The organism is Flavobacterium sp. (assembly GCF_031422135.1).
In the GTDB taxonomy this organism is placed as follows: Bacteria; Bacteroidota; Bacteroidia; order Flavobacteriales; family Flavobacteriaceae; genus Flavobacterium.
In genome coordinates this window covers 1-42,986 of the sequence record NZ_JANOQD010000111.1, presented here as the reverse complement: position 1 = coordinate 42,986, position 42,986 = coordinate 1, and the positions used below count along the sequence as shown (strand labels likewise).

At 31.2% G+C, this 42,986-nt stretch carries 38 protein-coding genes and 1 pseudogene; 29 read left to right on the top strand and 10 right to left on the bottom strand.

Going from position 1 to position 42,986, the window contains the following annotated elements:
• The coding region (locus RMO70_RS14240; protein WP_310557106.1) for a glycosyltransferase family 9 protein at positions 1-382 on the top strand (382 nt) is incomplete at its 5' end.
• On the opposite strand, the gene RMO70_RS14235 is transcribed toward RMO70_RS14240, so the two are convergent.
• The gene (locus RMO70_RS14235; RefSeq protein WP_310557105.1) at positions 383-1,138 is read right to left on the bottom strand and encodes a lipopolysaccharide kinase InaA family protein; all 756 of its coding nucleotides are present in this window, start codon (positions 1,136-1,138) and stop codon (positions 383-385) included.
• Between the two features lie 84 nt (positions 1,139-1,222).
• On the opposite strand from RMO70_RS14235, the gene RMO70_RS14230 reads away from it, so the two are divergent.
• The 14 genes from RMO70_RS14230 to RMO70_RS14165 all read left to right on the top strand — a co-directional run bounded on the left by RMO70_RS14230 (position 1,223) and on the right by RMO70_RS14165 (position 11,780).
• On the top strand, positions 1,223-2,017 hold the full coding sequence (locus tag RMO70_RS14230) for a glycosyltransferase family 2 protein (protein ID WP_310557104.1): 795 nt from the start codon (positions 1,223-1,225) through the stop codon (positions 2,015-2,017).
• Between the two features lie 4 nt (positions 2,018-2,021).
• Entirely contained in the window at positions 2,022-2,972 is a 951-nt protein-coding gene (locus tag RMO70_RS14225; RefSeq protein ID WP_310557103.1) for a hypothetical protein, read from the top strand.
• A 3-nt stretch (positions 2,973-2,975) separates the two neighbouring features.
• Entirely contained in the window at positions 2,976-3,944 is a 969-nt protein-coding gene (locus RMO70_RS14220) for a glycosyltransferase (RefSeq protein WP_310557102.1), read from the top strand.
• A 4-nt stretch (positions 3,945-3,948) separates the two neighbouring features.
• Positions 3,949-4,785 (top strand): glycosyltransferase, encoded by an 837-nt coding sequence (locus tag RMO70_RS14215; protein ID WP_310557101.1) that lies wholly within the window; start codon positions 3,949-3,951, stop codon positions 4,783-4,785.
• Positions 4,786-4,789: 4 nt separating this feature from the next.
• Positions 4,790-5,575: an FkbM family methyltransferase gene (locus RMO70_RS14210; RefSeq protein ID WP_310557107.1), complete on the top strand. Its 786-nt coding sequence runs from the start codon at positions 4,790-4,792 to the stop codon at positions 5,573-5,575.
• The gene (locus RMO70_RS14205) at positions 5,572-6,648 is read left to right on the top strand and encodes a DegT/DnrJ/EryC1/StrS family aminotransferase (protein ID WP_310557100.1); all 1,077 of its coding nucleotides are present in this window, start codon (positions 5,572-5,574) and stop codon (positions 6,646-6,648) included. The genes RMO70_RS14210 and RMO70_RS14205 overlap by 4 nt, the downstream gene beginning before the upstream one ends.
• Complete coding sequence (locus tag RMO70_RS14200) at positions 6,642-6,788, top strand: hypothetical protein (RefSeq protein WP_310557099.1); 147 nt, start codon at positions 6,642-6,644, stop codon at positions 6,786-6,788. Before RMO70_RS14205 ends, RMO70_RS14200 begins: the two co-directional genes overlap by 7 nt.
• A gap of 1 nt (position 6,789) precedes the next feature.
• Positions 6,790-7,362, top strand: coding sequence for an L-threonylcarbamoyladenylate synthase (locus tag RMO70_RS14195; RefSeq protein ID WP_310557098.1), 573 nt, complete (start codon positions 6,790-6,792; stop codon positions 7,360-7,362).
• A 56-nt stretch (positions 7,363-7,418) separates the two neighbouring features.
• Positions 7,419-7,715 carry a GxxExxY protein gene (locus tag RMO70_RS14190; RefSeq protein WP_310557097.1) on the top strand — a complete coding sequence of 99 codons (297 nt, stop codon included), beginning with the start codon at positions 7,419-7,421 and terminating at the stop codon, positions 7,713-7,715.
• A 147-nt stretch (positions 7,716-7,862) separates the two neighbouring features.
• A complete protein-coding gene (locus tag RMO70_RS14185) occupies positions 7,863-9,290 on the top strand; it encodes an HD domain-containing protein (protein WP_310557096.1) in 1,428 nt (475 codons plus the stop codon).
• Positions 9,291-9,346: 56 nt separating this feature from the next.
• Entirely contained in the window at positions 9,347-9,646 is a 300-nt protein-coding gene (locus RMO70_RS14180) for a hypothetical protein (RefSeq protein WP_310557095.1), read from the top strand.
• Positions 9,631-9,927, top strand: coding sequence for a type II toxin-antitoxin system RelE/ParE family toxin (locus RMO70_RS14175; RefSeq protein ID WP_310557094.1), 297 nt, complete (start codon positions 9,631-9,633; stop codon positions 9,925-9,927). Before RMO70_RS14180 ends, RMO70_RS14175 begins: the two co-directional genes overlap by 16 nt.
• Before the next feature lies 1 nt (position 9,928).
• Entirely contained in the window at positions 9,929-10,945 is a 1,017-nt protein-coding gene (locus RMO70_RS14170; RefSeq protein WP_310557093.1) for a COX15/CtaA family protein, read from the top strand.
• A 61-nt stretch (positions 10,946-11,006) separates the two neighbouring features.
• Positions 11,007-11,780 carry a CDP-alcohol phosphatidyltransferase family protein gene (locus tag RMO70_RS14165; protein WP_310557092.1) on the top strand — a complete coding sequence of 258 codons (774 nt, stop codon included), beginning with the start codon at positions 11,007-11,009 and terminating at the stop codon, positions 11,778-11,780.
• Between the two features lie 94 nt (positions 11,781-11,874).
• Here RMO70_RS14165 and RMO70_RS14160 read toward each other — a convergent pair whose 3' ends face one another.
• From RMO70_RS14160 to RMO70_RS14125, 8 genes are all read right to left on the bottom strand, one after another.
• Entirely contained in the window at positions 11,875-12,633 is a 759-nt protein-coding gene (locus RMO70_RS14160; RefSeq protein ID WP_310557091.1) for a LytTR family DNA-binding domain-containing protein, read from the bottom strand.
• Positions 12,634-12,719: 86 nt separating this feature from the next.
• Positions 12,720-13,034, bottom strand: a complete 315-nt coding sequence (locus RMO70_RS14155) for a 2TM domain-containing protein (protein ID WP_310557090.1) — start codon at positions 13,032-13,034, stop codon at positions 12,720-12,722.
• A 2-nt stretch (positions 13,035-13,036) separates the two neighbouring features.
• Positions 13,037-13,345, bottom strand: a complete 309-nt coding sequence (locus RMO70_RS14150; RefSeq protein WP_310557089.1) for a 2TM domain-containing protein — start codon at positions 13,343-13,345, stop codon at positions 13,037-13,039.
• A gap of 20 nt (positions 13,346-13,365) precedes the next feature.
• Positions 13,366-13,689, bottom strand: a complete 324-nt coding sequence (locus RMO70_RS14145; protein WP_310557088.1) for a 2TM domain-containing protein — start codon at positions 13,687-13,689, stop codon at positions 13,366-13,368.
• Positions 13,689-15,029: a 2TM domain-containing protein gene (locus tag RMO70_RS14140; RefSeq protein WP_310557087.1), complete on the bottom strand. Its 1,341-nt coding sequence runs from the start codon at positions 15,027-15,029 to the stop codon at positions 13,689-13,691. The genes RMO70_RS14145 and RMO70_RS14140 overlap by 1 nt, the downstream gene beginning before the upstream one ends.
• Before the next feature lie 78 nt (positions 15,030-15,107).
• Complete coding sequence (locus RMO70_RS14135) at positions 15,108-15,728, bottom strand: hypothetical protein (RefSeq protein ID WP_310557086.1); 621 nt, start codon at positions 15,726-15,728, stop codon at positions 15,108-15,110.
• A gap of 134 nt (positions 15,729-15,862) precedes the next feature.
• Positions 15,863-18,016, bottom strand: coding sequence for a TonB-dependent receptor (locus RMO70_RS14130; RefSeq protein ID WP_310557085.1), 2,154 nt, complete (start codon positions 18,014-18,016; stop codon positions 15,863-15,865).
• A 135-nt stretch (positions 18,017-18,151) separates the two neighbouring features.
• The gene (locus RMO70_RS14125) at positions 18,152-19,144 is read right to left on the bottom strand and encodes a hypothetical protein (protein WP_310557084.1); all 993 of its coding nucleotides are present in this window, start codon (positions 19,142-19,144) and stop codon (positions 18,152-18,154) included.
• Positions 19,145-19,384: 240 nt separating this feature from the next.
• On the opposite strand from RMO70_RS14125, the gene RMO70_RS14120 reads away from it, so the two are divergent.
• From RMO70_RS14120 to RMO70_RS14055, 14 genes and pseudogenes are all read left to right on the top strand, one after another.
• Positions 19,385-19,924: an IS1096 element passenger TnpR family protein gene (locus RMO70_RS14120; protein ID WP_310557083.1), complete on the top strand. Its 540-nt coding sequence runs from the start codon at positions 19,385-19,387 to the stop codon at positions 19,922-19,924.
• A gap of 58 nt (positions 19,925-19,982) precedes the next feature.
• Positions 19,983-20,342 (top strand): annotated as a pseudogene (locus tag RMO70_RS14115) (four helix bundle protein).
• Between the two features lie 53 nt (positions 20,343-20,395).
• Positions 20,396-21,454: a nucleoid-associated protein gene (locus RMO70_RS14110; RefSeq protein ID WP_310557082.1), complete on the top strand. Its 1,059-nt coding sequence runs from the start codon at positions 20,396-20,398 to the stop codon at positions 21,452-21,454.
• Between the two features lie 106 nt (positions 21,455-21,560).
• Entirely contained in the window at positions 21,561-23,249 is a 1,689-nt protein-coding gene (locus RMO70_RS14105) for a hypothetical protein (protein WP_310557081.1), read from the top strand.
• Between the two features lie 63 nt (positions 23,250-23,312).
• Complete coding sequence (locus tag RMO70_RS14100; protein ID WP_310557080.1) at positions 23,313-24,209, top strand: ABC transporter ATP-binding protein; 897 nt, start codon at positions 23,313-23,315, stop codon at positions 24,207-24,209.
• 58 nt (positions 24,210-24,267) lie between these two features.
• Positions 24,268-25,104 (top strand): ABC transporter permease, encoded by an 837-nt coding sequence (locus RMO70_RS14095; RefSeq protein WP_310557079.1) that lies wholly within the window; start codon positions 24,268-24,270, stop codon positions 25,102-25,104.
• Positions 25,105-25,118: 14 nt separating this feature from the next.
• A complete protein-coding gene (locus RMO70_RS14090; RefSeq protein WP_310557078.1) occupies positions 25,119-27,419 on the top strand; it encodes a choice-of-anchor L domain-containing protein in 2,301 nt (766 codons plus the stop codon).
• 34 nt (positions 27,420-27,453) lie between these two features.
• Positions 27,454-32,559: a T9SS type B sorting domain-containing protein gene (locus tag RMO70_RS14085; RefSeq protein ID WP_310557077.1), complete on the top strand. Its 5,106-nt coding sequence runs from the start codon at positions 27,454-27,456 to the stop codon at positions 32,557-32,559.
• 85 nt (positions 32,560-32,644) lie between these two features.
• Positions 32,645-33,556, top strand: a complete 912-nt coding sequence (locus RMO70_RS14080; RefSeq protein ID WP_310557076.1) for an alpha/beta hydrolase-fold protein — start codon at positions 32,645-32,647, stop codon at positions 33,554-33,556.
• A gap of 739 nt (positions 33,557-34,295) precedes the next feature.
• On the top strand, positions 34,296-35,072 hold the full coding sequence (locus tag RMO70_RS14075) for a hypothetical protein (RefSeq protein WP_310557075.1): 777 nt from the start codon (positions 34,296-34,298) through the stop codon (positions 35,070-35,072).
• A gap of 7 nt (positions 35,073-35,079) precedes the next feature.
• Entirely contained in the window at positions 35,080-35,694 is a 615-nt protein-coding gene (locus RMO70_RS14070; protein ID WP_310557074.1) for a hypothetical protein, read from the top strand.
• A 196-nt stretch (positions 35,695-35,890) separates the two neighbouring features.
• On the top strand, positions 35,891-37,963 hold the full coding sequence (locus tag RMO70_RS14065) for a sensor histidine kinase (RefSeq protein ID WP_310557073.1): 2,073 nt from the start codon (positions 35,891-35,893) through the stop codon (positions 37,961-37,963).
• Positions 37,956-38,699 (top strand): response regulator transcription factor, encoded by a 744-nt coding sequence (locus RMO70_RS14060; RefSeq protein WP_310557072.1) that lies wholly within the window; start codon positions 37,956-37,958, stop codon positions 38,697-38,699. The genes RMO70_RS14065 and RMO70_RS14060 overlap by 8 nt, the downstream gene beginning before the upstream one ends.
• A 1,155-nt stretch (positions 38,700-39,854) precedes the next feature.
• Positions 39,855-40,544 carry a Fe2+-dependent dioxygenase gene (locus RMO70_RS14055; RefSeq protein WP_310557071.1) on the top strand — a complete coding sequence of 230 codons (690 nt, stop codon included), beginning with the start codon at positions 39,855-39,857 and terminating at the stop codon, positions 40,542-40,544.
• A 224-nt stretch (positions 40,545-40,768) separates the two neighbouring features.
• Here RMO70_RS14055 and typA read toward each other — a convergent pair whose 3' ends face one another.
• Complete coding sequence (gene typA / locus RMO70_RS14050) at positions 40,769-42,565, bottom strand: translational GTPase TypA (protein WP_310557070.1); 1,797 nt, start codon at positions 42,563-42,565, stop codon at positions 40,769-40,771.
• Between the last annotated feature and the right edge of the window lie 421 nt (positions 42,566-42,986).

Genomic DNA, 42,986 nt, shown 5'->3' with positions numbered 1-42,986 from the left:
TGAAATTTTTAACCTTTGCAAAAAAGAAACCCAAACAAAAATTTATTTTGATGTTTTAGGGAAAAATCTTCGAGAATTTATTGCCATTATGAACCAATGTGATGCAATAATTGGCAACGATGGTGGCGCAATTAATATGGCTAAAGCCTTGAATAAACCTTCTTTCATTATTTTTTCTCCTTGGATTGACAAAAAAGGGTGGGCTACTTTTGAAGATGGGGAAAATCATATTTCGGTACATTTATCCGAATACAAACCTGAATTATTTGATGGAAAATCAGCAAAAGAAGCGTATAAAATGAATTCTAAATTGTATCAAGAATTCAATCCCGAGCTTTTTGAAGATTTATTTTTAGGGTTTTGTAAAAATCATTTGCAATAGTTATTCTCCTTTGTAAGCTACATCAGCGTGCTTTTTTTGAAATTTCATTTGAAATTTCTGAACATAAAGCCACATTTTATCAAAAACAACTTGGTAATCTTCTCGAAATAATTTGGCATATTCTTGGCTCATAATCTCCACCATATAGCGTTTTGGTGTTAATCTGCAAAGGTTTTTCATTCTCAAACCCAAATCCATCGATTGGTGAAACTTCATTCTATTTAAGTCAACCAAATAAAAATCGTAATTTCCATTCCCGTTTTTTTTAATCAACGTATTTCCTTGGGAATGATCTAGAAACTCAATGCCGTTTTCGTGCAATTGAAAAGAAAACTGTGCAAATTCTCTCAAAATTTGTTCGTGATTGGGGAAATCTGGAGTTGTATTGAGGTTTGTAAATGTTAAATCGGCTTCAATATGTTGGCAAACATAATAACTTTGTTGTAATCCCAAGAGATTATATTTTTCAAAATAAGCAATAGGTTCTGGTGTTCCGATATTTTTTTGTAATAAAATGGAAGCATAATCAAACGACCGTTTTGCTTTCGATTGGCGAAAAAAACGATATACAATTTGATTGAAAGCATTGGGTTTTCGAAACGATTTGATGTTGTAAACCATTTCATTGTGTTCAAAAAGTTTAATGCTATTGCGAGCACCTTTTATGAAATCGATTCCAGAAGTATCAAAATTGGCTATGCAATTTTGCAAAAAAGCGCTATTTTGCTTGTGAATTGGACTGATTGTAAACTTCATATATTGTAACACATTTGTACAAATATAATTATTGTATTTTAGACTTTAAATATAATTTGTATTTTTGGAGAAAAATAGTTTCCATTGTATCCAACATCCTCTCTTATTGTATCCACTTATAACAACCCAAAAGCATTAGAATTGGTCTTGATAGCTATTGCCAATCAACATATTTTGCCCAACGAAGTGATTGTTGCTGATGATGGCTCAAAAGACGAAACCAAAAAATTGATTGAAAAATTTCAGGAGAAATTCCCAGTTCCTTTGGTTCACGTTTGGCAAGAAGACAAGGGTTTTCAAAAATCAAAAATTCTAAATAAAGCATTTGCAATAGTTAAAAACAACTACATCATACAAATTGATGGAGATATTATAGTAAATAAGTATTTTGTAAAAGACCACTTGATGTATGCTGAGAAAAATCAGTTTTTATTTGGATCAAGGGTCAATATTAAAGAGTCTTTTTTAACTGAATTGTTTATCAAAAAAGTAACACACTTCAACTTCTTTTCTAAAGGAATAACAAAACGTTTTCGAACCATTCGAATACCATTTTTTACCAAATTTTTGAAAAAAAATCACGTAATTTCTTCAAAATTAAGAGGTTGTAATATGTCTTTTTGGCGAGAAGATATTATCAAAATTAATGGGTATAATGAAGCTTTCGTAGGCTGGGGTGGTGAAGATAGCGAACTGGCAAACCGTTTGCATAATGCTGGAATTGCGGGTAAAAGATTGAAATTTGCTGGAATAATATATCATATATATCATCTTGAAGAAAACAAAAGCAATTTGGAGAAAAATATTGCTATTCAGAGCGAAAGCAGAAACAACAAACTATCCTTTACTACCGATGGAATTGATAAATATTTAAACTAAATTTATGAAAATAACAGTCATAAGTTTAGACAATTGGGGATTCAATCAGAAGTTGGTTGATGTATTAAATGAGCGAGGTTTTGAAGCAAATCATATTAATTTTCATCACTTTAAATTTGAATACAAATCCATTTTGGAGCGTATTAAAAATGTGATTTTAAAAACAGTATTTAATAAAAATTTAAAGAAAATATATCGGGCCAACGAAATCGAAAAAAGATTGCAAACATTTGATAAACAAGATATAATTTTAACGATAAAGGGGGATTTTATAAGTCCCGAAGGAATCCAGAGTTTAAAAAAATATACTAAAAAATCAATTGCTTTTTTTAACGACAATATTTCTCGTTACCCTAGAACCGTTGATGTTTTACCTTTTTTTGACGAAATATATTCGTTTGAAAAACAAGACTGCGAAAAGTTTAATTTAAAATTTGCAACCAATTTTATTTACAATTTAGCTGAAAAATCAGAGCAAAATAATTTTGATTTAGAAGTGTTCAACGTAACTTCCAAAGACAAACGAAGTAAAATAATTATTAAAATTGCCGAAATTTTAAAACAACAGAACATTTCACATAAACTACTTTTGTTTTCTAAAAAAGAAATACAAAATGAAAGTTCCATTGAAATAATCAATAAAACAATTGATTTAGAAACAGTAAATCAATATATAGAAAAATCTAAAGCATTGATAGATATTCACAGAATTGGTCAAAACGGTTTGAGTTTTCGTGTTTTTGAATGTCTAGGTTTGCATAAAAAACTAATTACTACAAATTCTGATATCGCAAATTACGATTTTTATAATCCAAATAATATTCTGGTCATAAATCCAGAAAAAATTGAGATTCCAAACTCGTTTTTTAAAACTAAATATCAAGAAGTTTCAAAAGAAATCTTATATAAATATTCAATAAATGGTTGGATCGACCAAATTTTGTTAAAAAAATAAATTATGAAACTATCGGTAGCATTATGCACCTACAACGGTTCGAAATATATAACCCAACAGTTAGATAGTATAATCCATCAAACTGAAAAAGTACATCAAATTGTTATTTGCGATGACCAATCGACTGATAATACAATGGAAATTTTGAACGGTTATCAATCGAAATTTCCAGAATTATTTTCGGTGCATCAAAACGAAGTCAATCTTCGGAGCAACAAAAATTTTGAGAAAGCCATTTCGCTTTGCGATGGGGATTTTATTTTTCTTTCTGATCAAGATGATTTGTGGAGAAATGATAAAGTGGAAAAAACAATGGCAAAATTCAAAGAAGTTCCTTCAGCCGAAGCCGTTTTTTCGAATGCAGATTTGATTAATGATTTTGGCGAAAATTATACTGAATATTCCCTTTGGGACAATGTAATGTTTCTTGAAAAAGAAATGGAAAAACCGATTGATTTACTGTTGCATATTACCCAAAAAACAAATTACTTGACTGGAGCTACCTTATGTTTTAAAAAACAAGTTAAAAATGTACTTTTGCCATTTCCTAACCTAAACAAATTATTTCACGACGAATGGATTGCTTTGGTTTTAGCATCGAGAAAAACATTGCATTATTCCACGGAGAAGTTAATTTCATATCGAATTCATTCAGGGCAACAAATTGGAGCTATTCGAGCAGAAAAAGTGGAACGATCTACTCAAATTGCTCGTTTTATTCTTGGAATGGAAAAAACCACAAATTTTAAATATTTGTTTAAAATTTACAAAAGCTATTTTAGAAATTATACTAAATTCAAGCAATTAAAAGACAGTAATGGCTTAATAACTGTTGTAAATGTTGAAGAATTAATTAATTTTAATATTATAAAAATAAAGGAAACTGAAAAAGCATTAAAAAAATCTAACTTTGTATTGTATTACATCAATAAAATAACAGATAAAATACGTGGAAAGCGTCAAATAAAATAGTGCTATGACAGTAAGCGTAAGTATGATTACTTATAATCATGAGTTGTATTTGAAACAAGCAATAGCGAGTGTTTTAATGCAAGAAACTGATTTTGAATATGAATTGGTAATTGCCAATGATAATTCGCCTGATAATTCAGATGAAATAATTAGAGAATTTATAAAATCGGATCCAAACGGGCATAAAATAAAGTATTTGCATCGTAAAGAAAATTTGGGAATGATGCCAAATTTCATCGATTTAGTAAAAAATTGTAATGGTAAATACATTGCAATATGTGAAGGAGATGATTATTGGACTGATAAAAAAAAGCTTCAAAAACAAATCGATTTTTTAGAAAAAAATAAAGGTTATGTGATATGTTATCATGAGGTTGATATTGAAAAGAATAACGTTATTATAGCTGATAACCTAACCTATGGTAATCGTAAAACAACAACTATAAAAAATCTAGCTAAGAGAAATTACATTCATACCTGTAGTGTTGTTTACAAGAATAATCTTTTCGATTCGTTTCCTGAATATTTTCACAGCACTCCTATTGGTGATTATTTTTTACATATGTTGAATGCTAGATATGGTAAATTATACTGTATTAAAGAAAAAATGGCTGTTTATAGGGTACATGAAAATTCGTATTGGTCTTCAAAAAAAGAAACAGAACAAAAAGAAATTTGGGCTCGATTTTTAAAGAACATTATGCCTAATTTTGATTATAAAATACAAAATTACTTGCAAGTACAAATTGAAAAAACAACAGGTACTTTCAAGAAAAAAAATATTTTTAAGAAACTAAAACAAGAAATTTATTTTTTTTACAAAGATGTATTAAAACTATAATTTTATAAAAATAGGAAAAACAAAACTTAAAAATAAAAATATGAAAATTATAGAATCTATTTTTAAAAAACTAGGCTATACTAAAACAAAAAGAATCCATAAATTAGCACACACAAGTGATAAAGATTTTCTGTTGACAAATTTTTACAACACACTAAAAAAGTTTGAATTTTCTCCAAATCACATTGTTGATATTGGTGCAAATCATGGAACGTGGACAAGAGAAGCGTTACGACATTTTCCTAAATCAAGTTTTACCCTATTAGAGCCTCAATATTGGCTCAAAGAATCGTTCAATGATATTTTAAAAAAAAATAAAAATGTTACTTTTTTTCCTTATGGAGCTGGGAAAGAAAAAGGCTCGTTTAAATTTACAATTGTAGATAGAGACGATAGTTGCTCATTCAGATATAGCGAAGCTGAAGCAAAAGCATTAGGATATGAACAAATAGAAATTCCAGTTGTAACACTTAATGATTTATTAGCCGAAAATAAATTACCTATTCCTGATATTATTAAAATCGATGCTGAAGGGCTAGATATTGAAGTATTAGAAGGAGCCAACAACTATTTTGGGAAAACCGGAATTTTTATGGTTGAAGCTGGTGTTGTTAACAAACAATTTGATAACAGTTTTTTGAATCTAATAAACTATATGGATAAAAATGGATACAGACTATTCGAAATCACTGATTTAAACCGCCCATTTCAGCCTAGCGTTTTGTGGCTAGTCGAATTAGTGTTTGTTTTGAAAAATGGTTATATTGATTCTAAAATAATAACACAATGATTCCAGTTACCAAAACTTTTCTGCCAAGTTTAGAAGAATACAATTCCTACTTAAAACGTGCTTGGGACAAAGCTTGGCTTACAAACCGTGGAGAACTTACAATAGAATTAGAAGATAAACTCAAAAAGCAACTTCAAGTTCCAGAAATAATTATTACAAACAATGGCACAATACCGTTGCAAATTGCACTTAAACTTTTTGGGAATAACGGTGAAGTTATAACCACTCCATTTTCTTATGTAGCCACTTCGGCAGCGATTGTTTGGGAAAACTGCAAACCAGTTTTTGTAGACATTCATCCTGAATACTTAACTATAGACGAAACAAAAATTGAAGCCGCAATTACACAAAAAACAACAACCATTCTCGCTACTCACGTTTTTGGAAATCCTTGTAATGTGGATGCAATTGAAAAAATAGCTCTAAAACACAACCTCAAAGTCATATATGATGCAGCTCATTGTTTTGGGGTTAATTATAATAATCAGTCCGTATTTAATTATGGTGATATTAGCACATGTAGCTTTCACGCAACCAAGATTTTTCATACTGGAGAAGGTGGTGCTCTATTTTGTAAAGATAAAGAGTTAAATCACAAGCTGTTTTACAGTCATAACTTTGGTCATAATGGTCCTTTAGATTTTCACGGATTGGGAATTAATGCAAAAATTTCAGAGCTACAATCTGCAATGGGATTAGCTGTATTTAATAATTTAGAGGTCATTTTTGAAGAAAGAAAAAAAGTAGTTGATCATTACAATACTGCTTTAAACTCTACTAATTTAAGTAAAATGAAAATCAGGCAAAATACCCAATGGAACTATAGTTATTATCCCGTTATTTTTGATACTGAAGCCACATTGTTAAAAGTACAAGAGGCATTAGCATATGAAAAAATTGTGCCTAGAAGATATTTCTATCCTTCATTAAACACTATACCATACACAAAAGGAGAACCTATGCCTATATCGGAATCCATAGCTTCAAGAATATTATGCTTGCCTTTATACGTGGGATTAACACAAAATGAATTAGAAAAAATAACGTCCATTATAAATAAATTATTATGCTAATAATCGGAGCCGAAGGATTTGAAAAAGAAGTACTTGAAGTATTATTTCAAAATAACACTATCGAAAATGTAGCTTTTTTTGATGATGTTAACCCAGATATTCAAGGAAAGTTATACAACCAATTACCTTTTAAATACTAAAATGAGTCAAGATATAAATCAAGAAATTCATAATGCATTCGAAATCATCAAAGAAGGTGGAATTATCCTCTATCCAACTGATACTGTTTGGGGAATAGGTTGCGACGCAACAAATCCAGAGGCTGTTGCTAAAATTTATGCCTTAAAAAAAAGAGCCGAAACCCAAAGTATGATATGCCTAATGAATGGCGAAAAAATGATGTACAATGTTTTTAAAGACATTCCAGAAGTGGCATGGCAAATTATGGACATATCTGAAAAACCAACTACTCTAATTCTAGACAATCCTAGGAATGTAGCACCAAACTTGATTGCCACAGATAAAACACTAGGAATCAGAATTGTTAAAGAACCTTTTTGCTTCAAACTTTTGGAACGAATGAAGAAACCACTCGTTTCTACATCTGCAAATATCTCTGGAGAGCCAACTCCTATTGCTTTCAAAGATATTAGCCCAGAAATTATAAAAGGTGTAGACTATGTTGTAAATTTGCACCACGAGAAAATAGGCGGAAAACCATCAACTATAATCAAATTAACAAGTGATAGTCAGGTAAAAGTGATTCGTAAATAGTTTTTCACCACAGATTCACAGATTTTATTTAAAAATTATTAAACAGATTTTAATTTATGTCTCAATATTTGTATGAAGATGAAACCTATAGAATAATTGGAATTTTATTTGAAGTTTATAAAAATCTTGGTAAAGGATTTTCTGAAATAGTATATAAAGATGCATTAGAATTCGAATTTAATAGTGCCACTATACCATTTGAAAGAGAAAAAGAATATGTGGTTAATTATAAAGAAACTATTTTAAAACATAAATTTTATGCAGATTTTGTAGTTTTTGGAAAAATTATTCTAGAAATAAAATCTTGTGATTCATTTAGTAACAGTCATTATTTACAATGTTTAAATTATTAAAAGGTTTCAAATAATAAATTAGCAATTTTAGTTAATTTTAATAAGCCTTCCTTAGAACATAAACGAATTATATTTTGAAGAATTACATCTATGTGAAATTCATATGTGAAATTAGATAAAAAACAATAATAAAAAATCTGTGAATCTGTGGCTACAAAAACAAACTACAAATCATCTTTAAATAATAAAATTTTCGAAATTATCTCCAAGGCTTCTCAAGAATTACATCTTGAAAGTTATGTCATTGGTGGTTTTGTACGTGATTTAATTCTAAAAAGAGATTTCAAAAAAGATATCGATATCGTGGCTGTGGGTTCTGGAATTGAACTCGCTTTAAAAGTATCATCACTACTTCCCAAAAAACCAAAAGTGCAAGTTTTTAAAACCTATGGTACTGCTATGCTTCATTTTGAAGGTATTGATATTGAGTTTGTTGGCGCTAGAAAAGAAAGTTATCATTTTGAATCTCGAAATCCAGTCGTGGAGAATGGAACACTTCAAGACGATCAAAACCGTCGTGATTTTACTATCAATGCTTTAGCCATTTCATTGAATGAATCCAATTATGGTGAATTACTAGATCCTTTTGATGGGGTTTTTGATTTAGAAAATAAAAACATCAAAACACCCCTTGATCCTGACATTACATTTTCTGATGATCCTTTAAGAATGCTCCGAGGGATTCGTTTTGCTGCCCAATTGGGTTTTACAATCGAAGACCATTCTTTTAATTCAATTACCAAAAATGCAGAAAGAATCAAAATAATTTCTGGCGAAAGAATTGTTGATGAATTAAACAAAATATTATCTACCGAAAAACCATCCATTGGGTTTTTGTTGCTTTTCAAAACTGGTTTACTCAATATTATTCTTCCTGAATTAACCGCATTGAACAATGTAGAAGAAATAGAAGGTCACACCCATAAAAACAACTTTTACCACACACTCGAAGTCCTCGATAACATTTGTCCAAATACCGACGATGTTTGGCTTCGTTGGTCGGCTTTATTGCACGATATTGGAAAAGCACCAACCAAACGATTTAATAAAAAACAAGGTTGGACTTTTCACGGACACGAATTTCTGGGTGGAAAAATGGTAAAAAAAATATTCGAACGTTTGCACATGCCATTAAACAACAAACTAAAGTTTGTTCAAAAAATGGTAATGATGAGTTCTCGACCTATTGTTTTATCTGAGGACATTGTGACTGACTCCGCAGTACGTCGTTTGGTTTTTGATGCTGGAGAAGATGTTGAGAATTTAATGACGTTGTGTGAAGCGGATATTACCACCAAAAACCCTAATAAATTCAAGAAGTACCATAAAAATTTTGAAATTGTTCGTCAAAAAATCATAGAAGTGGAAGAGCGTGATTCCATCCGAAATTTTCAACCACCCATAACTGGAGAACAAATTATGGAAATTTTCAATTTGAAACCATCTCGAGAAATTGGCGTTTTGAAAGAAGCTGTAAAAGAAGCAATTCTAGAAGGTGAAATTCCAAATGAATATGAAGCAGCGTATGATTTTGTGTTGAAAAGAGCTGAGAAATTGGGATTGAAGAAGATTTAACTTCTACCGTTTGTTGATATTACCTATTTTTATTAATTTTATAAAAACATTTAGTTATGACTGTTTCAGAATTAAAATTAAATTTGATAACCCAAATTATAGCAACTAATGATATTGACTTGTTGTCAAACATTAATACGTTATTGAAAGAGAATAAATATTTTAAATCTAATGAAAATCTATCTTTAGTAAATGAACCACTAATACAATATGAAAGTTTGATTAATGAAACCGTAAGAATCTTTTCTGAAGAAGAACAAAAAAAAATAAATCTAGCATTGGAACAATACAAAAACGGAGAATGCATTTCTGATGAAGAGGCTCAAAAAGAAATCCAAATATGGTTAGAAGATTAATTTGGTCTGTAGAAGCAAGAAATTCGAGAAAAAATATTTTTGAATATTGGAATAATCACAATAAATCAAAAGCATATAGTAATAGATTAAATTTACTTTTCAATCACAATTTAAAAATTGTTGCAAAACTTCCTGAATCTGGAAAGCCTACTTCTCTAGTAGAAATAAAATTTATAATTATAAGTCATTTTGAGATAATTTATAAAATAACTAAAACAGAGATTGTTGTTATCGATATTTGGGACACAAGACAGAACCCTGATAATTTCCCTTTAAAATAAAATGAAAAAATACTTCACACCTGCTGTAAAAACAGCTTTAATTTTAGTGTATTTAGTAATCATTGCAGGAGCATTAGTAAGAATGACGGGCTCAGGAATGGGCTGTCCTGATTGGCCAAAATGTTTTGGATATTATATTCCGCCAACAGAAAAAGCCACATTATTATGGTCACCAAATCGAGATTTTGAAAAAGGTCAAGTCATTATTGTAAACGAAAAATTACTCGTTGCCAAAGCTGATTTTACTACTGGTACTGCTTTCGATCAAAACCAATTTGAAGCCTTTACCAAACACGATTACGCCGAATTTGATGCCACAAAAACTTGGATTGAATACATTAACCGATTGGTTGGTGCTTTAGCGGGGTTAGTTGTTTTTGTAATGGCTATTTTTTCTTTAGGGTTTTGGAAAAACAATAAAAAAATCACTTTACTATCGTGGTTAACTGTCTTTTTGATGGGTTTTCAAGGTTGGTTAGGTGCTAGAGTGGTATATTCAGTTCTAAACCCAGTAAAAATAACGCTTCATATGATGGTAGCATTAATAATAGTTGGTGTATTATTGTATATTATTCGTGAAGTTAACACCAAAAAACACCATTTCAAAACTGATAAAACATTCTATAATGTATTAGTTATAACATTGATTTTAACTTTTATTCAAATCGCTTTAGGCACACAAGTGAGACAATTTGTGGACGAACAAGTCAAAATACTAGGATACAATCAAATGCAGTTAGTACTCCAAAATCCTGCTTTAAACTTCTATGTACATCGTAGTTTTTCCATATTAATTCTTGCTTTGAATGTGTTTTTATTTTTTAGAAATAAAAATTTAACACTGGGTTTTCAAAAAATAAATTGGGTAATTGGTTTTATCATTTTAGAAGTACTATCCGGAATGGCGATGTACTATTTAGATTTTCCTTTTGCTTCACAACCCATTCATTTGGTTATTGCCTCGTTGCTTTTTGGTGTCCAATTTTATTTGGTATTAGAAAATAAGTTTGAAAATTAAAAAAAAATCTTACATTTGCATCCCGACTATATTGTCACATATTTTTTGTTTCACAACTTAAATGTCTAAACTTACTGCTCAAGATAAATTTTTAGATTTATCAGATTACGGAAGACCCTTTGGAAAATTTCTAGCAAATAACTTAAAAAATACTCGCTTTACTCCTATTCACGTCACACTACTTTTTGGTATTTCTGGATTGATAGCCATAGGTTGTATTTTACAAAACCACTACTTTTTTGCCGCTTTTTTTATCCTTTTAAAATCGGGAATTGATGCAGCTGATGGCGAACTAGCTAGACTAAAAAACACGCCTTCTTATACGGGTAGATATCTTGATAGTGTGTTCGATATTATTTTAAATTTTATGTTTTTTATGACGATTTGTTACGTATCAAAAACAACAATTTGGTTTACAATTTTGGCTTTCATTGGCATTCAATTACAAGGAACTTTATACAATTATTACTATGTAATTTTAAGAACTAAATCAATTGGAGGAGATTCGACTAGTAAAATTTTTGAGTACAAATCGCCAAAAGCTTTGCCTGGAGAAACCCAAAAATCAGTTGATATTTTGTTCAAAATTTACATTCTTGTTTATGGCGTTTTTGACAAAATAATTCACTTTCTAGATCGTGATGCTTACAAAGTAAAAACGTTTCCAAACTGGTTTATGTCGTTGCTTTCCGTTTATGGATTAGGTTTTCAATTGCTGATAATTGCCGTTATGTTACCTCTAAATTTGATTGAATATATTGTTCCGTTTTTTATCATTTATACGGTATTCATTTTTGTATTAATTGGTATCCGAAAAGTGCTTTTTAAAGCATAAAAGCATCATTGATAAAATCTATAGTAAATATTTAAAATATTATTTATCAATATTTTAAATTATTTTATATAACTAATTAATTTATGTAAAATAATTAACCAATCCAAGTTTTAAATTCCTGTACTTTTTCACGAGAAACCACTACTTCATCATCTTTGTAAGTAGGCAAAATGACTTTTAATCGAGAATTAGAATACATCAAAATCTCTTTTATGGAACTCAAAGGAACAATAAATTTTCGGCTTATGCGAAAGAAATTTTTAGCATCTAATTCGTTTTCTAAAACTTCTAAAGTGGAATCTATCAAATAGTTTCGGTTGTCAAAAGTGTGAATATATGTGCCTTTATTTTCACTGAAAAAACATTCAATTTCACCAATCAAAATCACTTTTAACTGTTGTCCTATTTTCACCGTAAATCGTGTTTTGAAATTTTTTTCAAAAGGATTTTGCAACATTTTTTTGATTTGCTCAAAATCCAATTGAAGGTTAGGCTCCCGTTTTGGAAAATTAGTTTTGAATTTTGAAATTGCAATTTCCAATTCGTCTTCGTCGATGGGTTTTAATAAGTAATCTATCGAGTTTAATTTGAATGCTCGAAGTGCATATTCGTCGAAAGCTGTGGTGAAAATTACAGCCGATTTTATAGTTATTTTTTCAAAAATTTCAAACGATAAACCATCGGATAATTGAATGTCTAGAAAGATTAAATCAGGGTGTTGATTTGTAGAAAACCATTCGATAGATTCTTCCACAGAATGCAACATCACATCAACCTTCAAATTTAATTTTTCGAGTTTGCGATGCAGTAATCTTGCTGCTGGTTTTTCGTCTTCTATTATTATTGTAGTCATTTTTTAGTTTTCAGTGGTCAGTAGTAAGTATTCAGTACACAGCATACAGTAATCTATGTTATGAATACTGACTACTGATTACTAATTTATTCCCATTTATTATTTTTTTCTTTTTCCATCAATTGCTTGATTTTTTTTTCTTCCCAATTGCTTCCTAAAAACCATGTTGGAGCAAAAGTAGATAACGCATGGGCTGCCAATCCTATTCCCCAGAAGAAAGCGGTAAAGAAATTTTCTTTTTGAAAGTAGCTTTCACCTGATTTTAAATCTTGAATATTTAAAATTACAATCATTATATTAACAACCACATATACAACTAAATGAGTATAAAACCCTTTAATTTTTTTAACTCTTTTCAAAGCTTCTTGATACTTTATTTCTTCTTGTGCTTTATTATCCATTTTTATTTGTAATTTACATTTTCTTTATTTTTTTCTTCTTCAATATACTGTTGCAATTTTTTTTCCTCCCAATCTTTACCTAAAAACGGAATATAGTTAAAAGCACTCATTGCGTGGCCAGCAACACCAAATCCCCAACCTAACATTGGATAGAAAAACCATAAATGGTCTGGAGTATATTTTAAATTTACAAACACCACCACACACATTACAACTATATAAGAGGTTAAATGACTGTAAAACCCTTTTATATCTTGTACTTTTTTGTATGCTTTTTGATAATTTTCGTATTCCTTATTATTTGTTTCCATTACAATTGAATTTTAATATGTTATTCCCAAGTTGTTTTTTCTTGGTTTTCTGAATCCATTATTTTCTGAATCTTTTTTTGTTCCCAATGAGAACCAAAAACATTTTCGTTTATTAAGAAAGAAATTGTGAATCCTGCAAAAATTAATGTCCAAACTACTACAAATTTAGTATTTATGTGTTCTAATAGCGGGAAATTAAATTCAATTTTAAAGTAATGTTTGGCAACATAAATAGCCAAAACTACTAAGTAAATTAGGAAATGAATATAGTATTCTTTACGATTCTTTACTTTCCTTCTTAAAATTTCTTCCAATGCTTTTTGATATTGTTTGGTTTTTTCCATCAGTTCCATTTTTTAGTTTTATCCTTATTCAAAAACTCTTGTATTTTTCTCTCTTCCCAATTTTTTCCATACCCAAAAGTTTCAATGGCGTGAAATGAAACGCCCATTCCCCAACCCAACATTGGGAACCAAAACCACTGAAAATCAGAGCTGGTATTTAAGTTTATAATTATCAAAATTGGAATTACTGTACAATATGAAATCAAATTACCGTAAAATCCTTTGATTTTTTCTACTCTTTCTTTGGCTCTTACATAAGCCATATTATCGTTTACAATATTTTTAGTTTCCATAATTACTACTTGTTTGGTTAATATTGGAATTTTTACTTTAAAAAAAGTTTCACTTTGGTCTACTAAAACTTTTCGTTCTGAAATAAGTGCATAACGATTGACAATATTTTGTAAACCGACACCAACTCTGTCTTGCAAAACTTCTTTCTTTTGAAGATTATTTTCTATTATCAAATAATTATTTTCGATGTAAATTTTGATATGCAATGGTTTTTGTTCCGAAACCACATTGTGCTTAATCGTATTTTCCAATAACAGTTGTAACGAAAGTGGTACAACTTTAGCTTCCAAATTATCAAAGCCTTCAGGCAAATCATACGAAATACTGTTTTCAAATCGCATCTTTAGCAAATTCATATACGTTTTTGCAAAAGCTAGTTCCTCTTCAACGGTTACCAATTCTTTGTCTTTTTGTTCTAAAACATAGCGATATATTTTAGATAATGAAGTGGTGAATCGTTGGGCGTTTTCTGGATTTTCTTCTATCAAAGAACTCAAAACATTCAAACTATTAAACAGAAAATGAGGATCTATCTGGTTTTTCAAACTCTCGAACTTGGCAGAAGCTGTTCCTGCAATAACTTTTTGTTGAATTAATTTGTTTTCTTGATACCATTTATATAGATAAATAAAATGGATAATTAACAAAACTATAAAAGTTAATACTGTTGATAATATATAATCAGATGGGTTTTCATCTTTCAAAAATAAATCCCAAGGTTTATTTTCAATTATTACAATTATAAATATGCGCAATAAAAAAATTACAAATGTGGATAATATAAAAGACGATACAAAACCTACAATAATTCTTTTCTTAGAAAATCTTTCCTCTTTAAAAATGGTATCTAATTTTACAAATAAAAACATATTAGCCATATGTAAAGTAAAACTATACAAAATAGTGTACAAAAACATTGTTTTTAAATGATTATCAAAAGCAATTACTTGACCATTAAAAAAATTAATTAAAGTTAGTACACAAAAAATGGACAATCCAATAAATATGGCTCTTGGCAATTCTTTTAAAAATCGTTTGGTTTTCATTTTTTTAGATTATTTTTAAAAAAGAGTCCTAAATTGTAATACTTTAACTGTTTTTTCTTACTATTCAACTATATTCTCTTATTTACAATTTTTCAACGCTTCATTCGCTCTATCCAATCCCCATTTTGGTGAAAAAGTATTTTCAGGTTTAAAAGTAGCAAAAAGTCCGATAGAACGTTCCACATCTTTACATAATTGTTTTACATCAGCTCCTGTCCATTGTGCACCACCAATACCAAATTCTGCTTTACAAAATACAACTCTTGGATTTTCTGGTGCAATCGCTTCGGCTTTGGCGTAAAGTTCAGTTACTTTTCCAGAAAGTGTCATTCCGTAGGTCATTGGATCAAAAGCCATCCAACCTGTGTGAATCATCGCTTGCATTACAAGAAGTTCAGGATTATTAGGGTTTTTTGCCATTTCCATATCTAAAATCGATTGTGCTTTGGTCAAATAAAGATTGATTTTTTCTCCATCACGTGTTTGAAATGCTGATGTTGAATTTACCAAAGCTACATAATAGTTAGGCAACCAATTATTTTTTTCTGCCGATGCGATTCGTTCAAACATATCTGATGCTTCTTGGCTTTTTCCTTCTTTCCAGAGTCCAAAGGCTTTTCCCATTCCTTGTTCAAATTGCCCTTGAGCTGTTACTAATGTTGTAATGAATAATGCTACTCCGATGATAAATTTTGTCATAATTTCTAGTTTTTAAATTTGTTACTAATTTTTTAATGTGTTGTTTTTAATTCTGATGTAAATTTAAGTTGACTGTTCTTGATTTAAAATTGATTGTGACTGAACTGTTGTTTTTTGATGATGAAATGTAAATTCTATAAATTCTGCAACTGATTGTCTTTTTTATCATTACTTATTGTCCAAAAGAAACCTACAAAGAAAAATCGATCAGCTGTAGGAACAATTTCTCTTCTATTATAAATTCCATTCGTATCAGGATTGTTTGCATATTCGTATCCAAACACATTTTGAGTTCCTAACACATTGGAAACCGAGAAATAAAGAATTTTTTGCGATGTCAATAAATAAGCCCAATTGAAGCTTAAATTATTGAAAGCTTTTGTTTTTCCGTTCATAAATTGGGTTTCGTTCGGATTGTTGTATGGTCGTCCTGTGGCAAAACTGTTAGTAAAACCTATTTGCGATTTCCAGTCGTTAATCCAGTATTTAGTAACCAATGAAAGGGTATGATCTGCCACAAAGCTTGGAGTTACTTTGGTTGGAAAGTTTCTATAATCTCTTTTGGTATCTATGTATGAATAGGAGATCCAATATTCTAAATTTTTAACATTCTTACCATCTCTCCAAAATAAATCCAATCCTTTGGCATAACCAGAACCTGAATTGTCAAAAACCGAATTGAATTGGGAATTTTGCGTATCAAATTTTACCAAATCGTTATATTGTTTTAAATAGGTTTCCGCCCTAAAAGTTTGTTTGTCCTTATTAAACTGGTAATTCAAGATATAATGAGAGGCATTTTCACTATTCAAATTGCTTGTATATTTCAAAAAATCTTGTTTTGGAGCTTGATTAAAATCGCCATAAGCAATAGACAATTGGTTATTATTTGCTAATTTATATCCCATAGAAATTCTTGGAGAAATTGTAGTTTCTTTCAATAAATCGTTATTAGACATTCTAAAGCCAGCTTTTAGAGCCAAGTTTTTAGAAAAGAAAATATCAGCTTCTGTATAAACAGCACCTACGTTCGACTGATAGTCGTTAGAAGATTTATTTCCGATGCTTTCTGTAAAATTTTCATCAAATTTTGTTGTAAAATAATCGCCTCCAAAAGACAATTTTACTCTATCGGAAATTGATTTTTTAAATTTAAGTTTCAAATGCGAAGCACTTTCATTATTAGTCAGTTTGTCTAAATCAATATCAATTTTATTTTGGCTATACCCAAAACTCAATCCTGCAAAAACCTCCCAGTTATTTCCAAATTTCCCTTTGTAAGAGGTGTTTGCATATAAGTTATTGTTGTTTAAATTGATTCTTGTTTTAGCAATTTGATTGATATTTTCCTGATTTAAATCAAAACGAGAAGCATCAAAAGCAACGTAAGCTTTCAACATACCTGAATTGAATTTATAGCGATAAACCGTTTCTCCTGATAACGATTGAAACGCTTTGTTCCAATCCACCGCTTGTGGAACTGCCACTTGATACGGAGCCAAATCGATATAAGCAGCATTGACACTTAACGAACTTTTATTCCATTTTTGCGTATTCCCTATACCCAAACCCACTGTCATTAGGGAAATTTCGGTCTTGTTTTGATCGGGTTCATTTTGGGTATTCAATAACAAAACACTAGATAAAGCATCACCATATTCTGCAGAATATCCACCAGTTGAAAACGAAATTCCACTAAAAAGGAATGGCGAAAATCGTCCTCTAGTTGGTAAATTTTGTGTTGTGGCACCATAAGGTTGTGCTACACGAATACCATCGACAAAAGTTTGGGTTTCGTCAGCTTCGCCACCACGCACAAAAAGGCGTCCACTTTCGCCAACCGTTTGAGTACCTGGCAAAGTTTGTAACGCCCCTACAATATCGCCTGCAGATCCAGCAGTGGTTACAATATCCAATGGTTTTAATACCGAAACACGAGCTTTATCTCCAGATTCATAGGTTCCTGCAGTAATGGTCACAGCATCAAGAGTATTAACGCTTTCTCTAAGAATAATAGTTTGACCTTGGTAACTTTCAACAGAAATTGTGATATTTAAGGTTTCGAAGGTGAGCGAACTTATTACCAATATTTGATTTCCCGTGGCAGAAGTAGTGAAACTAAAATCGCCAGTTTCGGAAGCAGTTGCTCCATCATAAGTCCCATCCAAAAAAACATTGGCTCCAGGAATTGGCAGATTTTTTTTATCAATAACTTTTCCTGAAATGGTTGTTTGTGAGAATCCCGAAAGAGTTAAAATTAAAACTGCGAATGTAAATAGTAATTTCATAATTTTGTTTTTGATGCAGCAAAGTTGTATCAAGAACAAAAAAAATAAAATTTATGTTTACTCAATTGTAGATTTTTGAGGATGAACTGTTTTTTGTCACTATCCGAAGCTAAATCTATAAGGGTATTTTTGTAATTACTTTGCCTGTTTTACCTTTTTAGGAGTTGCAGTTTGCTTTTCTTCCCTTTTATTTTTATCCGTTTTTTTAGTTTTATCTGTTTTAGACACTTCCTTATCTTTTACTTTACCTTCAACTACTTTTTTAGATTTATTATCTTTCTTATCTTTTGAAGATTCTTCTTCTTTCTTAGACTTAGACTCTTTTTTAGATTTTTCAGATTCCTTTATTTTTTCTTCTTTAGCCTTTTCAGCAGCAACCTCTTTCGCTTTTGCCTCTTTTTTAGACAAATCGGCTTCTTCGGCTATTTTTTTATCTTTCGCATTTTTTGCATCAAATTTAGCTTTTTCGACTTCGGCTTTTAATCTTTCCGTTTCTGCTTTAACTTTTTCAACTTCAGCTTTAGCTTTTTCTGCTTCAGCTTTGGCTTTTTCAGCTTCAGCTTTGGCTTTCTCTGCTTCAGCTTTCACTTTACTATCTGCTCGTTGAGCATCCTTTTCAGCCTTTATCGTTGCCTTTTCTTCCTTTATTTTTGCTTCTCGTTTCGCCTCTTTTTCTTTATTCTTAGCAACATTTGCGGCTTTAAGCATGGCTTTTTCTTCAGCTTTCTTTGTTTTTATGCTGTTTTTTGCTTCTTCTGAAAGTGCTTTTTGTCTGTCTTTTTCCTCTTTTTCTTTTACTATTTCAGCTTCCGATTTTACTTCTTTGTTTGAGTTTCGTTTAGACTTAACAGCTTCTTCCTTTACAACTATTGTTTCAGTAGTTTTTTCAACAATAATTTCTGGAGAAGCTTCCGTTTTTGCTTGCACCTTCTCCTCTGAAACAACTTCTGCCTCTACATTGACTTTTTGCTCAGGATTTGCTTCAACTTTTTCTTGAGATTTTACTTCAGCTGTTTCTTCTACCTTTTCTTTTACTTCTTTTTTTGGTTTTGTTGCTTTTTTTGATTCTTGAGCAAAATTGCTGTTTGAAAAAACAAAAAATAAACATAATAATAGTATTCGTTTCATAGTTTTAAATATTTAATGATTAAAAATACTATTTTTTTTTTAACTAATGATATTTTTTTAAAATTTCAATAGCCACTTCAAGAAGCTTCTTTTTTGTCATCGTAAAACACAAATAGATAAAAAAACCTTGAAATTTAGCACCATATTAGCTCCAAAAAAATCTTATCAACAAATCACAATTCTAAATTCGTATTTCATAATTTATATTTTACCTTTGAGGCTTTACAAATAATTACGATTATGGTTTATAAATTCAGGGTAATTCTTGACAACGAGGAAGATATTTTTAGAGATATTGCAATACTTTCGAACGACACTCTCGAAGATTTGCACAATGCTATCGTGCAATCTTTTGATTTTGATGGTCTTGAAGTAGCCTCGTTTTACACTTGTGACGATACGTGGAATCAGGAAGACGAAATCCCTATGTTTGATGTTGGAGATATTCCTGGTGAACAACGTGTGATGAGTGATTATGTGCTTTCTGATATATTGGATACTGAAAATACGAAGATTATTTATGTCTATGATTTTATTAATATGTGGACATTCTTAGTTGAACTAGCTGCTGTAGAAGATGTTGTGGCTGGTGCGATTTATCCCGAAACTTTGTTCACACACGGTATTATGCCTGAAGAATCTGGCGAAAAAAACTTTATGGCGGACGAAGACCAAGAAAGCTACAATGAGTTTGAAGACGATCTTGATGAAGACGATTTAGATATGTTTGGCGGTGAAGAAGGCTATGAGGATTATGGTTTTGAAGAGAATTGGAATTAATTCTTTTTCAGGTTCAAAGGTGAGCGAAACAAAGGTTCAAAGTTTTAAAAAATTATAAATGGCTACATTTATAGATTTACTTATTTGGCAAAAATCAATGACTTTAGTAACTGAAGTGTACCAATTAACAAATTTATTCCCTAAAGAAGAAATTTACGGATTAACATTACAAACAAGAAGAAGTGCAATTTCAATCCCAGCAACATTTCCGATGGTTATGGAAGAGACGGAAATAAAGATTATTTAAAATTCCTAAACAATAGGAATCAGTTCACTTTTCGAAATGCAAACACAATTAGAAATTGCATACAATTTAAAATATATTAACGAAATACAATTTAATAAAGTAAACGAAGAAAGTAAAGAAATTGAAAGAATGTTAAGTTCTTTCATCAGAAAAATAAAGGAAATAATTTAATTACTTTTTCTCTGAACCTTTGCGTCTTTGAACCTTAGCAACTTTAAAAAACAATGATCAACCTATTCAACACTCACATTGAGAGTTTATCAATTCATCGAGTTGGAAACAAAAGCCGAAATGAAGAATTATTCTTATCCGAACAAACTTTTTCGTTAAACGATGAGATTGTACCACTTATCAAAGAATTTTTCTTAAAACCATTTCGCGACAAGGAAGAAAACTATTTTCAATTTGCACATGATGTGGATTTAGAATACAACGATATGTTCAAATTTGCTTCTGAAATTTTTGACAATCCGAGCAAGACACACGATATCTCAAAAAATATTACAAAACATTTGTTTGAACAATCCAATCATCCACATATCAAAAATGGAGAGGTTTATGTGACACATTTAACCAATATTTCTATCGATAATAATGTTGTGGATGCCATTGGAATATTTAAAAGTGAGCTGAAAGCCGATTTCCTTCAGTTTGAAGAAAACGGAACAACCCTTGAAATGATATTGCAACAAGGTATCAATTTGAACAAACTAGACAAAGGATGTTTGATTTTTAATTACAAAAAAGAAGAAGGATATAAGATTCTAACAGTAGATAGTAATCGTTACGATGCGAGATACTGGTTAGAGCATTTCCTTTCAGTAGATGCGTTTCAAGATGAAAATTTTAAAACTAAAAAATACTTGAAATTCTGTCAAGATTTTGCTAAAGAAGTTGTGCTTCCAGCCGAAGACAAAAAGGAAGAAGTAATGTTTATGAATCGCTCTGTCAATTATTTTGCTAAAAATGATGAATTTGAAGAAAGCAATTTCTTGAATGAAGTTTTAGACAATCCAGATTTGATTTCAGAATTCAAAAGTTATAAAGTAGACAAAGGCGAAAAATACAGTATTGAAGATTTAACCAGCTTTCCTATTGCAAATGCTGCTGTTTCAGATGCTAGACGAAGCATCAAAAATGTAATTAATCTAGACACTCACATTCAAATAAAACTCGATTTTATAAACCCTGAAAGTGCCGAAAAATATGTAGAAAAAGGCTGGGACGAAGAAAAACAGATGTACTATTATTTGGTTTATTTCAATAAAGAAGAAAAATCATAATTCTTTATCTTATAAATATACTTAAATCCTCCATTGTAAACTAATGGAGGATTTTTTCATTATATGTACTAAAAATACTAAATTTGTTAGTTCCAAAAAATCTCAAATGAAACTACAACTATCATTATTGCTATTTTTAATTTGTAATTGTATTTTTTCACAAGAAGAAGTGCCTTTTAAAATAAGATATCAAGACTACATTAAAGGAGATTTGACTTTCATAGCGAATACTATTGTAAATCGAAATGAGAAAGGCAATACCAACGAATCCTATAACAAACTAGACGAGAAGTCAAAACTAAATGATGAGTTTAAAATGTCATATATCGATATTGATGATGACAAATCAACTTTTTCGTCAAGTAGTGCTACCTACAAATCACAAAATAATAAAAGAGAAGTTCTTTTTGCAGGTTTATATTGGTCGGCCACCTACAAATATCCAATAGGAAACAAAGAAAAAGAGGTTTTTACTGGAAGCGGTCAAAGAGAATCAAATTTTAATGAAATTAAAATTAAAACACCAGGTTCACAAAGCTATACTACAATAAAAGGCGATGTGATTTTTGATGGTTTTGGTAAAAAAAATTATACTGCTAACGCACCCTATACTTGCTTTTCAGACATTACAAAACTAGTCCAATCTAATCCAAATGGCGAATATATTGTGGCTAATATAAGAGCTACGGAAGGCTCTATCGAAGGTGGTGTCTCAGGTGGATGGGTATTGTATTTTGTATATCAAGACGAAACTATTCCTGCAAAATACATTTCCCTATACGATGGATTTGCTTATGTTTACAATAAACCTATTGAAATTAATTTTTTAAATTTCCAAACCCCAAAATCGGGAGATATAAGTGGCAAAATTGTTATGGCTGCTCTTGAAGGAGATACAAAAATTGATGGTGACAACATTAGAATAAAAAATGAATTAAAACAACGATATTTTAATCTTTCATCAAAAAATCGTTTGGAACAAAACTTCTTCAATAGCCAAATTACGATAGAAAACGAGCCTTTTCTTGATAGAAATCCTGCTTCATTAAATACTCTTGGATTTGATGCGTTATTACTATCGTTAAATAATACTAAAAACACAATAATACCGACTCAGGCCATACAAACTAGTTTAAAAATTGCTTCTGTAGGAGATAAATTTTATTTGTTTTCAGCTGGTTTTGTGATTGATGTCGAAGAAGAATTTTATAAAAAGAACAAAAAAGAAAAATTTATTGAAGACATTAAAAGTAAATTAGTTGTTACTGAAAACAAAAAAAATAGGGACGAAAAAAAGGCGCTCTTTATGGAGGAAATGAAAAAAGAGGCTGCGATTGAAAGCTCAAAACCTATTGTGATTGAAGAACAAAAATCAACGAAAAACACTATAAAAGGGATTAAAACAACTGTAAAAACAATTTATACCGCAAGTATTGATTCTTGGGAAGAAAAAAATGAAAATCAAGAGATAAATACTTTTTTAGAAGTTAAAGAAAAAAAGGAAAACACTTCAAGAAAACCAATAGACATTATAGAAATAACTATAAAATCTGATGTTAGTTCTGGATATTATCTTGTAGCCAATGTATTTTCGATTTCAAATAACAACCTGCTTTATAGAAATTTTTTAAAAAAAAGAAATATGATTTCTAATTATTTTATAAATCCTGAAAATAATTATTTTTATGTTTATCTCAAATATTCTGATAGCTTGGAAGAAATTACATCAAGCTATAATTCAAATTTAAACAATACTTTTTTTGATGATTACTGGATTCTTAATGTAAATAATTGAAAGTACTGTAACAAAACAACTTTTAACTCGTCCTAGTATATATCAATCAAAAAACGAACAATTTTGGAAACCATTCTTACCATCACCAACCTCAACAAAATTTACAATAAATATGTTCACGCTGTAAAAAACCTATCGTTAGAAATCAAAAAAGGAAATGTTTATGGAATTCTAGGTCCAAATGGCTCTGGTAAATCCACCACATTAGGAATTGTTCTTAATGTAGTGAACAAAACTTCTGGAGAATACAGCTGGTTTGGTGGTAAAATACAAACACACGAAGCCTTAAAAAAAGTTGGAGCTATTATTGAACGTCCAAACTTTTATCCATATATGACTGCCAAAGAAAACTTGGAATTGGTTTGTAAAATAAAAGGAATCAATTTCCTAAAAGTTGATGAAAAACTAGATTTAGTAGGATTAACAGAAAGAAAAGACAGTAAGTTTAGTACTTTTTCGTTAGGAATGAAACAGCGTTTGGCTATAGCTTCTGCCCTTTTGAACGATCCCGAAATATTAATTCTTGACGAACCTACAAATGGTTTAGATCCACAAGGAATCCACCAAATTCGGGATATCATAAAACTCATTGCTTCACAAGGAACTACTATTTTGTTGGCCTCCCATTTATTGGACGAAGTCGAAAAAGTATGCACCCACGTTTTGGTTTTGCGCAAAGGCGAAATGCTGTATTCCGGAAAAGTGGATGAAATGAGTAATAAGGAAGGTTTTTTTGAACTGAAATCGGAAGATATGGAGAAATTAAAATCGGTTTTAAAACTGCATAATTCAATCGAAAAAATAGTGGACGAAGATGGAAAACTGTTTGTTTATCTAAAAAGCTCTCTCGAACCATCGGATTTGAATACCTATTTATTTGAAAACAATATTTCATTACAACATTTGGTAAAACGCAAACACAGTTTAGAAGAACAATTTTTGGAATTGACAAGTCAATAGCAATTTCAATGGCAATGGCAATGGCAATATCAAAAAAATAAAAAATAAAAATCATCGAATGAAAAGATTACTCTCTATAGAATTACAAAAAATCTGGAAAAACAAAGCCAGTCGTGTGCTAACAGTTACTTACTTTGTATTGCTCTCATTTATCGCATTAATTGCATCCATCAAATTTGATATTGGTTTTTTTAAATTAGATTTAGCCGAGATGGGAATCTTTAATTTTCCTTATATATGGCATTTCAACACCTATTTCGCAGCTATTTTGAAGTTCTTTTTAGCGATTGTTATTGTTTCAATGATGGCAAATGAATATAGCTATGGCACATTAAAACAGAATCTTATTGATGGAATGAGCAAACAAGAATTTATTCTTTCTAAGTTTTTAACGGTTGTTTTATTTGCATTTTGTTCGACCGTTTTTGTTTTTATAATGAGTTTAATTTTGGGATACAGCTTCTCGTCTTACACTGAATTTGGAATCGTATTTTCTGATTTAGAGTATCTTATGGCTTTTTTCGTGAAATTAGTTGGATTTTTCTCCTTCTGCTTGTTCTTAGGTATTTTTGTAAAACGTTCCGCTTTTGCCATAGGATTTTTATTTGTTTGGAATATTGCTGAAGGAATAATTTCTGGATTATTACATTTCAAAATATTTCCAGATAACGTTATGGCTGGCAAAATAACACAGTTTTTACCTCTAGAAGCTATGTCGAGTTTAATAGTTGAACCTTTTTCAAGATTGTCTGTTGTAAAAACGATTAGTACTCAAATTGGAGTGAATGATATTAAAGATTATAGTGTTCATTTTTCATCTATAGCAATCGTTTTGGCTTGGACAGCTCTTTTTATGTTCTTATCGTATAAAATTCTAAAAAAACGAGATTTGTAGTATATTTGCAAAATATGAAATTAAGATTACAACTTCTTCTTTTGAGTTTTGCTTGTTTTTTTTCGGCAAATTCATTTGCACAATATATTCAAATTACTGATAATATTCCTGCCCAAGATTTAGTAGAAAACTATCTTGTAAATAGCAGTTGTGCTGTAGTTTCTAATTTTTCTGTTACTGGCGGAAGTTTTGGCGTACAACAAAGTTTTGGGATTTTTTCTGGCACCGGAACTGCATTTCCATTTTTATCAGGTATAGTTTTAAGTACTGGAAAAGCAGTTTCAGCAACCGGTCCAAACGATTCATTACTAAGCGAAGGAGCTACTTCTTGGTCTGGCGATAGCGATTTAGAACAAGCCTTAGGAATTTCGAGTTCCATCAATGCAACAGTTTTAGAATTTGATTTTGTCCCACTAACAAATAAGATTAGTTTTGATTATATTTTTTCATCAGAACAATATTTAACAAGCCCATCTTCAAATCAATGCAATTTTACTGATGGCTTCGCATTTTTGTTACGAGAAGCTACAAGTAGTGGAGCTTACCAAAATCTTGCATTAGTACCAGGGACAACAATTCCTGTAAAAGTAAATACGGTTAGAGGTTCTGGAGCAATTTGTCCAGCGGCAAATGAAGCTTATTTCGACGCATTTAACACCTCGAATCACCCAACAAATTTTAACGGCCAAACCATTCCAATGAAGGCCAGTGCAGATGTAGTTCCTGGTACTTTGTATCATATAAAATTAGTAATTGCAGATCAAGGAAACAATTTGTACGATTCAGCAATTTTTTTAAAAAGCGGAAGTTTTAAGAGCATAACAGATTTAGGTCAAGACCGATTGACAACCAACAATAATCCATATTGCTCAGGAGAAATGGTAACGCTTGATGCAACATTAAGTGGCACAAACAATTACCGATGGTTGAAAGATGGTGTAGAGGTAGCTAACGGAAGCAACCCAACTTATTCCATTACAGATAATACCAACCCGAATGTAATCACTTATTCGGTAGAAGTTACTTTAGGAACTACCACCTGTGTATCTGAAGGAGAAATTAAAATACAATTTGCTTCGTTACCCATTTTAGTAAATTCAACTTTAGTTCAGTGTGATGATAATGCTGATGGAATATCCGTATTTAACCTAACAAAACTAGACAACCTAATTCGTAATAACGATACTACTTTAAGAAATGTAGTCTATTATGAATCGCTAACAGGATCTGCCATTTCAAATCCTACAAGCTATCAAAACACAACTGCAAACACTCAAACTATTTATGCAAAAGTGGCTAATGCATTTCTGTGCACTAGTACTGCTATTGTAACTTTGCAAATAGCCAACAATCCTATTCCAACTCCAAACGATCTTGAAGTTTGTGACCAAGACGGAACATTTGACGGAAAAGCAGACTTTATTTTAACTATACAACTCACAGGAATACCACTTGGATTGGTAGTGGAATATTATCTTTCAGAAACAAACGCAATAAACCAACAAAATGTATTGGTAAGTCCTTACAAAAATACAATGAGTAATAACCAAACCATTTATGCGAGAATTGTAAATGGTCCCGATTGTTACGGAATAACTCCAATAAATTTAGTTGTCAACACATTTAACCCATCAGGTTTTGAAGACGAAACAAAAACGTTATGCAATGGAAACTCCATTAAATTAAATGTTTCCAATACCTTCTTAACATACAATTGGTTAGGAAACAATGATTTTGATTCTGAACTAGAAGTTGATACAGCTGGAGAATATACAATTGAAGTTACTAATGTAAAAAACTGCTCTGCAAAAAAGAAATTTATAGTTGTAGAATCAGCAGCAGCAACAAATATTGATGCTGTTACGGAAGATTTCACAGGACAAAACAATTCACTAATTATTACCTATACTGACAATGGAGGTGATTATGAATTTTCGATAGATGGAATTAATTATCAAGAAAATCCTAGCTTTACAAATCTTTCGTCAGATGAATACACTATTTATGTAAAAGACAAGAACGGATGTTTACCAACGCCATCCAAAAAAGTTTATGTACTAGATTATCCGAAATTTTTCACACCAAATGGAGATGGAATAAATGATACTTGGGAGATAAAAAACATCCAAACTAAAGGAAAATCAACTTTTACAATTTTTGATCGTTTTGGAAAACTACTCAAACAATTTGATTCAAATTCTGCTGGTTGGGATGGTAGATACAACGGACAAAACCTTCCTTCTGGCGATTATTGGTTTACTTTAACACTTTTTAACAGTAATGTCGTAAGAAATCACTTTAGTCTTAAAAGATAATTAACTAAATTTGGATTTTTATATAAACTTCCAAATGAAAACAAGAGTACTACTTTTATTTATTTTAATATCTTTCAATGGTTTTTCTCAATTTAGTAAGACACATTATATTCCACCATTATCTAATACAGATGCTTATGGAACTTTAGATCAATATTTATATATTTCAAGTCCGAGTCTAGTAAATATTAATTATAGAATTATAGCTATTGGTGGAGGTATAACTACAGGAACTGTAAGAAGAGACAATCCGCAAGCAATTTTTATAGGTAATGGCTCAGATACTCAAATACTTGCAAGCGGAGTAAAAGTAAACACCATTCTAAATAACAAAGGATACATTGTTGAAGCCGAAGATTTAGTTTATGTGACAGTAAGACTTAGTGCTGCATTAAATAATGTGGGAAATCCAAATCATGCTGGAGGACTAGTATCCAAAGGTCTTGCTGCATTGGGAACACAATTCAGAATTGGAGCTTTTATAAATACTGGAGTCGATAGTGACTCAAGACATTATACCTTCGCATCAATACTAGCAACAGAAAATAATACTGTTATTTCTTTTAGTGATTTAAAACCTGGTGTATCTTTAATAAATAATGCTGGAGCAGGAAATACACCAGCAAGCATTACTTTAAATAGTGGACAAAGTTTCATAATGGCTGTTCAAGGACCTGATTTAGAAAACAAAGATGGGCTTATTGGTGCTCTAATCTCTTCAACAAAACCAGTAGCTGTAAATTGTGGTTCTTATGGAGGTACTAATGGAGATACTGGCAATAGCTCAGATATTGGTTTTGACCAAATTGTATCTGTTGAAAGAACTGGGAAAGAATATATTTTTATAAAAGGAAATGGTGTAAATGTTATAGAAAGACCTTTAATAGTTGCACATGAAAATAATACAGAAGTGTTTCTTAACGGAAGTGCAACTCCAACAACCACATTAAATGCTGGACAATATATTGCATTAGACGGCTCTCAATTTTCAGCCTCAAATAACCTTTATGTAAAAACATCTAAAAATGTTTTTGCTTATCAAGGAATTGGAGGATCTGGTAGCCAAGCGAATCAGAATATGCATTTTTTGCCTCCATTAAGTTGCGAAACTCCTAAAGTCATAGATAATATTCCATTTATAAATCAAATTGGAGGTAATAATAGTTTTACTGGAACAGTTTGTATTGTTACAGAAACTGCTGCGGTATTAAATTTTATAATAAACGGAGTGTCTTATACATTAGCAGCATTATCAACTGCAGGGATAACTGTAAATGGTCCATTTGCTGTAACAGGGAACACTAGTTACGAAACTTATACTTTTGAAGGGTTTACAGGAAATGTATCAGTATTTTCATCAAAATCTGTATATCTTTCCTATTTCGGAACCAGTGGTGCAGCAACTTATGGTGGCTTTTATTCAGGTTTTGCTTTTAAACCCGAAATTGCTTTTAACAGGATCAACCTTACTTCAAGTAATTGTCTTGGAAACACGAAGCTAGAAGTAAACAGTTTAACTTCGTTTGATACTTTCGATTGGTATTTTGATGGTATACTACAAACAAATCCTGTACCTCCAAACGTTTATACTCCAACAATGCCAGGGTATTATAATGTAATCGCCAGTATATTAAACTGTGGTTTACCTATTGAATCTGACAAAATACCTGTAAGTATTTGTCCCACAGATATTGATGGTGATTTATCCGTTGATGATATCGATATTGATAATGATAACGACGGAATAACAAACTGTACTGAATCCTATGGAAATCAAGATTTAAACATTTCAAATTCGGCAACTGGAGTTGTTGCAGTAGGAACATACTCAAATACGTTTACTGGTACATTCTCAAATAATTTACCCCTTCCTATTATTGGGACTCCATTTATTGGAAATGCAGATGGAACTTTTGTAACGGAACTTCCAGCTGGAAAGCAATACAAAGTAGTCTATAATGTTCAATTTCCACAACCTATAAACATTGGTTTAGAATATGTTGGAGCTACTGCAAATACTAGTGATTTATTAAATTCAAATGCGGAATATATTGTAAATTGTGATGTAGATAAAACTATTACGGTTTTAAATCCTAGTAACCAACTTTTAATAGATACAAATTATGATGGTATCTACGAAAGTGGAGTTACTAAGTTTTCCTCTTTTGAAATTCGTTTTAGAATTAACGGAACCATTCCAATAGCAGCAGGTTCAGGCACTTTTAAATTTTTGTCTTACCAAACCAATAACTTTAAAATTACCCATAGAAATCTTTTAGATACAGCAGGAAACAAATCGACATTCAAACTGTATGCAATCTGTGTTCCAAAAGACACTGATACTGACGGAATTCCAGATCAAATAGATGCTGATAGTGATAATGATGGAATTTTTGATGTTATAGAAGCTCAAGCCAATGCTTCTATTGCAATTTCAAATACAGACACCAATGGTAACGGACTTGACAATGCTTTTGAAACTGGTTTTATTCCAGTCGATACTGATTTAGATTTAGTTCTTGATTATTTAGATTTAGATTCAGACAACGATGGGATTTACGACTCGAATGAAGGAATAGCAGATACTGACACGGATGGAATCAAAAACTATCGTGAATTAGATTCAGACAATGACTTGTGTAATGATGTTATTGAAGCTGGTTTCCCAGGAACACCAGATAGTAATGGTGATGGGATTTTAGGTCTGATTGCTCCACCTACCGTAAATGCTAATGGAGTTGTTACCAGTGGTTCTGGATATTTAGTTCCTAATGCCAACTACATTACCTCTGCTCCTATTGTAATTACAACACAACCAACACTGGCACCTACTTGCGAATTTCAAAATGTAACGATAACATCACTTGTTGACAATGGTGGAAATACCTACCAATGGCAAATTACAACCGATGGAATAAACTGGACTAATGTAACGAATAATGCAACCTACTCTGGAGCAACTCTCAATGCACTTACCATAACAAACGTTATAACTGCAATGAACAATTACAAATACAGAGTTTTGTTAAGTAAAGTAGGCAACTCTTGTGGATTACTTTCTGCTGATGTTCAATTGAAAATTTTAGCATTACCAATCGTAAATGATGTAACCATAATTCAGTGTGATGACGATTTAGATTTGTTGACAAGTTTTAATTTAACCCTTAAAAATGATGCCATACTAAGTCCAGTTATTGTAACAACCGAAACTTTTACTTATTACAGAACTCCTGCTGGAGCCAATGGTGCAATTGCAGCACAATTAATATCTAATTTTGATGCTTTTCCAAATACAGCTTCCCCAATGAATGTTTGGGCCAGAATAGTAAACACAGACGGTTGTTTTAGAGTAGCACAAATAACCTTAATCGCTTCGGCTTCAAACATACCTCAAACGTATAGTTTCACTCAAAATCCAGTTTGTGATGATATTTTAGATGCCAATGGTGGAAATACTGGAACTGCAGAGATAAACAAACGTGACGGAATATCCGCATTTAATTTATCAGCTGGAATAACCGCAGTTCAAAGGCAATTGCCTCCACCACTTTCTAATTATATATTCAAATATTACAGAAACGAAGCAGATGCATTGGAACAAATTGATGCTACAACAGGTATTTCTCTTGAAATTCCTACTGCACAATTGACTAATTTTAGAAATGACATACCGAATGCACAAGATGTTTGGGTACGAGTAAATAATGTTTTGGGAGCTTGTAGTGGTTTTGGACCATTTATAAAACTAAATGTAGAAAAATTACCGTTTGCAAACCCTGTAAATGAGTATAGAGAATGTGATACCGATCAAGACGGAATTTTTAATTTTAATACGCCAACATTAGAAACTTCTCTTTTAGGAAGCAATCAAACCTTTCCTGTTACAGTCACTTATTTTGATAATGCAACAAATTCTCCTTTGACCGATTCAAATGGGGTAGCTATTACGAGTCCGTTTCCAAATAGTTTTTCTACAACATCTAAAACAATAAAAGCGGTAGTTGTAAACAATACAACTCAGTTGTGTCAAGATGAAACCCTTATCAAATTTACTGTAGATAATTTACCAGAAGCATTTCCAGTGACCAATGTTATCTTAACGAAATGTGATGATGAAACTGACCCAAATGCACAAGATGGAATCTTGGAATTTAATACGTTGAATCTTGAAAGTGATGTGAAAGGCAGTCAAACTAATGTAGAAATTACCTATTTAGACAATTTAGGAAATCCTTTACTTGATAATTTAGGAAATCCAGTAGTCAGCCCCTTTCCTGCCACATTTATAACTTCTTCAACAACAATTACAGCCGTAGTAAAAAACACTGTAGTAGGAAACAATTGTCCCGTTGCTGAAAGACCCATCACATTTTTAGTGAATCCGGTTCCAAAGATTAACTTAGTTGGAGATGCATTAGTATGCACAAACAATCCAAGTTTTACAATAACATTAGATGCAGGAATTAACGATGGAACACCAACAACAAATTATACTTATATATGGAGTTTGAATGGAACACCAATAGTTCCTGCTAAAACGGGATACGAACTAACAATCTTCGAAGCAGGAATATATACTGTTCAGGTTTCAATACCGAATCCAAATCCATTAATAGCATCTTGTTCCCGAACAAGAACCATTACTGTTGTAGCTTCAAATATAGCAACTATTGAGCCTACTACTATTGTAGACTTGACAGATAACAATACAATAACTATTAATGTTTCTGGTCCAGGCGACTATGTGTATAGTTTAGATGAAGAATTTGGACCATTCCAAGAAAGCAATATTTTTACCAATGTTTCTTCAGACATTCATATTATTTACATAAAAGATTTGAATGGTTGCGGAACCGTTTCTGAGACAATAAATGTACTTGGAATACCCAAATATTTCACTCCAAATGGAGATGGATTTCACGATTATTGGAATGTAAAAGGAGTAAGTGCCACATTCAATTCAAAAACAATAATTTATATTTTTGACCGTTTTGGAAAACTAATAAAGCAAATATCTCCTTTAGATCAAGGCTGGAATGGTACTTTCAATGGAACTGCATTACCATCAACTGATTATTGGTACACGATAGAGTTTGAAGACGGACGAAACGTAAAGGGCAACTTTAGTTTAAAACGATAATAAAATTTATGAATACATTTAGCTCAACTTTTAAGTTGGGCTATTTTTTTACCAACACAAATTTTTAAATACCATTATATATTTTATGAAAAAAATTTCAATACTACTGTCAATTCTTTCTTATTTCAATGTTTTGGCACAAGAAATAAAAGTCACATCTGGTAAAATTGAAAGACTAGAAAATTTTAAATCCAAATATGTTGATGCAAGAAACATTGACATTTGGTTACCTGATGGCTATTCAAACCAAGAAAAATATGCCGTTTTATACATGCACGATGGAAAAATGCTTTTTGATGCCGAAGCCACTTGGAACAAACTGGCTTTGGAAATAGACGAAACTGCCGGAAGATTAATAAGCACTAACAAAGTCAAAAAATTCATTGTTGTTGGCATTTGGAATAATGGAGATTATCGTCATTCCGAATATTTTCCAGAAAAAATAATTTCAAACATTCCTGAAACTACTCGCAAAATTATTGTTGAAGAAAGTCTTAAAAGCAAACCTCAAGCTGATAATTATTTGAAATTTATTACATCCGAATTGAAGCCTTATATTGATAAAAACTATTCGACCAACACCCAAAAAAAAAGCACTTTTATGGCAGGAGCCAGTATGGGTGGATTAATTTCATTGTATGCCATTTGTGAATACCCAACTATATTTGGTGGTGTAGCAGGAATTTCGACACATTCGCCTATGATTAGCAAAGTAGACACTCGATTTGATGTTGATGCTGATATTGCTTCAAAATTTAGAGATTATTTGAAGACTCATTTACCCAATCCAAAAAATCATAAAATTTATATGGATTATGGAGACCAAACCATTGATGCTTTTTACAAAAATTTTCAAGCAAAAATTGATGACATTATGAAATCCAAAGGATATTCAGAAGCAAACTGGATTACCAAATTTTTTCCAGGAGAAAATCATTCGGAAGCCTCTTGGAAAAAGAGATTGGATTTTCCGTTAGTTTTTTTATTAGGAAAATAATAAAACTATAATCAGCCAAATGAAAAACCATCAACTTGCTTTGATGGTTTTTGCTATTTACACTTCGACAAGCTCAGTGTGACAAAACTAGATTTTAAATCTTTTTCTATCTGTTTCCATTAAATATATTTTTCTTAAACAAATATATTTTGGTGCTACGCAGTATAAACACTGCCATACGACAGTAACAATACGGAAACGCACACATAATATTTATGACTTGCCCTAATGTGTAAAACCACCACTTTTTATGGTGGTTTTTATATTTATACAAAAAACATCATTTTTTTTATTACGCCCATCCCCTGTATTTTAAGGTTTTTTTAACACTCCCTAAAAATAAATGTCCCTTTTCCATATATCATGTCCTTTTTCTATAAAGAGCCTGTTTGCAACTTGCCTAATTTTGGCATAACAATAACAAACAATAACTTATAACCATACAAACACAAACTACACACAACCCAACTTTTTACCTATTAGTAGTAGTTGTAGCCCTGTATTTTGTTTTAGCAATAGTATCAAACTCAAAGATTTTTAAAAACTGTACAAATAATTATTAACCAATAACAACACAACCATGAAAAAACAAAAAATACCCCAACCCACCGCTAGTTTTTTAAAATATTAAAACTAGCAAACGAGACGACACAATGGTGTACTCCGAAAAACCATAAATAGAGTAGGAAAAATAAAAAATTATATTATGAAAATTTTTAAATTAAAATATGTAGCACTTATGCTTATTGTTGCCACACAATGGTCGTGTGCAGTTGAAGATAGTGTTAAAGAAGCCGACAAAGCTGCAGCAGCAACAAGTAATTTTGTTATAGAACCAACAATGAATTACTTTATTAATGGTACTCTTACTTACGATTATGATGCGGTTAAAGTAGCAGCTAAAGATGCTTGGAACATACATTTTGATGGTTCTACAAATAAGGTTGTCATTTCTACGACTCCTGATGAATTTGAAAAGTATATAAAATCAAATGGAGAATTGGAGAAAGCCTTAGCTGACAACGATAGAGCTGCAGCTGAAAATGAGATATTGGAGAGACAGAATAGTTTATTAAGATTTACTGTTCCTCCGGGTGCTCCTGCTAGCTTCATTCCTGCATTTGCTGACATTAGTGTTATAGGTTTTAATTTCCGCAAAATTATTGCAGGTGGTGCTGAGCTTTCAGAGTCAGGTATTTTTAGTGCTTCAAGTGATTCAGACATAAGTACTAAAACAATCAAACAGTATTCTATAAATGAAAGTACTGGAGCGGTACTTATAGATGCAGCTCAAAATAATAATTATAATTTAGCTTCTATTTTACTTAGTGATGTAGGTAATGTATATGGTTTTGCTTTTTATATGAATAATGAAAGCAAAGTCAACACATTAACTAAGACGTTTTATGAAGGAATAAATTATACTGGCCTCTCGACTACTTTTACATGTGCGAAAAATTCTAATTCTAACTTAACATCTTTAAGAAAACCTGCGGGAATTAAATCTTATAAATAAATATACTATGAAAACATTAAAAACAATTTTCGTTTGTGCAATACTGCTATTTACCAGTGTAAATATCCATGCAAGTAATAAAGTTGATGACATGGCTCTCAAAATGACAAATTCACCTGAAGTTATTCAATTAATCAAGAATAAAATGGTTTTGACAATAATTCAAGGTATTGATTTTGTTGATCAAACTCCTGAGAGTATATTAAATGAAATAAAAAAAAGGGAGATAAACAATTTTTATTTAGCCTCCAAAGTTAAAAATAGTTTTCCAGATTTCGAGTATTTAAATATAAATGAACAAACTGAAATTATGAATAAAATTTTATATTCTCCAAATTTAGGTGAATGGTGGGACTGTGCAAATAAAAAACTAGCACTATTTGGGTCTGCAATGCTCGGCGTTGCTGTTTCAGCTGGTGCACTATCGTTTTTTAAAAAATGTGTTCTGTCAGTTATTTTTTCTGACCTTATCGCTGCTATTGTGGATCCCGCATTAATAGCCACTGAAGCTGAAGCGGCGACACCTGAAGTTAGATTTTGCAAATTTTTGGCAGTACGTACTACTCAGTTTGAGGGTGCTTTACTTATAATACTTTTAACTGCAGTTGGAACTGAATGTTAATTTTACATAGTTAAACTTAATAAATATTTGTAACGCCTTTAACCCGATAGCGCAGATTTGCAATCCGTGCCAATAAAGTAAAGGAAACAAAATAGTAAGCTTATATGGCACTCGCTCACAGCGAGTGTCATTTTGCATCAAATAAATACCGTAATATTGTCATAAAAAATGTACTTTTAAAATTATTTAAAATGAAATGAGATTTAAATTCCTTTTTTTATTTCTGTTTTTAAAAACCGCTTTTTTATTCTCCCAAACAGAGTATGAAGAAAGTGTAGATAGTTTGCAAGTATTAATTAACAACGAAAAAAAAGAAGTAAACACCATAAAACATTACAAAGCACTTTGTGAAATTTATAAAAAATATGATGTTTTAAAATTTAATATGTTTAATGAACAACTAAGTCAAATAGTTAAAAAAACCAAACAAACAAAAGAATTAGGTTTTTACTACAGTAATAAAGCTGAAATATTTTCAACAAATAATAACTTCAGTCAGGCACTTGTGCATATAGCAAAAGCAAATGATCTTTTTTATAAATATAAAGATTGGGATAATTATATCTTAAGCAGTTGTAAACTTGCAATTTATCTAAGTATAAATGAAAAAAATGCTAATGCTAAAAAATTATTACGCAATACTTTAAATTTAGCAATAACAAGAAAGAGTAGGAATATTGCTTATGTATATTTAAGTTTATCTTATTGTTATAACAGCAATAGTAATTACGTAGAAGCTTTACAATTTGCCAAAAAGTCGTTGTTATTTGAGAAAAACAATAAAAGAATTATACAAACATATGGTCTTATTTCTCAAATACACAATTCTCTTGGAAATTACAAGAAGGCTTTAGAGTATAATAGTTTAGTAACAGAAAGTGCATTAATAACTAATCAAAAACTTTTTTTTCATAATGCTACAAATGCCAAATCAATAATTTTATTTGATACGCAACAGTATAAAGAAGCACTTAAAATTACTATTGACAATTTGAGATATTACAAAGACAATAATTATATTCATAATTACTATGCTTGTTTGTATTATATTTCAAGGTGCTATTATAAATTAAAAAAATACGATTTAGCAGAATTTTATATCGATGAACGAATAAAAATAGGCTTTAATAGAAGGAATGTAGAAATTGATTGTAAAGCTGTAAAGGCACAAATTTATCTAGCCATTAATGATTTAAAAACTGCTGAAAAATATATAGATTATTCTCTGAGTTTATTAAAAGAAGATGATTTTTACGAAATGAAACTTGGAGTTTATAAAATTAAAGAAGAACTAGAAGAAAAACAAAACAATTACAAAGAAGCGTTTTATTTCAGCAAAAAAATAGCTGCTATAAAAGATGCGAACACTGCCAACTTTAACAAAAATAAAATACAGCAACTACAAGTAGATCTGGATGTTACTGAAAAAAATAATCGAATAAAAAACTTACAAATTACTCAGTTGCAAAAACAAACAGAAATTACTACGAAAAACAAATACCTAATCTATTTTTTTTGTGCCCTGCTGGTTTGTGTTTTTGGACTTATTCTCTTTTTATACACGTTCAATATAATCAAAATTAAAAACAGCATTATTGAATCGAAAAACTTAAAACTCGAAGAAAAAAGTAATAAAATACAAAAATCATTACAGGAAAAAGAAACCCTACTCAAAGAGATTCATCACCGTGTCAAAAACAATTTACAACTCGTCATGAGCTTACTTAACATTCAAGCACAAAAAACAAACCAAAACGTAGCTGGTTTTCTGGCAGTGAGTAAATCAAGAATCTTGTCAATGGCACTCATACACGAGAATTTATACCAGTCAGAAAATCTCAATGAAGTGAATTTTAAAGAATACACCGAGAATTTAACCCAAACTATTTTAAACGCTTTCGAAACGCAAAATACAACCATTGCATTGCAAATTGAAATGGACGAAGTGCATTTTGACATTCAAACTGCTATTCCCTTAGGACTTATCATAAATGAACTGATTAACAATGCCTACAAGCACGCTTTTGTAAACCAACCAACGGGAATTATCACATTAAAACTAACACAAAAAGAAACCAATTATGAACTCCTAATTAGCGATGATGGTGTAGGAATACCAAAAAAAGAGGCGTCAAAAAAAACATTAGGATTAAAACTAGTGGAAGAACTTGTTTTTCAAATAGATGGCAAACTAAGTATTCAAAATAATAATGGAATGCACTATTTGATAACCTTTCAAAATAATAAATTAATAACCAGCTATGAATAAGAAAATACTTGTGGTAGAAGACGAATCGCTTATTGCACTTGACATTAAATTTATTCTCGAAAAAGAGGGTTACGAAGTGATTACCAATATAAAAACAGTAGAAACTGCCATTGTGTGCATTGAAGAAAATAACCCTGCACTGGTGCTTATTGACATTAACTTAAATCAAAATAAAGATGGTGTAGATCTGGGTAGTTATTTGCTGGCAAAAGATACCATTCCTTATATTTATATTACGTCCTATTCTAATAAAGTGGTACTCGATAGAGTTAACGATACCAGACCACACGGGTATATAGTCAAACCTTTTCGGTCTGAAAATTTAATAACCACAATATCAGTGGTGCTTAATAATTATAAGCATAAAAACATAGATACCTTACGGACTGAAAATCCAACCCAAGAAGTTGTACCTAGCAAAGTAAGAAGTATTGTAGAATACATTAATGCCAACATTGATAAAAAACTGGAAGTAGAACAATTGTTAGCAGTCACTTCTTGGACAAAACGACACTTAACGCGAATTTTTATGCAATATTTAAAAACATCTCCTTACCAATATATCTTGAATAGAAAAATTGAAAAAGCCTGTAGCTTACTAAAAGAAACCGATATTCCTATAAATGAAATTGCTTTTGACTTGGGATTTCAAAATTATAGTTGCTTTTGTACCGCTTTCAAAAAAATAAATGAAGATAGCCCAGAAAATTACCGCAAAAAAAATTATGTAGCTTAGCTTTTGAATAAAAACAAAAAAACTCCAGAGTTCTCTAGAGTTTTTTTTACAAACCGTTATATGAATTAGATCTAAATCTTTTTCTATCCGTTTCTGTCAAATATATTTTTCTTAAACGAATATATTTTGGTGTAAACCTGCTACATTATCATTGAATGTTAAGTTTTCCCAAGTTTTTGAATGACCAACGTTACAAATGTTGATGCTGGTAATCAGTAGTAATTTTGATAATCTCATTGGTTGCGTTTTTGTTCGCATTATGTTTATTATAAAGTACCAACGTAATAATCTGTAAAATATTTTCTGAAAATAAAATTTATCAGTATTCATGAGCTATTTTGTCTTTTCTACGCAGGGGAAAACCCAGCTTTGGGATGATTGATAAGATTTCTAGTTTATCTACATCCTAATATTGGTATAATGGTAAAAATACAATGGTTCTAATACTAAAAGAACCTTAAAAAATAAAAAAGACATTTTTTTATTTTTTTATTATAAACTGCAACGCTTTGTATTTTGACGTTTCCCCAACACACCCTAAAAATAAATATTCCTTTTCCATATAGCATATCTTTTTTGTATTGACATTTTTTTATGATCCAGCAGTGCGAAGAGTAAATAAACTTAGAACGTCCCTGCGAAGTTTCAGACTTCTCAGCTACAAACAAAGTATAACAACAAATTGACAAATCTCTAATTAATCAATTGGTCTTCAATACTTTGTCAGTTTGGTTGTTTTAAAATTACGAATAATTTATTATGCAAATCTAAAGGCGCGGATATGACAAAATATTCTCACGAACGATAACGCATAATTGCATACTGTGCCCAAAAGTTGAGCGGGCAATACAAGTAAAAAAAGCTATATAAAAATACGGTGTGGTTATATTATATCTATAATAATTGTGTTAGATTTGTTTGGTATCTTTTTGGAAAGGGTACAGAATGCAATTTTGCGCTAACAGTCAATACTAGATGATTTCTGTGCAATCGGGTTTTGAGTTAAAACAGGACTATATAGTTAACGTGAGTTCGATTAAGAAATTATTACGTAAGAAGCCTGTTGTTAACAAAATCCATTTTATGTATCTTACATATCCAGATTGGCTTATACATTGTTTTTTTGACTAGCTTACACCATCATATTTTAAAAACATGCAACAACCACAATACGTTTATCAGATTCAGCTATTAAACGAGCAAACCCTAAAATCGATCAATCAATATTTAACAAATGCACCTTACATTGATGGCAAAACTACCGCTACCGATGCCGCAAAGCTGGTTAAAAATAATTTGCAGATTGACCTAAACGACCGAACCATCTTACCACAACTTTATCAATTGATTGGCAATGCACTCAACGCAGAACCTAAGTTCAACAACCTGCTTTATGCTGCGCGTGTTTACCCGTTTCTCTTCAGTAAATGTCTGGAAGGAATGAGCTACGGTTGGCATGTCGATAGCCCATTGATGGGTGGAAACCCAACCATTCGTACCGATTTAGCGATGACCATCTTTTTGAGCGATCCATCAACCTATCAAGGCGGTGAATTAGTAATTCAAACTGATGGCGGAGAAGTTGCTTATAAACCCGAAGCCGGAACAGCCGTAATTTATCCCTGCCAATACGTACATTGTGTTAATGAAGTAACTTCGGGTGTTCGTTCTGTTGCCGTAACCTGGATTCAATGCTCGGTGCGCTCGGCTGAACACCGAAAAATTCTGGGCGATTTGAAACACTTGCATGAAACCCTTGCAGCCAGTGATCCTATTGGAGAACAAACACAGTTGGTGTTACAAACCTGGAGTAACCTGATAAGGATGTGGGCTGAGATGGTATAGGAAAACATTATTTATTGAATGTAAAACCCGATCTCGGGGATATGACAAAACATTCTCGCGAACGATAACGCAAAATTGCATACTGTGATTACTATGATATGACCAAATAAATATTCATACAAATTTAATTTATTTTTTGCGAATAAATTAATAACTTTATGTAGATTAAAACAAAAAAACTCCAGATTTCTCTGGAGTTTTTTTGGTATAAACCGTTATATGAATTAGATCTTAAATCTTTTTCTATCCGTTTCTGTTAAATATATTTTTCTTAAACGAATAGATTTTGGTGTAACCTCAACATATTCATCTTTTTGAATGTATTCTAAAGCTTCCTCAAGTGAGAAAATAATAGGTGGAATAATTCTTGCTTTTTCATCATTTCCAGAAGAACGAACGTTTGATTGTTTTTTCTCTTTTGTTACGTTTACACACATATCGTCACCACGAGAGTTTTCTCCAATTACTTGACCTTCGTAAATTTCAGCATTTGGTTCCACAAAAAACTTACCACGATCTTGCAATTTATCGATAGAATAAGGAATCGCTTTTCCTTTTTCCATAGAAATTAATGAACCTTTGTTACGTCCAGAAATTTCACCTTTGTAAGGCTCATATCCTATAAAGCGGTGTGCCATAATAGCCTCACCAGCAGTAGCAGTAAGTAATTGGTTACGCAATCCAATAATTCCACGTGATGGAATGTTGAATTTTATAATCATACGTTCCCCTTTGGTTTCCATACTCAACATTTCACCTTTACGTAAAGTAACAAACTCTACAGCTCTTCCTGAAAGTGATTCTGGTAAATCGATAGTTAACTCTTCAATTGGCTCACATTTTTTACCATCAATTTCTTTGATGATAACTTGTGGTTGACCAATTTGTAACTCATACCCTTCTCTTCTCATGGTTTCTATAAGAACAGATAAGTGAAGTACTCCACGACCAAAAACCATATATTTATCAGCAGAATCAGTTTCACCTAACTTCATTGCTAAGTTTTTCTCTAATTCTTTTGTCAAACGATCTCTAATATGACGAGAAGTTACAAATTTTCCTTCTTTACCAAAGAAAGGTGAATCGTTGATAGTAAACAACATACTCATTGTAGGCTCATCGATAGAAATGGTTTGCAACGCTTCTGGGTTTTCATGATCGGCAATGGTATCACCAATTTCAAAACCTTCTACTCCAACAATCGCACAAATATCTCCAGCAATTACTTCCTGTACTTTTTTACGTCCAAGACCTTCAAAAGTATGTAATTCTTTAATTCTAGATTTCATTATTGTACCATCTCTTTTACACAAAGAAATTGGTATTCCTTCTTTTAAAACTCCTCTTTCTAATCTACCAATCGCGATACGACCTGTAAATGCTGAGAAATCTAAAGAGGTTATCAACATTTGTGGTGTTCCCTCAGATACTTTAGGAGCTGGTACATTGGCAATAACCATATCTAATAATGCTTCCACATTATCCGTTACGTTTTCCCAGTGGTCAGACATCCAGTTATTTTTAGCCGAACCATAAACGGTTGGAAAATCCAACTGCCATTCTTCAGCACCTAATTCGAACATTAAATCGAAAACTTTTTCGTGCACTTCTTCAGGAGTACAGTTTTCTTTATCTACTTTATTAATCACTACACAAGGTTTTAGACCTAAATCTAAAGCTTTTTGCAATACAAAACGAGTTTGTGGCATTGGTCCTTCAAAAGCATCTACAAGTAGACAAACTCCGTCAGCCATATTCAATACACGCTCTACTTCACCACCAAAATCGGCGTGACCAGGCGTATCAATAATATTAATTTTTGTACCTTTATATGTAACCGAAACGTTTTTAGAAGTAATTGTAATTCCTCTTTCGCGTTCTAGGTCATTGTTGTCAAGAATTAAATCGCCAGTATTTTCGTTATCACGAAATAATTGACAATGGTACATAATTTTATCAACCAATGTAGTTTTACCGTGATCGACGTGAGCAATAATTGCAATGTTTCTAATAGATTCCATCTGTGTTTTTTTGTGGGTGCAAAAGTACATAAAAAAATACATAAATCATAGTAATGTTTTAGGTCTTTAATTTTCAAGTGAATAAGTTAACGTTTTGGATACATTTGCTAGTTAAAAACAAAAAAAGCAACAACCGTGAGGATGCCACTTTGAATGTTTTAGCTCACTATTTTTTATTGTTTTTTTGGTGTTCGTGAAACATTTAAGGGAAGCCAATAAAAAAAGGCGAGTCTCCCCGCCTTAAATGTTTTAGCTCACTATTTTTTATTGTTTTTTTGGCGTTCGTGAAACATTTAAGGGAAGTCAATAAAAAAAGGCGAGTCTCCCCGCCTTAAATGTTTTAGCTCACTATTTTTTATTGTTTTTTTGGTGTTCGTGAAACATTTAAGGGAAGTCAATAAAAAAAGGCGAGTCTCCCCGC

What these genes read in the sequence shown, in the direction of transcription:
- RMO70_RS14215 (WP_310557101.1), top strand. Translation starts at nt 3,949, where the DNA reads ATGACAGTAAGCGTAAGTATGATTACTTATAATCATGAGTTGTATTTG.
- RMO70_RS14105 (WP_310557081.1), top strand. Translation starts at nt 21,561, where the DNA reads ATGAAACTACAACTATCATTATTGCTATTTTTAATTTGTAATTGTATT.
- RMO70_RS14135 (WP_310557086.1), bottom strand. Translation starts at nt 15,728, where the DNA reads ATGACAAAATTTATCATCGGAGTAGCATTATTCATTACAACATTAGTA.
- RMO70_RS14080 (WP_310557076.1), top strand. Translation starts at nt 32,645, where the DNA reads ATGAAAAAAATTTCAATACTACTGTCAATTCTTTCTTATTTCAATGTT.
- RMO70_RS14165 (WP_310557092.1), top strand. Translation starts at nt 11,007, where the DNA reads ATGTCTAAACTTACTGCTCAAGATAAATTTTTAGATTTATCAGATTAC.
- RMO70_RS14090 (WP_310557078.1), top strand. Translation starts at nt 25,119, where the DNA reads ATGAAATTAAGATTACAACTTCTTCTTTTGAGTTTTGCTTGTTTTTTT.
- RMO70_RS14065 (WP_310557073.1), top strand. Translation starts at nt 35,891, where the DNA reads ATGAGATTTAAATTCCTTTTTTTATTTCTGTTTTTAAAAACCGCTTTT.
- RMO70_RS14110 (WP_310557082.1), top strand. Translation starts at nt 20,396, where the DNA reads ATGATCAACCTATTCAACACTCACATTGAGAGTTTATCAATTCATCGA.
- RMO70_RS14125 (WP_310557084.1), bottom strand. Translation starts at nt 19,144, where the DNA reads ATGAAACGAATACTATTATTATGTTTATTTTTTGTTTTTTCAAACAGC.
- RMO70_RS14175 (WP_310557094.1), top strand. Translation starts at nt 9,631, where the DNA reads ATGGTTAGAAGATTAATTTGGTCTGTAGAAGCAAGAAATTCGAGAAAA.
- RMO70_RS14180 (WP_310557095.1), top strand. Translation starts at nt 9,347, where the DNA reads ATGACTGTTTCAGAATTAAAATTAAATTTGATAACCCAAATTATAGCA.
- RMO70_RS14235 (WP_310557105.1), bottom strand. Translation starts at nt 1,138, where the DNA reads ATGAAGTTTACAATCAGTCCAATTCACAAGCAAAATAGCGCTTTTTTG.
- RMO70_RS14055 (WP_310557071.1), top strand. Translation starts at nt 39,855, where the DNA reads ATGCAACAACCACAATACGTTTATCAGATTCAGCTATTAAACGAGCAA.
- RMO70_RS14130 (WP_310557085.1), bottom strand. Translation starts at nt 18,016, where the DNA reads ATGAAATTACTATTTACATTCGCAGTTTTAATTTTAACTCTTTCGGGA.
- RMO70_RS14150 (WP_310557089.1), bottom strand. Translation starts at nt 13,345, where the DNA reads ATGGAAACAAATAATAAGGAATACGAAAATTATCAAAAAGCATACAAA.
- RMO70_RS14160 (WP_310557091.1), bottom strand. Translation starts at nt 12,633, where the DNA reads ATGACTACAATAATAATAGAAGACGAAAAACCAGCAGCAAGATTACTG.
- RMO70_RS14095 (WP_310557079.1), top strand. Translation starts at nt 24,268, where the DNA reads ATGAAAAGATTACTCTCTATAGAATTACAAAAAATCTGGAAAAACAAA.
- RMO70_RS14085 (WP_310557077.1), top strand. Translation starts at nt 27,454, where the DNA reads ATGAAAACAAGAGTACTACTTTTATTTATTTTAATATCTTTCAATGGT.
- RMO70_RS14195 (WP_310557098.1), top strand. Translation starts at nt 6,790, where the DNA reads ATGAGTCAAGATATAAATCAAGAAATTCATAATGCATTCGAAATCATC.
- RMO70_RS14145 (WP_310557088.1), bottom strand. Translation starts at nt 13,689, where the DNA reads ATGGAAAAAACCAAACAATATCAAAAAGCATTGGAAGAAATTTTAAGA.
- RMO70_RS14075 (WP_310557075.1), top strand. Translation starts at nt 34,296, where the DNA reads ATGCTTATTGTTGCCACACAATGGTCGTGTGCAGTTGAAGATAGTGTT.
- RMO70_RS14190 (WP_310557097.1), top strand. Translation starts at nt 7,419, where the DNA reads ATGTCTCAATATTTGTATGAAGATGAAACCTATAGAATAATTGGAATT.
- RMO70_RS14120 (WP_310557083.1), top strand. Translation starts at nt 19,385, where the DNA reads ATGGTTTATAAATTCAGGGTAATTCTTGACAACGAGGAAGATATTTTT.
- RMO70_RS14170 (WP_310557093.1), top strand. Translation starts at nt 9,929, where the DNA reads ATGAAAAAATACTTCACACCTGCTGTAAAAACAGCTTTAATTTTAGTG.
- RMO70_RS14205 (WP_310557100.1), top strand. Translation starts at nt 5,572, where the DNA reads ATGATTCCAGTTACCAAAACTTTTCTGCCAAGTTTAGAAGAATACAAT.
- RMO70_RS14140 (WP_310557087.1), bottom strand. Translation starts at nt 15,029, where the DNA reads ATGAAAACCAAACGATTTTTAAAAGAATTGCCAAGAGCCATATTTATT.
- RMO70_RS14200 (WP_310557099.1), top strand. Translation starts at nt 6,642, where the DNA reads ATGCTAATAATCGGAGCCGAAGGATTTGAAAAAGAAGTACTTGAAGTA.
- RMO70_RS14220 (WP_310557102.1), top strand. Translation starts at nt 2,976, where the DNA reads ATGAAACTATCGGTAGCATTATGCACCTACAACGGTTCGAAATATATA.
- RMO70_RS14060 (WP_310557072.1), top strand. Translation starts at nt 37,956, where the DNA reads ATGAATAAGAAAATACTTGTGGTAGAAGACGAATCGCTTATTGCACTT.
- RMO70_RS14155 (WP_310557090.1), bottom strand. Translation starts at nt 13,034, where the DNA reads ATGGATAATAAAGCACAAGAAGAAATAAAGTATCAAGAAGCTTTGAAA.
- typA (WP_310557070.1), bottom strand. Translation starts at nt 42,565, where the DNA reads ATGGAATCTATTAGAAACATTGCAATTATTGCTCACGTCGATCACGGT.
- RMO70_RS14070 (WP_310557074.1), top strand. Translation starts at nt 35,080, where the DNA reads ATGAAAACATTAAAAACAATTTTCGTTTGTGCAATACTGCTATTTACC.
- RMO70_RS14225 (WP_310557103.1), top strand. Translation starts at nt 2,022, where the DNA reads ATGAAAATAACAGTCATAAGTTTAGACAATTGGGGATTCAATCAGAAG.